23 protein-coding genes (1 of these 23 running past the window's edge) are annotated in these 57,671 nt (G+C 67.6%); 9 read left to right on the top strand and 14 right to left on the bottom strand.

Annotated elements, in window-relative coordinates:
- Nucleotides 1-207 precede the first annotated feature (207 nt).
- From KA419_13310 to KA419_13345, 8 genes are all read right to left on the bottom strand, one after another.
- Nucleotides 208-1,149 (bottom strand): GNAT family N-acetyltransferase, encoded by a 942-nt coding sequence (locus tag KA419_13310; GenBank protein ID MBP7866915.1) that lies wholly within the window; start codon nucleotides 1,147-1,149, stop codon nucleotides 208-210.
- The gene (locus KA419_13315; GenBank protein ID MBP7866916.1) at nucleotides 1,142-1,813 is read right to left on the bottom strand and encodes an HAD family hydrolase; all 672 of its coding nucleotides are present in this window, start codon (nucleotides 1,811-1,813) and stop codon (nucleotides 1,142-1,144) included. The genes KA419_13310 and KA419_13315 overlap by 8 nt, the downstream gene beginning before the upstream one ends.
- A complete protein-coding gene (locus KA419_13320; GenBank protein MBP7866917.1) occupies nucleotides 1,810-2,199 on the bottom strand; it encodes a PilZ domain-containing protein in 390 nt (129 codons plus the stop codon). Before KA419_13320 ends, KA419_13315 begins: the two co-directional genes overlap by 4 nt.
- A gap of 509 nt (nucleotides 2,200-2,708) precedes the next feature.
- Complete coding sequence (rnc, locus tag KA419_13325) at nucleotides 2,709-3,437, bottom strand: ribonuclease III (GenBank protein MBP7866918.1); 729 nt, start codon at nucleotides 3,435-3,437, stop codon at nucleotides 2,709-2,711.
- Nucleotides 3,438-3,510: 73 nt separating this feature from the next.
- Complete coding sequence (locus KA419_13330) at nucleotides 3,511-4,413, bottom strand: hypothetical protein (GenBank protein MBP7866919.1); 903 nt, start codon at nucleotides 4,411-4,413, stop codon at nucleotides 3,511-3,513.
- Nucleotides 4,414-4,589: 176 nt separating this feature from the next.
- On the bottom strand, nucleotides 4,590-5,258 hold the full coding sequence (locus tag KA419_13335) for a Crp/Fnr family transcriptional regulator (GenBank protein MBP7866920.1): 669 nt from the start codon (nucleotides 5,256-5,258) through the stop codon (nucleotides 4,590-4,592).
- Between the two features lie 10 nt (nucleotides 5,259-5,268).
- Nucleotides 5,269-9,348 (bottom strand): tetratricopeptide repeat protein, encoded by a 4,080-nt coding sequence (locus KA419_13340; protein ID MBP7866921.1) that lies wholly within the window; start codon nucleotides 9,346-9,348, stop codon nucleotides 5,269-5,271.
- 141 nt (nucleotides 9,349-9,489) lie between these two features.
- Entirely contained in the window at nucleotides 9,490-10,497 is a 1,008-nt protein-coding gene (locus KA419_13345) for a cyclic nucleotide-binding domain-containing protein (GenBank protein ID MBP7866922.1), read from the bottom strand.
- A 464-nt stretch (nucleotides 10,498-10,961) separates the two neighbouring features.
- Here KA419_13345 and KA419_13350 point away from each other — a divergent pair, with 464 nt between their 5' ends.
- The 3 genes from KA419_13350 (at nucleotide 10,962) to KA419_13360 (ending at nucleotide 12,481) form a co-directional block, all read left to right on the top strand.
- Nucleotides 10,962-11,348 (top strand): hypothetical protein, encoded by a 387-nt coding sequence (locus KA419_13350; protein ID MBP7866923.1) that lies wholly within the window; start codon nucleotides 10,962-10,964, stop codon nucleotides 11,346-11,348.
- 3 nt (nucleotides 11,349-11,351) lie between these two features.
- Nucleotides 11,352-12,110, top strand: coding sequence for a F0F1 ATP synthase subunit A (atpB, locus tag KA419_13355; GenBank protein MBP7866924.1), 759 nt, complete (start codon nucleotides 11,352-11,354; stop codon nucleotides 12,108-12,110).
- A gap of 74 nt (nucleotides 12,111-12,184) precedes the next feature.
- Nucleotides 12,185-12,481: an ATP synthase F0 subunit C gene (locus KA419_13360; GenBank protein MBP7866925.1), complete on the top strand. Its 297-nt coding sequence runs from the start codon at nucleotides 12,185-12,187 to the stop codon at nucleotides 12,479-12,481.
- 979 nt (nucleotides 12,482-13,460) lie between these two features.
- On the opposite strand, the gene KA419_13365 is transcribed toward KA419_13360, so the two are convergent.
- The 5 genes from KA419_13365 to KA419_13385 form a co-directional block, all read right to left on the bottom strand.
- Complete coding sequence (locus KA419_13365; GenBank protein MBP7866926.1) at nucleotides 13,461-14,537, bottom strand: radical SAM protein; 1,077 nt, start codon at nucleotides 14,535-14,537, stop codon at nucleotides 13,461-13,463.
- On the bottom strand, nucleotides 14,515-15,327 hold the full coding sequence (locus tag KA419_13370) for a hypothetical protein (GenBank protein ID MBP7866927.1): 813 nt from the start codon (nucleotides 15,325-15,327) through the stop codon (nucleotides 14,515-14,517). The genes KA419_13365 and KA419_13370 overlap by 23 nt, the downstream gene beginning before the upstream one ends.
- Complete coding sequence (locus KA419_13375) at nucleotides 15,324-15,863, bottom strand: hypothetical protein (GenBank protein MBP7866928.1); 540 nt, start codon at nucleotides 15,861-15,863, stop codon at nucleotides 15,324-15,326. Before KA419_13375 ends, KA419_13370 begins: the two co-directional genes overlap by 4 nt.
- Nucleotides 15,864-15,873: 10 nt before the next feature.
- Nucleotides 15,874-21,141 carry a S8 family serine peptidase gene (locus tag KA419_13380; protein MBP7866929.1) on the bottom strand — a complete coding sequence of 1,756 codons (5,268 nt, stop codon included), beginning with the start codon at nucleotides 21,139-21,141 and terminating at the stop codon, nucleotides 15,874-15,876.
- Nucleotides 21,142-21,387: 246 nt separating this feature from the next.
- Nucleotides 21,388-21,873: a hypothetical protein gene (locus tag KA419_13385; GenBank protein ID MBP7866930.1), complete on the bottom strand. Its 486-nt coding sequence runs from the start codon at nucleotides 21,871-21,873 to the stop codon at nucleotides 21,388-21,390.
- A 1,348-nt stretch (nucleotides 21,874-23,221) separates the two neighbouring features.
- On the opposite strand from KA419_13385, the gene KA419_13390 reads away from it, so the two are divergent.
- The 3 genes from KA419_13390 (at nucleotide 23,222) to KA419_13400 (ending at nucleotide 40,427) form a co-directional block, all read left to right on the top strand.
- A complete protein-coding gene (locus tag KA419_13390; GenBank protein MBP7866931.1) occupies nucleotides 23,222-23,851 on the top strand; it encodes a transposase in 630 nt (209 codons plus the stop codon).
- Nucleotides 23,852-24,706: 855 nt separating this feature from the next.
- Nucleotides 24,707-25,336: a transposase gene (locus tag KA419_13395; protein ID MBP7866932.1), complete on the top strand. Its 630-nt coding sequence runs from the start codon at nucleotides 24,707-24,709 to the stop codon at nucleotides 25,334-25,336.
- Nucleotides 25,337-26,786: 1,450 nt separating this feature from the next.
- Entirely contained in the window at nucleotides 26,787-40,427 is a 13,641-nt protein-coding gene (locus KA419_13400; protein MBP7866933.1) for an Ig-like domain-containing protein, read from the top strand.
- A gap of 592 nt (nucleotides 40,428-41,019) precedes the next feature.
- On the opposite strand, the gene KA419_13405 is transcribed toward KA419_13400, so the two are convergent.
- Nucleotides 41,020-41,229: a hypothetical protein gene (locus tag KA419_13405; protein ID MBP7866934.1), complete on the bottom strand. Its 210-nt coding sequence runs from the start codon at nucleotides 41,227-41,229 to the stop codon at nucleotides 41,020-41,022.
- Nucleotides 41,230-41,335: 106 nt separating this feature from the next.
- On the opposite strand from KA419_13405, the gene KA419_13410 reads away from it, so the two are divergent.
- From KA419_13410 to KA419_13420, 3 genes are all read left to right on the top strand, one after another.
- Nucleotides 41,336-56,983: an IPT/TIG domain-containing protein gene (locus KA419_13410; GenBank protein MBP7866935.1), complete on the top strand. Its 15,648-nt coding sequence runs from the start codon at nucleotides 41,336-41,338 to the stop codon at nucleotides 56,981-56,983.
- On the top strand, nucleotides 56,983-57,417 hold the full coding sequence (locus KA419_13415; protein MBP7866936.1) for a hypothetical protein: 435 nt from the start codon (nucleotides 56,983-56,985) through the stop codon (nucleotides 57,415-57,417). The genes KA419_13410 and KA419_13415 overlap by 1 nt, the downstream gene beginning before the upstream one ends.
- A gap of 150 nt (nucleotides 57,418-57,567) precedes the next feature.
- A protein-coding gene (locus KA419_13420; GenBank protein ID MBP7866937.1) for a hypothetical protein crosses the window boundary here: on the top strand, nucleotides 57,568-57,671 show its start. It continues 487 nt past the right edge of the window; 104 of the gene's 591 nt are visible here — the first part of the coding sequence; it begins with the start codon at nucleotides 57,568-57,570; the stop codon falls past the right edge of the window.

Raw genomic sequence — 57,671 nt, forward strand, 5'->3', positions numbered from 1 at the left:
GCTAGTCAAGAGGGAACTTGATATTGCAAGAATGATTTGTGAGGTGACCCCGGGCGTTCCGCGAGCTGATAGCCCGATCAGGGCGGGGTTAGATCATGCCAACTTTTTCCCTTGCGAAAGTGCTGGGCGGGGCCGCCCCGTGCCGCCTTTCCCCGGGGAGTGGCCCCCCGTCGCCCGGGTGCCGGGGCGTCGCCGCGGGTCGGGGCGTCAGCCGCACCGGGAGAAGGCCAGGAGGTTCCGGACGGTTTCGAAGCCCAGGCGCTCGTACCAGCGGCGGGCGGGGCCGTTGGCGGTCGTCACGGTGAGGGCCGCGTGCCTCCGGCCGTGGTGGGCCTCCACCGACGCCAGGGCCCGGCCCAGGAGGGCCCTCCCGATCCCGCCCCCCTGGTTCGGCGGCTCCACGAAGACCTGGGGGATGAAGCAGGACCGGTCCGAGATCTCGGTCACCACCACGGCGCCAGCGAGCTTCCCGCGGACGTGGGCCGTCCAGGAGCAGGCGGCGTCCCAGGGGCCGCACCCGTTGCGGAGGAGGACCTGGTCCAGCAGTGTCCGGCAGCCGGACTCCGTCCGGTAGAGGCAGGAGGTCGCCTGGTCCGGGTGGTCCCGGTAGCTCCGCACCATGACGGCCGCCAGGGGGTCGAGGCTTCCGGGGTCCACCGGGCGGAGGTCCACCCCTTCCGGCACCGGGGAGGCCGGGATCTCCCAGGGGCGCGGGTGGCGAAGGAACTCCCGGGGCGTCAGGACGAAGCCGCGGGTGGCCAGGGCCTCCTCCTGCCCCTTCCACGCCGAGGGCGGGAAGAGGAACTGGCCTTCCACCAGCGGGGGGAAGGGGATGAACGCGGGGTCCGAGAACAGGTGCCCCAGCAGCCGCTGGGCCCAGGAGGACTCCCGGAGGTCGGGAACGACATACCCCACGAGCAGGACCCTCCCCCCGTGGGAGAGGTGGAGAAGGTAGCCGGCACAGCGGCCGTCCCGGCAGAGGCACCCCCCCCGGGCCCGGCCCGTGGTGAGGAGCCAGGTCAGGGCTTCCCGGAAGGGGCCGAAATCCCACTCCAGGACCCGGTCCCACTCGTCGGCCTCCACCGTGAGGAGGTCGTGCAGGGCGTTCGGCCGGACGTCGGACAGGGGCAGGATCCGGGGCTCACTCATAGAGGCGGAGGACCTCGGGCAGGGCGTGGAGGTCCTGGATCCGGTGGTCGGCGTCGAAGTCCGTGGTGCTCTCCTTGTCGGCGTACTCGCCCGTCAGGGTCCGTACCGTCAGGAAACCGGCCTTGCGGGCCCCGATGAAATCGAGGAAGGGGTTGTCGGCGACGAAGACCGTCTCCTTCGGGTGAAGGCCCATCACCCGGGCCATGAGCTGGTAGAGGAAGGGGTGCGGCTTCGCCTTCGAATCCTCGTACTTGCCGGCGTAGAGGAGGCTCTTGAAGTACCGGTCGATCCGGAGGGCGGTGATCTTCCGCTCCTGGACGTCGGGCTCCCCGTCCACCAGGAGCCCCAGGATGTACGAGCGCGCCAGGGCGTCCAGGAGCGGGCGGTACCCGGAGAAGAGCGCCAGGACCGGCTTGTGCTTGCGGAACACGGACACCAGCTCGATGGCCACCGCGGAGTCGAGCTTGAAGCGCTTGACCGTGTTGGAGAAGACTTCCTTGACCTTCCGGCGGGAATGGAGGGCCTTCATGTACTCCAGGGCCTGGCGGGGATCGACCCCGTACTTGGCGCCCAGATACTTCGCCGTGACCAGGAACCCGCTTTCGAGGTACTCGTCGTAGGGGTACAGGGTGTCATCCAGGTCAAATACGATCCCTCTGATCATTCTTCTGGAAACATCTCCTTCAGGTAGGTGAGAATGGCTTCCTGGAACCAGGGGTCCAGGCCCAGGAACTTCACGCCGACGCTGTAGACCTCCTCGCCGTCGGCCTTCTCGCAGTGGACGACCTCCCCCAGGATCTTCAGGGGCAGATTCGCGAAACGCGCCTTCTCCGGCCCCTTGAGAAACCGCGCCCAGTTCTTCAGCTCGATCTGCAGCTTCAGGACCGTGCCCTCGGGGATGTTGCGGGGGCTCTCGAACTGGATGCCCCCGGGGGAGATGTTCCGGGTCGTGGCCCGGTCCTCCGCGAAAAGGTCCTTGGGGATGGACATCTCGCGGAACAGGACCATTTCGCGCGTGGGAACCCGTACGTATTGTCTTCTCTCGTTCAACGTGTTCTCCTGTCCGGACGGGGTTGGCGGGGTGGGGTCGGCGTCTTTCCGACAGGCCCCGCGGTTCTGAGATTCAGTACGTGCATTCTATCCCATCCCGGGGGGCAAAGCAACGGAATCATTCACGGCCCGTGAGGCCGGTCACAGCCCGGCAGGCCCAAAAGTGCCATCGCGCCCTCCGGGCGATGGATCAAACAAAGGCTTTACAGCTGCTTTCCCGTTCGAATCCCGTGGATTTGCGAGACCTTCACATCTTGACAAGGCGGGGCCCGGCCCCTATAATCGCATCAAACTCGCTGTGGAGGAATGCCATGGGCGAAAAATCACCCAAGAAAGAGACCAAGAAACCCGCTTCGAAGTCCCTGAAGGACAAGCGGAAGGAGAAGCAGGAAAAGAAGAAGACGAAGAGCTGAGCTTCGATCCCGCCGCGGGGCTGGACCCCGCATCCCTTCCGTGACGTTCTCGGGACCCGCACCCCCCGCCGACTCCCGTCGAGGGCGGCGGGGGCGTCAATCAGACCGGGAAGGGGCTTCTTTGGCCTCGATCGCCTGTTTGGCCGCCTTCTGCTGGGCTTCCTTCTTCGAACGGCCCGTTCCCGTCCCCGCCCGTCGCTCCCCGATCCAGACCTCGACCCGGAAACACCGGTCGTGGGGCGGGCCGTCCTCGCCGACGAGCACGTACCGGGGCGCCGGCCGGTGGTCCTCCGCCAGGGAGATCTGGAGCCGGGACTTGTAGTCCTCCGACGGGCAGCCGCCCTTTTCGAGCGCCTGGAAGGCCTTTCGGAACAACCGGTGCACGAACGCTCGGGCCGGCCGGATCCCCCCGTCCAGGTAGACGGCGGCGATCACGGCTTCCAGGGTGTCGCTGAGGATGTTCTTCTTCAGCGCCCCGCCGGTCTTGACCTCGCCCCGCCCCAGCAGCACGAAGTGGCCCAGGTGCAGGGTCTGCGCCAGTTCCCCGAGGTGTTCCCCGCTGACCAGGTAGGAGCGCATCCGGGAGTACTCCCCTTCGGTCCGCCCCGGGAACCGCTCGAAGAGCCGGGTGCTGACGACGAAGCCGAGGACCGAGTCCCCGATGAACTCCAGCGCTTCGTTGTGCTCGAGCCCGAGGTGGAGGTTCTCGTTGGCGAAGGAGCGATGGGTGAGGGCCCGGCACAGGAGGGCCGGCTCGAGGAAGCGGTGGCCGAGGATCGCGTACAGCTCGGCGATTCGGGCGCGGTATTCGACAAGGTCCCACATGGTCTGGTAAAAAAACGGGCCCCGGCGGCAATGCCGTGACCCGTTTGCGTGCGTGTTCCGACGAAAGGGGCGGTCAGCTGATCCCGAGTTCCTTCTTGGCGTCCTCGAGCAGCTTTTCCATCGTGATGTCGCCCAGCTTGTCGGCGTTTTTCAGGGCCCCGATGATGTTCTCCATCTTCCCCTTGGCGGACTCGGCCATCTGGCCGCCCATCACCACGGCCTTGGCGAACACCTTCAGGCTCTCCTCGTACTGCTCGTGAAGGGCCATGGCGCTGCCCAGGATCATGTAGGAATAGTCGTCCTTGGGGTTGAGCTTGATGGCGTCGTTCATGTCGGCGATGCACTTCTCCAGCATGGCCATCCGCTCGGCTTTCTGCTTCTCGCGGTCGAACTTGAGGGCCAGCTTGTAGTGGTCGTCGCCCAGGCCGGCGAAGATCTGCCACTTCATCTGGCCGATGAAGGCGTCCCAGCGCTCCTGGGGAAACTCGGCGGGTTTCGTCAGGCCGGGGATCAGGGACATGGCCTTGTTGTAAAGCTCCTCGGACTTGGCGAACTCGCCCTTCTCGAAGTAGCGGCCGGCCAGCGTCACGGCGAACATGGGGGCCTGGTGGTCGCCCGCGGGCAGCTTCTCGATGGCCTTGAGGGAGTGGTGCTCGAACTTCTCGAAGTTGTCCAGCTTCTGGTAGGCGAAGACGCCCACCACGTGAACGTTGGTCACCTCGGGGGTGTCGGGGTACTTCACCAGGTAGTCCTCCACCAGCAGGACGAGGTCCTGGGCGCTGCCCTGGTTCTGCTGGAGCTGCAGGTAGCCTTCCTGGATCTTCCGCAGGGTTTCGACCTTCGGGTCACCCTGGGGCTGGGCGGCGACGGCGGCCTGCTTGCCGTCCTTCTTCTCATCCTTCTTCTTGTCGGCCGCCACGACGGGCAGGGACAGCGCGAGGCACAGGACGAAACCGATCACGATCAATCTCTTCATGGTTCCTCCAGAATGTTTCATTTGGGGCTGGGGAAAGCGTACTCGAGCGGGCCGTTGTGGTCAGCGGAACCGGGGGAGCCGGAATCACCACGCCCAAAAACAAGGAGCAAATTATAGACGAAGGGTTTCGCCGTTACAAGCGAAAAGACGAAAAAGTCATGGAAGCCCGGCGAGGCTCAGTGTTCGAACCACTCGTCCCGCGCTTTCTCTTCCTGGATGAAGTCGGTCATGACCCCGGCCAGGTCCACGTCCTCGTCCGTCATCATCTCGCGCACCATCTCCGACGAGCGCTGGACCATCTCGGCTCGCTCCGTGGTGGCGGTCACGTACTGCCGGGTCAGGGTGCTGAGGTAGTCCCGGAGCCCGCTGAGGAACACGAAGGTGCGCATGAAGCTGTCCCAGCACCCGATCTGCTCCAGGTCCCGGGAGGGGGCGATGAGGCCGCGGAGGCAGCCGATCATGGCCTCCCGGATCATCTTGTAGTCGCGGTTGGCGTTGTAGACCATGAGGCAGTGCTTGCCCACCTGCCCCACCAGCGTCTTGAGCACCATGACCGCCACCTTCTTGTCCTCCACTTCGAACATCTTTTGGACCAGGGCCGGCGGGTACTCGGTGACGACGGTGTCGTCCTCCATGGCGAAGACGGTGGCGGTCCGCAGGGGGGGGTCGCCCTTGAGCCCCAGGAGGGCCGTCTCCCCGAAGATCATCTTCGGGAGGACGATCCCGACGAGTTCCGTCCCCGCCCGGACGCCCAGCCGCCCCTTCTCCAGCACGGCGATGTTGCGGGCCGTCTCCCCGCTCTCCCACAGGATGGCATCCTTGGTCAAGATCACTTTTCTGTTCATGCCGATCTCCTTATCGCTTTGGTTTCCCTTTCGTCTCGCTGGGCGGCCCCGTCGGGGGCACCACGGTGAGCATGGCCTGGTAGGTGGGCTGCTTGACCAGTTCGGAAGGGCTGAACACCGCGATCCGGCCGTCGGCGCTCCCGGAGACGGCCTGGTTGCCGTCTCTCGACGCGGCGCAGACAAAGGCGATCCCGATGTCCGTGTTCAGGTTGTAGCCCACCGTGTAGTGAATCCCCTCCTTACGGCGCTCCATCCGGTAGGAGACGACCGTGTTCTTCCCGAACACCAAGAAGGTGTCCTTCCCCAGGATGGTGCAGCTGGAGGCGTACTCGTCCGCGGTCGCGAGGCGGCCCGCGTTGCCGGTCTCCACGTCGTAGAGCCAGAGGTCGCCCCGCTGGGTCCCCACGAGGCAAACCATGTTCAGATCAGGGTGGTAGGCCATGGCGTAGACGTTAACGGCGTTGACCGGCTGTTCCCGCGTGATCTCCCAACCGCCGCCCCGCAGCCGCATCTCGAGCCAGCGCTGGGTCCACATGCCGACGAGGGCCAACCCTTTCGCGCTGTCGACCCAGATGGACGCCACCGGTCCGCGCTTCGGGCTGATGACCGACAGTTGCTTGAAGTCGGGGAGGCTCCAGCTCTTGACCTGCTGGTCCTGGGAGCAGGACCACAGGCGTTTGGCCTTGTCCTCCCAGAAGAGATAGTTCACGAGATAATCGTGGGCCTTGTTCTGGGAAAGCAGGTCGAGACGGTCGATGGACCACCGGGCGATGGTCTTGTCGTCGGCCGCGGAAATCAGCTCGTTCCCGGCGCAGACCAGGGAGGTCACCCCCTGGGTGTGGGCCACCTTGCTGTCGATGATCCCCCGGGGCATGTCGTAGCGGTGTATCCGGCCGTCGCTGGACCCCAGGAAGAAAAAGCGGCCGTCCGTGGAGAAGGTGCCCCCCCAGATTTCGGTGTTGGCGATCTTTTTGGTGTCCGTGAGGGGGAAGGACCGGTAGGAGAAGGACAGCACTTTCTTGGCGAAATCGTCCAGGACCAGGATGCCGTCCTCGCCCTGGAGGATGTGCGTGTAGCTGGCGCCCTGGGTCTCGTAGCGGGCGATGATCCCCTGGCCCTCGCGCCAGGCCAGCACTTCCCCTTTGCGGGCCACCAGGAGCGTCGGGTAATCGATGACGAAGTGCAGCGCATTGGTCTTGCCGGGCGACGAGAACTTCTGGACCGGACGGACGCCCTTCAGGTCATAAACGTAGATCGCGTCGAACCAGCCGCCGACGGCCAGTTTTTCGTGCATGTGGTCGATGGCGAGCGCGTGGACGCCCCCGTCCTCGATCCGGACGTTCAAGATTTCCTTGAAGTCGGCTGCTCGGTAGGCGCGGACGTTGGAGGCCTGGTCGGCCACGGCGAAGAAGCCGGGGACGGCCTTGGCGCTGATCAAGTCGCCGCTGATGCTGATCGGGGCGGAGGAAACGAACTTGTCGCCTTCCGCCCGCAGGAGCCGGAGGCTGTTCCTTTCAGCCAGGATGAGCTGATCGGCCCCCGGTTCGCAAAAGACCTTCTCGGTCGGCTTGATCCCGTCCAGGATCAGCATCTCCTTCCACTTCGCTTCCTTGTGGAACACGGGCCTGCCGATGAGGCGGCTCCCCTTGCGAACGGCGACGCCGGCGTTGCCGAGAATGGCGGCGACCTCCTCCCCTTCGCCCAGGGGTTGGTCCTTGGGGGGCTGGCGGCCCTCGATGTCCACCAGGTGAAGCATGCCGGGTTCCTGGGTGATGACGGAGCTGGGGAAGGGACCCCGGCCCAGGATGGCGCTCGTGTTCTGGCTGACGTCGATCTCGCGGGCCAGGGCGAAGACCTCCTTCCGGGGTTGGAAGAAGGTGCCGGCGGCGGTGCCGGGCTCGCCCTTCTTGAGGATGGCCGCGGCCCGCATTTCGTAGGGCTGGGCGTCTCCGTGGCGTCCCTGGGCCTTGAGCAGGTCGGCGAGGTGAAGCAGAACGCCCGCCGTGGCGGCGCCCTCGGGGTTCAGGCCTTCCTGGACGGCCAGGGCCTTCCGCAGCGTCTGCTCCGCCTCCCCGTACTTTTTCTGCCGGGTCAGCAGGACCCCCAGGGTGTCCAGGCTGTCGGCGGTGTCGGGGTGGTCCGGGCCCAGGGCCTTCTCCCGGACGGCCAGCGCCTCGCGGATCAGGGGCTCCGCCTTGCCCAGCAGGCCCAGCTTTACGTAGACCAGGCCGATGGTGCTCATCATCCGGGCCTGGGTCACGGGCTGCCCCGACAGTTCCCGGCGGATCTTCTCGGCGCCGCGGTCCAGGATCTCCCGGGCGGTGATGGTGTCGCCCCGGCCCTTGTCCGCCTCGGTGAGGGTGAACAGCTCCACCATGAAGTCGGAGATCTGCCGCGCGGTCTCGGCCTCCCGGTTGGCCCGCTCCGCCTCCAGGGCGATCCGCCGCGCCTGGATGGCCATGGCCACGGCCAGGACGGCCAGGCCGATCATCACCGGGATCACGATCTTGCGGCGGCGGCGGGAGCGCTCGGCGGCCTTTTTCGCCTTCTCCTCGGCCTCCCGCTGCGCCCGGCGCTCGTCGAGGGCCCGGAGCCGGCGGGCCAGTTCCCCGGCGCTCGAGAGGCGATTCTCCAGCACCCCCTCCACCGCGGCGGCGATGTCCTCCCGCAGGAGGGGGTCCTCCACCTGGCGTTCCCAGCCCGGGGCCAGGGTGCGCTGCATGTCCCCCACCGCCAGTTGGTAGAGGATCACGCCCAGGGAGTAGATGTCGGCCTGGGTGGTGGGGAGCTTCCCCTCCAGCAGCTCGGGGGCCATGTACTGCATGGTGCCGCCGGAGGTGGCACTCTTGGTGGCGGCCATCTCCGTGGCCCCCATCACGGTGATGCCGAACTCCGCGAGGCGGCTGGTGTCGGTGAGGAGGCCGATGCCGAAGTCCGTCAGCTTGGGCTGAGCGTGCCCTTCCTTGTCGAGGGTGATCAGGATGTTGGCGGGCTTGATGTCCTTGTGGAGGACGCCCACCGAGTGGGCCGCCGCCAGGGCCTCGGCCACCCGGGCCACGATGAGGACCCGCTCCTTCAGCGGAACCTTCCCGCCCCCCCCCTGCTTCTCGAACCACTCCAGCAGGCTGCCGCCCTCGGTGTACTCGGCCTCGAGGAAGTAGGGCGGGTCGTCGAAGTTCCAGTCCCGGATCCGGGCGATGTCCTCCCGGTTGCCCAGGGCCTCCTTGATGAGCCGGAAGAGGGTGACCTCCCGCTTGATGCCCCGGAGCCGCTCCGCCTCGAAGCAGAACTTGAAGACGAGGAGGTCGTGGGTTTTCTTGTGCTTCGCCAGCCAGACCTCGCCGTAGCCGCCTTCCCCGAGCTTCTCCACCAGCGCCCAGTTGGGGCGGTGCGGCACGTCCTGCCCGGGGGAGGGGCGCCAGCCGAGGATGGTCTGGTCGCCGACGATGCGGTGGGCCTTCTCGGAGTCGGGCGGCGGGGTCAGGGGGGCGAAGTCGGGCTCCCCCACCTCGTAGATCTCGGTGGGTTCCTCCACCCCCTTGAGGGCGAAGTTGCCGTGGGCGAGCCAGTTGAGGCGGGCGGGGAGGGCCTGGCTCCCCACGGCCGCCCGGCGGATGACGTCGAAGGCGGTGCGCGTCAGGAGGGTCTGCCCGGCGGTGGCCAGGGACATCAGTCGCGCGGCCACGGGTTTGGCCAGCCCTTCCACTTCCAGGGGCTTCGCGCCGCGGGCCACGTCCTCCGGGGGGTTCTCCCGCAGGAAGACCTCCCCCAGGTGGATGCCCACCCGGGCCGCCAGCCGGACGCCGAGGGCGCCGGAGAGTTCCCGCAGCCCGGCGTGGTAGGCCATGGCGTAGGCCAGGGCGTCGATGGGACGGTCGAAGAGCAGGAGGAAGCCGTCGGTCTTGTCGATCTCCCGGCCGCGGTTGGCCGCCAGGAGGTCCCGGGCCATGCGGTCGTGGCGCCCGAACACCGTGAAGATCTGCTCGTCGCCCAGCTGCCCGGTGATCTTGGTGCTGTCCACCAGGTCGGTGAGGACCAGGGTTTTGAGCACCGCCGCCGTGGTGTCGATCGTCTCGTCCGTTTCGCTCATGTCCGATCCTCCCCCCGGGGCGACGGCCCCCGCGATCCAGCCTGACGTTTCCGTCAAAAGTGCCACCGCCCTCCGGGCGATGGCTCAACCCAAGGTCTTACCACCACTTTTCCGTTCGATTCCCGACGTTTCGCAACCCCGTCACTCCTCCTCGGCCCCCGCGTCGAAACCGATCTCGAAGTCGATCTCGGGCACCGCCCGCTCGTCGATCTCCCCCCGGGCCAGTTTTTCCTCGGGGCTGCCGAAGCGCCGGTTGCAGAAGTCGGTGATCACCTCCGAGACCTTGGGGTGCTGCTCGCCGATCTTTTGCAGGGCGGCCTGGTCCAGCTCGAGGACGTCGCAGGAGGAGGCCGCGGTGATGGTGGCGGAGCGCGGCTGCCCCGTGACCAGGGAGATTTCGCCGAAGAAGGCGCCCTCGTCGAGGGTGCGGACCATCTGGTTCCGGTTGCGCTCGTCCCGGACGTAGACCCGCACGCGGCCCCCGGCCAGCACGAAGAGGCTGTCGCCGGGCTCCCCCTCGGTCACGATGATCTCCCCCGGCGAGAAGGACTTCAGGATCAGCCCCCGCATGAAGGCCGCCAGTTCGTGGGGTGCGAACTCGCTGAAGAGGGGGGACCCCTTCACGCCCTGGAAGCCCGGCGCGGGGCCGACCGGCGCCCCGACGGAAGGCCGCAGGGGTTGATCGGGCGGCGGCGGGGGGCGCAGCGGCAGGGTCTTGAGCGCCTGGGCTGCCTCGGAGGGTTGAGGGGTTGCGGCCGGGGCCGCCCCGGGGACCGCGACGGCCGGTCGGGCGCCCGCCGGGTAGAACTTCCGGGTCGCCTCGGCGCTCTGCAGCCCGATGGTCTCGGCCAGTTTCTCCTCCAGGCCGGGCCGGTCCGGGGCCAGCCGCTGGATGTTCTTGATGACGGCCACAGCCTTGGCGAGGTAGTTGTCTTTCACGAAGCGGTCGGCGAGGTCCTCGAGGACCTTCACGGCTTTGTCCTTCTGCCCGTCGAGTTCGAGCACCAGCGCCAGCTGCTGGATCAGCCAGAGGTTGTCCTTGTTCTCCTTCGCCTGCAGCTGCTCGCGGATCAGCGTCACGGCCTTGCGGTAGTTCTTCGAGGCCATCAGGTTCTCCAGGTTGCTTCCTTTGCCCAGCCACTTCAGCATCTCTCACCTCCCTCGAATGTCGGTGCGCCGTCTCCGGAAAAACAGGCACGGGGTCAAGGTTGACGCGGTCGCAAAAAGTGCCGTCACCCTCCGGGTGATGGCTCAAACAAAGGCCTTACAGACACTTTCCCGCTCGTTTTCCGACTTTTTGATGCGAGGGCATCAACGTTGACAGTCCCGCAAAAAGCCCTTTTCTCTCACGGAGGCACGGAGGCACGGAGAAATGCAAATCGTATTTAATAGAATCAAAGTTCCTTATGGTTCTTCTCCGTGCTTCCGTGCCTCCGTGAGATCCGAATCCGGGCTTGTTGCGACCGTGTCGACATGAGGCGCTCTGAAACTACGCCCTTCATGCTATCAGGAAACCCGGGGGATGGCAACCGGTTTTTCGTTCACCGGACAAGGCTTTACAAACGGGCCCGGCGGGGTTATCATTCCCGGGTCACGGCCCGGAAGGAGGCGACATGGTCACGGGGGGGCGAACGGCACAGGAATCCGTCATCCGGCGGATCGGCATCTGGACCCTGGTCTGCGCCGGGGTCGGCGGGACGGTCTTCCTCGCGATGGGGAAGTTCGCCCTCGCGCTCTCCATCACCCTCGGCGGGGTGCTGGCGTGGGTGCTTTACCAGGGGCAGGTCCGGATCGTGGACCGGGCGTTGAAGAAAGCCGCGGGCCGGGGGGCGGGGCGGAGTTTTTTTTTGCGATACCTTTTGATTCTGCTCGCCGCCTGTGCTATGATCCGGCTTTCGATATTTGACGTGGAAGGCTTCTTCTGGGGCCTGCTGCTGCCGGCGGCGGCCGTGATGATCGAGAGCGTGGCCTACCTCACGGGCCTGACCAGGGGCGAGTGAACGATGGAACAACTGTGGCTGACACGCGTGCTGAATGCGCTGCTGGGACCGGCGGTGGTCCGGGTCGGCGAGACCCTCGGCGCCCGCTTCGAGAACCCGGCCGCCCCGATCCCCAACCACGTGGCCTACATCCTCTTCGTGACCGTCTTCCTCGTGGTCTTCTTCTGGTGGCTCCGGCGGAAACTCAGCATGGACCGCCCGGGGGGGATGCAGCACCTGGTCGAGTCCGTGGTGGGCGGCATCCAGGGGCTCAGCGACGCCATCATCGGGCCGCAGGGGCGCAAACACCTCTCCTTCCACGTCTCCCTCGGCACCTTCATCTTCTTCGCCAACCTCGTCGGCCTGGTGCCCGGTTTCGAGTCCCCCACCAGCAACATCAACGTCACCGCCGGGTGCGCCATCGTGGTGTTCTGTTACTACAACTGGGTGGGGATCCGGCAGCACGGCCTGCTGGGCTACCTCAAGGAGTTCATGGGGCCGGTCCCCCTCATCGCCCCGCTCATGGTCCCCGTGGAGATCCTGTCCCACCTGGCGAGGCCTTTCTCGCTGTCCGTCCGTCTCTTCGCCAACATCTACGGCGAGGACCTCATCATCCTGGTGTTCGCCGGCCTGCTCCCCTTCGTGCTCCCGCTCCCCATCCTGGCCCTGGCCATTTTCACCAGCCTGCTGCAGGCCTTCGTGTTCGTCATCCTGTCCATCGTCTACATCTCGCAGACCGTCGCCCACGACGACGGGCACGGCGAGGAAGCCCACGCCCGCTAGCGGCGGGCCCCGTGAGGAAAATCCCCAATGAAAGCATACCCAAGGAGGCTATCGTGAAGAAACGAATCATCGTGATGGGTGCCATGGCCGTCCTCGCCGCCCTGTTCACCCTGCCGGTCCTGGCCGAGGGCGCCCCGCCGGCGGAGAAGGCCGCGGCCGCCGACGGCTGGATGAAGGTCCTGCCCGCGTTCGCCATGGCGCTGGCGTCCGCCGTCTGCGGCCTGGGCCAGAGCAAGGCCATCGTGGCGGCCTGCGAGTCCGTGTCCCGCAACCCCGGCGCCGCGGATTCCATCCGGTTTTTCCTGATCCTCGGCCTCGTCCTCATCGAGTCCCTGGCCCTCTACACCCTCCTGATCATCTTCGCCAAGTAGAATACCCCGGACGCGCCGCCCCCGCCGGGCGGCGCGTCCCCCACGCCCCGTCAAGCTCCGGCCCCACGCCCCGTCAAGCCCCGGGCGGAAGTACCCTCGCCCGCCGGCCCGCGATCCCGTGAACTACCCTCGCCCGCCGGCCTGCGATCCCGTGCGGAGTGCGGCGCGCAGGCTTCCGGAGCGCCGTTTTCCATTGGCCGCCTGCGGAATGCGGTGCGAAGGCCGCCGGAGCGCCGCTTTTGAACAAAGCCCAAGAGCAAGGCGCGCAGGCTTCCGGAGCGCCGCTTTCCCGCGACGGCCCGCCGATTCCGCGGTCACAGCCCTTGACCTCCCCGCAAAGCCCTTGCAACCCGCGAATCACGCGAACGCGTGCGAATCGGAAATCAATCATGACGCGGTCGCAAAAAGTGCCATCGCCCTCCAGAAGATGGCTTAAACAAAGGCTATACATACACTTTCCTCTTCGTTTCCCGACTTTTTTTCGAACGCATCAATATTCGATGCCCTCGCAAGAAGTTCTGGTTGTGATCTCACAGAGGCACAGAGGCACGGAGAAGAATTCATAAAGACTGTTGATTCTATTAAATACGATTTGCATTTCTCCGTGCCTCCGTGTCTCTGCAAGAGAAAAAGACTTGCAAGTGCCGACTGCTTTCAGAAGCGGAGCAGACCTTGCGGTCGAATGGCGCCCTCTCCCGCCTTCGCCCCGCGGGGACAGTGAAATCTTCGAGAGGCCTCTCCCCGCCCCGAAGGGGAGGGGGCGTTTCAGCCGGGGGCAAGGCGCGGGCGCCGGCGGCGAACGTCCGGAGGCCGGGATGTTCCGGGCGCCCGCGTCGCCGCCCCCGGGTCGCGTCGGCAGGGGAATGAAACGCACCCTGAAGGGGTGCGGGACGGGAGATCGAGCGGGGACGGGAAACAGGGTTCGGAGGGGGAGTTCACGCGTCCCCGCGGGCTTTGGGTCGGGCTGCGCGTGAAATCGTCAGGGCCTGGGCGTCGGCTTTGAACGTTGCGCCGATTCCCCTTCCGCCAGCCGCGCCCGCACCCGGGCCTCCCGGCAGACGGCGTCGGTGACCCCGTCCAGCGCCCCGCCGGTGCGGGCGGAGAGGGCGGGGCAGCGGCCGCAGTGCGGCAGCAGCTCGCAGTTCCGGCAGGCCTGGCGGGTGCCGTGCCTCATCCCGCGAAGCGCCGCCAGGACCGGCGAATGGGCCCAGGCGTCCGCGAAGCGTTCCCGGGTCAGGTCGCCCGCCGGCGCGGGCATCAGCGTGCACCCGTAAAGCCGCCCCGCCGGGTCGATGGCGCAGAAGCGGTGACCGGCATAGCAGACCGGGTCCTCCGGCCGGGACTGGTAAAACGCCGTCTGCGGCTGGAACGGGGCGGCCAGGCGCATCGCCGCCTCCAGTTCGGTCTCGGACAGCACCTCGCCATGGTTGCAGGCGTTGCCGGTGCAGTCCGGGAACACGGTGAAGTCGGCCCGGAAAGGGAAGCCGTGGTCGTCGGCCCACGCGAAGGTCTCCGGCAGGCTGCGGTAGTTGGTCCGGGTGACGGGGGTCTTGAGCATCACGGGGACCCCGGCGTCCTGGAGCGACCTCAGGTTGCCCTCCAGCCGCTTGAAGCTGCCGGGGACGCCGGTGACGGCCTCGTAGACCTCCGGCCGGCTGCTGTAGAAGCTGATTTCCACCGTTCCCACCCCGGAATCCGCGAGCCGGGCCGCATCGTCGGGGGTCAGCACGACACCGCTGGTGAAGACCGTCACGAAGGTCCCGAGCCGGATCGCCCGGTCGATGAGGGTGAACAGGTCGTCCCGGAGGAGGGGCTCGCCGCCGGAGAAGGTCAGGAACAAGGTGCCCGCCGCGGAAAGTTCGTCCAGGATCCGAAGCCACGCCCCGGTGGGGAGTTCCGGTTCCGCCCCCGCCCGCGGCCAGACGTGGCAGTGCCGGCAGCGACAGACGCACCGCCAGGTCAGCTCCGCGAGGACGGCGAGGGGGACCCGCTCCCGCGCGGCGGTTCCGAGGACCTCGGCGTAATGATAAAGATCAAAGGCTTTTTCGGGTTGCATCCATCACGTCCATGAACTGCCGGCTGCGGGTGAAGCGGAGCCGGTATACGGGGCTTCTCCGGACGAGGTCGGCCGTGTGCCGGAAGAGCCGCGACAGGTGGTCGGGGTCGCCCGCGCCCGCCACCGTCTGGGAGAGCAGGAGCCGAAGGGCCTGGGCGGGGGGCAGCGCTTCGCATTCGTCCGTGGCGGACTTCTCCAGCCAGCAGATGCCGGCCAGGGGGAATGTCCCCGTGAGATCACACCGTCCGAAGGGAGTGCCGCTCAGGGTGGGTGTGCTTTCCCCGTCGATCCCCACGCAGCACAACTCGTCGTTGAGCAGCGGCCGGCCGGCCAGCTCCGCCACCGTGCTTTTGCCCGCTCCGGAGGGCCCCGCGAAGAGCCAGGCCGTCTCCCCGTCCACCAGGCCGGCGCCGTGGACCAGAATGCGGCTGCGGCTTTCCAGGAGGTGGGAGAGCAGGATCTGCAAGCCCGCGCGGTAGGCTCGGCTGCCAGGGGTCTGGTGGAAGGCCCCCCGCCGGCCGGGAAGGTCGAGCCGGCCCCGGAAAACGGGGGAATCGAATGCGATCACGCCCGGGTTGCCGTCGAGAAGGGTCAGAGGGCACCCCGTCAGGGCAGAAGCCGCAGGGGGCGGGGAGAGGTCTTCCTCAACGGCCACTGTAAAAACAGCTCCATTCGTCGAGGGGTCCGACGGATGGAGCTTGAAGCGTGCGAAGGAAGGGTCGAGCGACGCCGGGGGCAATCTCAGGTCCAGCCGGGCCCCCGAGAGACTCAGGCGGAACGTTTCCGTCACTCGGTGATCCAGAAGTGGAGGGGCTCCGTACAGGGGATACGGGCCCCGTCCACGTAGGCTTCCACGCGCCACTGTCCATAGAGGGAGCTGGTTTGGATCAGCGTCCCCCCCACCGGGAAGGGGACGTCCACCTTCAGCCCCCGCCTGTCACCGTGGGAAATGGGGGTGGGGACCCACTGCAAGCGGGGCATGGCATACCCGGGGACCTTCCGTTTCTCCGCCTTCTTCCCTTCCTCCGCGACCTGGCCGGAGATCGACTGGTAGAGGTCGCCCTGGGGCGTGAAGACGCGCAATTCAAGAAGGTGCTCGCCCCGGAGGTTTTTCCGGAAAACCACCGTGAAGGTGAGGTCGACGGTCCGGGTGGCGGAGAAGGCCGTTCCCCAGGTTCCGGGGGTCTCCTCCGCGGAGCCCGCCAGGATCATGACGCAGGTGGCCGGACCGGCCGACGCCTCCGTCTCGGCCAACGCGCCGGTCCAGGCCGCCAGGGACAGGACCGCCAGGCTGATCCAGACTCCATTATTGTGTCGCGTGTTCATGTTCCCTCCCTCACTGCAGCGGGATCGAGACGGCGTAGACGATGCCGGCGGCGGTGCCGACATAGATCAGGTTGTTGGTCACGTCGAAGCTGGGGCTGCCCACGGCGGACGCCGGGCTCCCGAGCGCCACGGACTTCCGGGTGGCGGGGGTCGTGGTGTTGATCTCGTAGAGGCTCCCGTTGCTGGACCCGACGTAAAGGTAGGTTCCCCCGATCAGGTAGAGCGGGGTGGAGGGGGAGGCGATGTCCGTGACCGGCCAGCCGCTGGCCAACGCGACGGTGTTGGAGGTCTGGTTCTCGTCGAGGGCGTAGATCCGGTCCGAGGTGCTGAAGTAGATCCGCTGGGTCGGGGTGGTGTAGCCGAGGCAGACGAAGTTCTTCACCGGGGTCCCGTCGCCGGTGTTGTAGGTCCACAGGACCGCGCCGGTGGCGGCGTTGAGGGCGTGAACCTTCCCGTCGTTCGTGCCCACGTAGAGCCGGCCGTTGTAGAGGGTGGGGCTGGCGTCGATGTCCTCGGTGACCAACGGGGAGGCCGGTGACGGCCAGGAGGCGTTGACCATGGCGCCGCTGTCGGTGAAGTCGAGGCACCACACGGTGTTGGGGCTCCCGCCGCCCCGGGCCCGGCTGGTGAAGTAGAGCCGGCGGTTGGCGTAGTCCACCGCCGGCATGCTGCTGATGATGCCGATGCGCCCCGAGCCGCCGCCGTTGTTGAAGGTCCAGGCGGTGTTGCCGTTGACGGGGTTCAGGGCGAAGACGGCGTTGTCGGTGGTGGCGTTGCGCGTTCCCGCGAAGAGCAGGTTGTAGGCCCCGCCGAAGGCCGTGAAGATGCCCGCCGGCGTCGCCTGGACGACCTCGCCCAAGTGGGAGGACCAGACCTGGGTGCCGGTCATGGCGTTGAAGGCGAGGACGTCCCCGTCCTGGGTCCCCAGGAACGCCACCCGCGTCACCCCCGGGATCACCGGGGTGGGGATCACCGTCGGGCGGCCCTGGGAGGGGGCGTCCATGGCGGAGGGCGTGCACTCGAAGGTCCCGGAGTAGCGCGGCCAGCTGCCGCCGGTGGACGTCACGTCCATCACGTGGAGGTTCCGGTCGTTGGACACGGCGTAGACGGCCCCTGTCCCGATGACGCCCGGGCGGACCCCCGGGGGGGTCAGGGCGGAGGCGCCGGTGCTGTAGGCCCACTTGACGTCGGCCGGGGTGGCGAAGGGGCGGCTGGTGACGGTCTTCCCGTCGGCGTAGGCCCCCGAGGCAGCCCGGGCGAAGGCGGCGTAGTAGTAGGTGGTCCCGTTGACCAGGCCCGTCGAGTCGGTGTAGCTGCCGTAAGCCCCGGCGGAGCCGGCGACGTCGGCGATGTTGCCGTCGGTGGGGCCGGTGGGATAGGACCCGGTCTTCCGGCAGATCCGGGTGGTGCCGCCGTAATTGGTCGAGGGGTTCACCCACTCCAGCTTGTTCTGGCCGCTGGTGGCCCGGGCGGTCAGGTAAAGCACGTCGCCGGGGGTGGTGGAGCAGCTGCCCGGGACGTTCGCCGTGATCACAACGTCGTCAATGAACCAGCCGGAATAGTTATAAAGATTGTCTGTCAGCTCCATAAACCCGATGTAAACGGTTTTCCCGGAGCATCCGCCGGTGTTGCCGGAAATCAGGTTGCAAGCGGCGTCCAGATCGACAATCGTGTTGACGAAGCTCGCCTGGTTGCCGCTCCACACGCCGATACCCGACGCGGTACTGTTGTAGGTGTTCTGGAGGATCGCGGACGACGCGACCACCGTATAGGCCGAACCATCGGTGGAAATCCTCAGGTAGAACCCATCATAAGAGGTTTCAGCTGCCCAACGATGCCAGAAACTCAAACGGGTGTTTGAGGAACCGGAAGGGAAAGTGATCGCCGGCGGCCGGGCCAATGCATGCTTCGAAAGCGCATAGCTTGCTGTACAGTCCGTTCCTCCACAGCGGAAGATGTTGGATCCCGAATGCGCCGTGCAGGCCATGACGCCGCGCCAGTCGTTCGCGTCGCCGGTATAATAGGCTCTCACCCAGTTCGCCAAGCTTCCTGCAGCCCATCCGTCAAAGTTCTCCGTATAAAAAGTCGTGGCTGACAGGGCCCCGTAGGGGACGCAGGACAATCGGACGAGGTTGGATTCCTCGACGCCATTGGCGGTGTCGGTGGCTCGGACGATGTAATAGTAGGCGGTTCCTGACGCGAGTCCGTTTGCATCGTTGAAGGATGTGCCGGCTATGCCCGAAGCGATCCGATTTGTGGTCCCTGGAGTGAAGCCGGATGCTGTATCCCGGTAGACACTGTAGTTCACAGGCCCCCCACAAAGTGCCGTAGCCGCACTCCACGAAAGATTGATTCCGCAGTTTGCGGAACCTGCGCTTGAGGCGCTGGTTAAACCCGTGAAGGTCGGGGGCAGGTTGCACGTTCCGGCAGCTGTAGCCGAAGCCTCCGTGGATTTCCGTGACAGACAGTTTCCATATGCCTTGACCACATAATAGTATGTCACACCGCCCGTAACGTTCGTGTCGATGTATGGTGAGGCGGTGGAAGTTCCAATCTGAGAGTAGGGTCCGCCGGAAATGGTGGCACGAAGAATGCGATACTCCGAGGCGCCGCTCACGGAACTCCAGGTGAGTCGGAGGGCGTTGTTCCCGTATTGCGCCGCCGCGATGCTGGATGGGCTGGGAGTACTGCAGGAAATCCCTGAGATGACCAGGGCATAGGGTTGAGTAGTGGTGCCGGCTACACCGTTTCCCGGTACAGCGTAGCCGGTGACTCGAATCGTCCAGGTCCCGAGTGTGGGATTGGTTACCTTGACCTGCTCCACGTTGTTATATCTATCGGCACTGCCGCCAGTGTAGTTGAGCCTGTTCGGATAGAAAACCGTCCCTCCGGGAGCGGTGGCACGAAGGTCCAGGTCGTTGATCAGCTTTTTCCCGGATCCTGTTGCGCCGTAAGGGTCTGTCCAAACCAGGGTCGCGATGAGGGGGTTGTCCTCGTTGGTGACAGAGAAAGTATAGTCCGTATAATTTCCTGTTGTGAGACCCGGGCTTACATCGTGGACTTCGAGGACCCGACTCAGATCGTCACCCCACCCGTAACTTGGGAAGAGGGAGTGCTCTAGGTCCACCCGGCCGTAGCCCTCGGCATTGTTGGGCAGGTCGAGGTTGTTGTCTCTGTCCCACTTCGGGGGAATCTCCGGTTGCGGTGTAGAGGTGCCGTACTGGCCGGGGGCCATGTCCCATGCCCCGTTGATCAGGACGGCCTTGATCAGTGCTGAAGAGGGGTTGAATCCATGGGCGGGAACAGCACTGGAATTGGTCACCGAACTGTTGTTTGCATGCCAGCCATCAACGAAATACTGACGAACGAGAGTGGCGCAACCGGCGCTAAGGGGGTTGGACATGGAGGTGCCCCCCATTGCCAGATAATACGTTTTCTGCCCGGTTGGGACCGTGCAATCGCCCCATTCTTCGATGCCCTGATTCAGATCCGTGCGAGTCGAGATGATGGCGATGCCCGGTGCAACGATATCCGGTTTGAAACGACTGTCATCGCAAGGTCCGCGTGAGGAAAAGGCACCCATCCCATTGGAATTGTCGGCCATCAAATCGGTGGAGACGGGAGCCGTGGAGAAATTTGTGGAGTTGAACCAACTCCAGGTCGGATTCGGTTGGCAATATTCAGAACCGCTGTTGTCGTACCCATATTGGAAATCCGGTCGATAGTTCTCGCTAGCACCGACCGTGATGCAATTCTTTGCAGTACCCGGTGAGCCGATGGAATCCGTGTTGACCACACCGTCCGGGCTGCCGGTGTCCACCCCGCTGTTTCCCGCGGAGAAGGTGATCACCATATCCTTGTTGTTCCAGCAAAACTCGTCGAGGTTTTGTGAGTCAGTGTCATAAACTCCAGCGACGGCTGCTCCCCAGGAGTTCGAGTGGACACGGGCCCCATCCGAGTATGGGGGCTGAAAGAGATTGTTGAGATCTGTCGGGATTCCGCCAAGATTACCATTCTTGTCCATGATGGATTGAAAAACGAATTGTGCTTTTGGAGCAGTGCCGGCGAAACAGGTTGAGGGGAAGGTGTTGGTGCTGGGGGTAGATCCCGAACGGAACCCGTTGCCAACGATTGACCCGGAGGTATGGGTGCCATGGCCTCCCCCTGTAGTTTGGTTGTCGTCCCACTTACCTCCTCCAGTGGTTCGACCAAGAGCATATCCTTTGATCACCCGCATCGGATTGGAAGGCGATCCCTGCTGGCCGAAGTCCTGGTGGAGTGTGGAAAGGTCGCCGGTGGACAGCCCGGTGTCGGCGGCCGAGGCGATCTGCCCCTCGCCGCGGATGCCGCGGGCCCAGACGTCCTCCACGTCCATGATGGGGCCGGCTGTGGCGCCCCGGCCGGTGGTGGTGGCGACGGAAGTCCGGGCGATGTTGTTGAAAAGCTGGTGGTCCACGAACCGCTCCACCCACAGGCAACCCTGCAGGGTCGCCAGGCGCCGGGCGTCCGAAATCGGTCCCTGGAGCCTCAGCAGCCAGCCCCGCTCGGTCCAGTCGAAGTTGACGATCTTGAGCTGCGAGGGCTCGAGCGCCTCCATGACGGAGCCGATGTCCGGAAAGTGGTCCCCGTCGAGATGGGCGGTGTACTTGAGCACGTGTTCGGGGTCCGCCTCGAAGATGTAGTCGAGCACGGGGTCCACCCGGAAAGCGGGATGGAAAAAGCCGACCCAGTGCACCGGGGCCGCCTGGGACAGGGCCTCCAGGGTCGCCGCGTCCAGCTTGACCAGGTAGGCGAAGCGGGGGAGGTAGTCCAGGATCGGCACACCCGCGCTCTCAAGGAGCTTTCGGAGTTCGGTCACCCCGCCGGGGGAACCGGCCTGGACGATGAAGTAGTCCCGGGCGGACGCTTCGAACGGCCGGCGGACCCGCTCGGCGGGGAAACTGCGCAGGTCGGGGTCCGCGAAGACCCTTCGTCCCGCGGCGTTCCGGGCGGTCAGGGGGCCGGTGCGGAAACTCGCGGTGCGGAGGTCCATCAGGACATCGTCGTCCGCCACGGTCTCCGAGGGGACGAAGCGCTCGGAGAAGGGGTGGTAGGACTTCCAGTCCGAGGGGATGGCCACCAGTCTCTCGCCGGTGGCGGGGTCGAAGACCGCGGGCGGGACCCGGGTCCCCGGCCGGCCGGGAGATTCCCCGAGCGCCGCGGGTGCCGGCGCGAAAAGAAAAAGGGTGAGGAAGATCAGGGGGGTTGATTGCCTGAAGAGCGAAGCGCTGAACATCATGACCACCTCCACGTGGCGGGTCCTCATTACCGTTGTCGACCTCTTGACCGGCACTGCCTGACTCCGTCCGGCGGCTCGGATGCCGAACATCCGAACGCTCGCCCCGAATCCTGGACAATGCAAAAAACAAAAGATTTGTGGACGAATTTCGTCCGTTTTCCCACGTTGCGCCACACCGTCGTCACGCCTCACGGCGTCTTTCCGGGACGCTTTTCGAGGGAGCGGCCCTCGCTCGCGGTCCGTGTCTCAGCGCCGGCGCGAAGCCGGGGTGGGCTTGTGCCGCGACCCTCCCCCCGGCCCGGTGGAAGGGGTCTGGTCGCACGCGTAACTCTGCCCCGGGACCGACACGCAGGAGTAGGTGAAGGCCAGCGGCTCAAAGGCTTCCACCCAGAGGACGTGGGGCGGCAGCGCGGGCGTTCCCTCGCGGGTGTCGGCGGAGTCTTCGCCCTCGAAGAGGCCCATTTCCCGGAAGAAGGGCAGCAGGTCATCTCCGGGGGACGCCGGCGCGGCGGCCGTCCCGCGGGGGGGCGGGGACGCGTGAGGCCCCCCGCCGTTGCCGGGCGCGCCGGGCGAGGCTTCGCCGGGGGCGCCCGGCCCCGCGATCAACCGCTCCCACCACCCGTAGGCGGCGGCGCTCAGGCCGATCATGCGCTCCCTCCAGGGGTTGATGATCACGCCGACGTCGCCTACCTTGCTCCAGGCGACGCCTCGGCGCGGACGGTACGTTTTCATGACGAACTCCCTCGGTTCAGAATCACCCTGGCCAACCCCGCAACGTGTCCTTGTTCTCCGGGCGATGGCCCAAGCAAAGGCGTTACAGCCGCAATTCCGCTCGTTTTCCGCCTTTTTGCAAACCCATCACCGTTTATCATACACTCCCGGGGAGTGCTCGGAAAAGGAAAAACCGGGGCACCCCGGCCGGCCGGAAACTCCCGCGCCGGGGAAGCGCTCGGCCCCCTTCTCGCGGGACGCCGCCGCCGAAATCCCATCGCGTTCCGGCCTGCCCGCGTCGCCGATCCCGTGCCGCAAGCAGCTGGCATTCGGCCCGCATTGGCTCCGCCCAACCCGAATCGCGTGCCGCGAGGGGCCGGCGTTCGTCTCGCATCGGCTTCGCCCGGCCCGCGTCCCGTGCCGCGACGGGCCGGTGTTCGTCTCGCATCGGCTCCGCCCGGCCCGCGTCCCGTGCCGCAAGCGGCCGGTGTTCGTCTCGCATCGGCTTCGCCCGGCACGCGTCCCGTGCCGCAAGCGGTCGGCGTTCGGTACGCATCGGCTCCGCCCGGCCCGCGTCGCGCACCGTTTTAATGCAGCTTCTCGCTGCGGCGGACGCCGTCCCGTCCGAAGCCGCGTCCCGCAGACACGTCGCCCATTCTTATTTTACCCTTTTCCTTCCGGGGACACTGTGAACAGGATCACATCATCCCGCCAGGAAGTGGGCAGACAAGACGTTTGCACGCCCGGAGTTTTCACGCCCGGAGTTTGCACGCGCCGTCCCGGCGCGGGTACAAGGGCTCGGGAAGGGGCCAGGGGCGAAGCTGCCAGCCCCCTTCTTCACGGCCTCCGGATGCCCTGTCGTCCGCGTCGAGACGACGCGTACGAACCCGCGACGTTTGCACGCCCGACGTTCGCACGCGCCGTCCCGGCGCGGGTACAAGGGTTCAGGAAGGGGCCGGGGGCGAAGCTGCCAGCCCCCTTCTTCACGGCCTCCGGCAAGCTCGCTGTCCGCGTCGGGACGACGCGTACGAACCGGCTTGGAGCAAAGGCCAGGGGCCGGCACTGAGCCGTCCCGAGAAGAGACCGGCAGCCCCGCCTTGCGGGCGCGGCCGACCACCCCTTATGACCCCGCAAAACGTCGCGAAAGGGAGATTTCCCGCGAATAAAACGAATCGGCGCGGATTTATAACACGAGTAATATCTATCTGTTTTTGATTTCTGATTCGCGTTCATTCGCGTGATTCGCGGGCAAAAAGACTTTTTGCGGGGGCGTCACCCCTGAAAAAAGTTCGAAAAAAACTTCGGAAATCTCCCGGCGAAAACGTTGTTAAGGGTGAAGGCCGACGATCACGTCAAACGGAGGCGCCCCATGCAGCAGCCCGGACCGACCGCCCGCTTCTACCGGAAACGGCTCCCGCACTGGGAAGTGGAAAACGGGACCTACTTCGTGACCGTCGGCCTGTTCGGCGCCCTGCCGCCGCAGATCGCGGCCGGCATCCGCCGCATCGCCGGGAAGGCCGCCGGAGGCGGCGACGCCGGCCTGCGGAAGTCAAGGGCCGGCTTCCTGGCCATGGAGAACTGGCTCCACCGCTTCGAGGGCCGCCGGGACCTCGAGAACCCGCGGGTCGCTTCGGAGGTCGAGGCGTTCATCCGGGAGAATTCCGCGAACGGCTTCTGGGAGATGCACGCCTGGGTCCTGATGCCCAACCACGCGCACCTGCTCTTCACCCCGACACCGGCCTGCATCGGGGCGTGCCCGGGCGACCGGGGGACCCTGGAGTGGCTGATGAGCACCTTCAAGCGCGTTACGGCCCGCCGGGTGAACCGTTCTCGCGGGACGAGGGGGATGCGGTTCTGGCAGCGGGAGTGGTTCGACCACTGGGTGCGGTGCCCGGCGGAGTTCGAACGCATCGTGGCGTACATCCGACTGAACCCGGTCAGGGCATGCCTGGCGAGTGACGCTCACCCCTGGCCCCACCTGTGGGTTGCAAATCCCTGAAATCTGAACGCGCAAAGTTTACATGCCCGACGTTCGCACGCGCCGTCCCGGCGCGGGTGCAAGGGTTCAGGAAGGGGCCAGGAGAGAAGCCGCCAACCCCCTTCTTCACGGCCTCCAGCTACCCCGTGGTCCGCGTCGAGACGACGCGTACGAACCCGCGACGTTCGCACGCGCCGTCCCGGCGCGGGTGCAAGGGTACAGGAAGAGGCCAGGGGCGAAGCCGCCTGTCCCCTTCTTCGGGGCCTCCGGCTAGCTCGCTGTCCGCGTCGAGACGACGCGTACGAACCTGCAACGTTCGCACGCGCCGTCCCGGCGCGGGTGCAAGGGTTTGGGAGGGGCCAGGGGCGAAGCTGCCAGTCCTCTTCTTCGAGGCCTCTGGCTAGCTCGCTGTCCGCGTCGAGACGACGCGTACGAACGTCTGCTGTCCGCGTCGAGACGACGCGTACGAACGTCTGGTGTCCGCGTCGAGACGACGCGTACGAACGTCTGGTGTCCGCGTCGGGACGACGCGTACGAACCGGCTTGGAGCAAAGGCCAGGGGCCGGCACTGAGCCGTCCCGAGAAGAGACCGGCAGCCCCGCCTTGCGGGTGCGGCCGACAACCCCTTATGACCCCGCAAAACGTCGCGAAAGGGAGATTTCCCGCGAATAAAACGAATTGGCGCGTATTTATAACACGAGTAATATCTATCAGTTTTTGATTTCTGATTCGCGTTCATTCGCGTGATTCGCGGGCAAAAAAGACTTTTTGCGGGGGCGTCACCCCTGAAAAAAGTTCGAAAAAAACTTCGGAAATCTCCCGGCGAAAACGTTGTTAAGGGTGAAGGCCGACGATCACGTCAAACGGAGGCGCCCCATGCAGCAGCCCGGACCGACCGCCCGCTTCTACCGGAAACGGCTCCCGCACTGGGAAGTGGAAAACGGGACCTACTTCGTGACCGTCGGCCTGTTCGGCGCCCTGCCGCCGCAGATCGCGGCCGGCATCCGCCGCATCGCCGGGAAGGCCGCCGGAGGCGGCGACGCCGGCCTGCGGAAGTCAAGGGCCGGCTTCCTGGCCATGGAGAACTGGCTCCACCGCTTCGAGGGCCGCCGGGACCTCGAGAACCCGCGGGTCGCTTCGGAGGTCGAGGCGTTCATCCGGGAGAATTCCGCGAACGGCTTCTGGGAGATGCACGCCTGGGTCCTGATGCCCAACCACGCGCACCTGCTCTTCACCCCGACACCGGCCTGCATCGGGGCGTGCCCGGGCGACCGGGGGACCCTGGAGTGGCTGATGAGCACCTTCAAGCGCGTTACGGCCCGCCGGGTGAACCGTTCTCGCGGGACGAGGGGGATGCGGTTCTGGCAGCGGGAGTGGTTCGACCACTGGGTGCGGTGCCCGGCGGAGTTCGAACGCATCGTGGCGTACATCCGACTGAACCCGGTCAGGGCATGCCTGGCGAGTGACGCTCACCCCTGGCCCCACCTGTGGGTTGCAAATCCCTGAAATCTGAACGCGCAAAGTTTGCACGCCCGACGTTCGCACGCGCCGTCCCGGCGCGGGTGCAAGGGTACAGGAAGAGGCCAGGGGCGAAGCCGCCTGCCCCCTTCTTCGGGGCCTCCAGCTACCCCGTGGTCCGCGTCGAGACGACGCGTACGAACCCGCGACGTTCGCACGCGCCGTCCCGGCGCGGGTGCAAGGGTACAGGAAGAGGCCAGGGGCGAAGCCGCCTGCCCCCTTCTTCGGGGCCTCCAGCTACCCCGTGGTCCGCGTCGGGACGACGCGTACGAACCCGCGACGTTTGCACGCGCCGTCCCGGCGCGGGTGCAAGGGTTCAGGAAGAGGCCAGGGGCGAAGCCGCCTGTCCCCTTCTTCGGGGCCTCCGGCTAGCTCGCTGTCCGCGTCGAGACGACGCGTACGAACCTGCGACGTTTGCACGCGCCGTCCCGGCGCGGGTGCAAGGGCTCAGAAAGAGTGAGGGGCGAAGCCGCCAGCCCCCTTCTTCACGGCCTCCAGCTACCCCGTGGTCCGCGTCGGGACGACGCGTACGAACCTGCAACGTTCGCACGCGCCGTCCCGGCGCGGGTGCAAGGGTTCAGGAAGGGGCCAGGGGCGAAGCCGCCTGTCCCCTTCTTCGGGGCCTCTGGTTACCTCGCTGTCCGCGTCGAGACGACGCGTACGAACCCGCGACGTTTGCACGCGCCGTCCCGGCGCGGGTGCAAGGGTTCAGGAAGGGGCCAGGGGCGAAGCCGCCAGTCCCATTCTTCGGGGCCTCTGGTTACCTCGCTGTCCGCGTCGGGACGACGCGTACGAACGTCTGGTGTCCGCGTCGGGACGGCGCGTACGAACGGGGGGCATTTTTTACATGACCGTCCATTTTAGCCCTTGAAATTTTCCCTTTTCGTCTTTTATACTGGCGCCCCGCGACGGAAAAGCGCGGTTTGACAAGGGAAAAAGGAGGGGGAGACGGGGCCAGGGCCCCGCGCAGGCTCACCGCAGGAATCCCCCCAGGTTATATCCGGGTTGTGAACGGCCAGGGTGGCGACGAAGCCGCTGTCCCGGCGGCTTCCCCGCGCCCGGGACCCCCCTTCGCGGGCGGTTCCGGAACGGGCGGGCTCCCCGGCCGCGGCCCAGGTTCGTCGCCGGGGCCTCGGCGGGGCCGCGTGGTCCGCGCCGGGACGGCGCGTACGGACCCGCGACGTTCGCACGCGCCGTCCCGGCGCGGGTGCAAGGGCTCGGGAAGGGGCGAGGGGCGAAGCCGCCAGCCCACTTCTTCGGGGCCTCTGGTTACCTCGCTGTCCGCGTCGGGACGACGCGTACGAACTGGTGTCCGCGCCGGGACGGCGCGTACGAACGCTTGGTGTCCGCGTCGGGACGACGCGTACGAACCGGGGATCCGCGTCGGGACGGCGCGGACGAACGGCGGACACCCTTTACCCCGAAACGGAGCATGCCCATGGACCGGAACCGACAGCAGACGCACCCCATCCCGTGTGAAGGCGGGCCCGCGCCGCGGGGAAACCGTGAAGACGCTGTCGTGGAACACCCCCGCCGGGTCTCCTTCGTTCCGCCCGCCCCCCCCCTCCCCCTGCCGGCCCCCTCCGCCCTCCCCCCGCCGGCCCCCCGTTCTGCGGCCCGGACCTCCGGCCTTTCCCGCGCCCTCCGCGGCCTTTTGGCTTTCGCGCTGCTTCCCGGTTTCCTCGGCGCCCCCGTCCCCGCCCAGGACGCCAACCCCGGCGCCGTCAAGCGCTACGAGGTGGCGGTCACCGCCTTCAAGCTGACGGTGACCCCCGTTTCCGCCCGCGTTCCGCTCAACGTCCCCGTGCGCCTGCGGACGGCCCTCGCCTTCAGCAACCCCGACGCCCCCTGGGCCGCGGGCCTGGCGGCCTACGCCCGGGCCAACTTCCGGGTCAAGGGCACCCTCTACGGCCCGGGCGGCGTGGTGGCCGAACTGACGGACCCGGACACCTCCGACGGCGAGGAGAAGGTGTACGCCCCGGGCGACGAACTCGTCCTGGGGCCGGCGTGGTTCCCCGTGGCCGGCGCCTACGAACTGCGCGACCTGCGCCTCGTCTGCGCCGCCACCGGGAAGACCTACCTCTACGCCGAGCCCCACCGCGTCCGGATCGACGCGGGCGGCGACCTCTTCGTCTGGAGCGTCACCGCCGACCCCATGACGTGGCAGGAAATGGAGGATGCCGGCATCACGGGCGACCCGGGCGCCTGGACCGGCTACAACTTCACCGTGGGGATCGAGGTCTCCTCCTCCCTGGTGGAGTTCACCTTCCCGGTGGTGGGGGTCCCCTCCACCCTTCCCGTGGGCGGGGTGAGCCTCCCGGGCCAGCCCGTGGCGGGCGGGACCTACCACGACACCATCGCGCCGGTGGAGATCGAGCTTCCCGACGTCTCCCTCCCCCGGCTCCCCGCGACGGAGGTCCGCATCCCGGGCCTCATCATCATCCCGGGGAACATCGGTTTCCTCCAGCAGCACTTCCAGGTGGTCCTGGTGCTCTGCAACGCCCTCCCGCCCGACGCGGGCTACTTCCTGGCGGACCTGACGGCCACGGCGGGGATCCCCGACACCGACGGGCCCCTGGTCCCCGTCCCCGCGGACAGCCAGACCCAGCCGCTCCGGGCGGCCGACGGCGGCGCCCTCGTCGGCCCCGGCGCCAGCGCCTCGGCCCAGTGGGTGGTGAGCGGCGCGCAGTGCGGCTACCACGAGTTCCCCATCGCCATCGCGGGACGCCTCCGCAACGCCTCGGGCGACCTGAACGTGGCCATCGAGGGCCAGGCCCTGGCGGGCGTGGCGGTGCGGCCCAACCCGAAGTTCTCCCTGGCCTTCACCCACCCGGACCGGGTGGAGCGCGGGACGGAGTACGACGTGGCCGTGCAGGTCACCAACGTTTCGACGACCACCGATGCAAACGGCTTCCAGTTGAACCTGGGCCCGGAGGCCCTGAGCGGGGTGGAACTTCGACGGGTCGTTTCGACGGACACGACCGACCCGGTGGATTGCGACGCCGCTCTGGGGTGTGACCCGTTCAGTGCCCCGGTGTCCGTCGAGACCTTGGGAAAGGGTCACTCCTTCCTCGTGGTCTACCGTTTTCGCTCCCTGGTCTCCGGTTTCGTCACCGCGGCGGGCGGGACGGTCGAGGGAGACACCCACCTCTCCGTCGGCCTCCGCTTCGGCGTCTCCGCCGACGGCAACCCACTAAACCCCGACACCCTGGTCCTGCCCCGCTCCGCCTCCCGCCTCGGCGAGCCGTTCTACGGGGCCTTCCTCCGCTTCCTGGGCGTGTGCCACTCCCTGGCGCGCTGCCCCGCCAACGTGGAGATGACCGCGGGGCTGTCGCCGGTGGACGGCGCCTCCGTCCGCGCCCTGGCCCTGGCCGCCGCCGAGGCGGGGCTGGCCGTCCCGCTGAACGCGGCCCCGGCGGACGTGCCGGCCGGGGTCCGGGCCCGCCTGGCGGCGGACCTCCTGGCGACGGCCGGGCGGGACGCCGGCGTGCGGGCGGCCCTCGCCGCGACGCCGGCCGGCTCGGCTTTCCGTGAAGCGCTGAGCGCGTACCTCGGCGGCGGGGCCCTCGGCCGCCACGACCTCGCCGTCCGCCTGGTTTCCGAAGCCGGGAGCGACGCGGGCTTCCTCCTGGTGGAGACCACCCTGGCGAGCGCCGCCACCGGGGGGCCCACGCTCACCCTCACGGCCGTTGACGGGCCCCTGCACTGGGTCCACCGCGACGCGGACGCCCCGGCGGACGCCCGCTTCGGCCCCGGGGGCGCCGACGGGCACTTCCGGGTCTGGGCCCCGGCCGACGGGGCCTACGCCGCCCGCGAGTACGCACTGAACCTGGGCGCCGGCCAGGCCGCCCGCGTTTGTGCCCTCTCCGGCGCCGTCCGCGTGGAGTCGGGTGGCGCGCTCTCCCCCGAACTGTCCGGCGCCGCGGTCGGGCGCGAGGCCTTCGTCCCCTTCGGCCTCGTCCGCCTGGTGAAGGCCACCCCCGACCTGGTCCGGGGGGCCGACCTCTACGGCCGCACCGTCTTCGCCCTCTTCAACCGGCGGGTGCGCCTCCCCGCGGAAGGGGCCGCGGCGCTTTTCACGTGCCCGGACAACGAGGTCCTCCTGGCCCTGCCGCTCCAGTCGGGGCGCCTGGTGGGCCTGGCGTTCAACCGCCCCGTGGGGAGACCGTCCCCCGCCTCGCCGGTCCTCACCCTCAGCTCCGGCCCCCTGGACTCCCATGACGGCGGCCGCTGCACCCTCGCCGCGGAGGAGATCCTGATCGACGACCCCGCCTCCGGCTTCGAGCGGGGCGCGCGGATCGTCACGGGCCGGGTGCTCTACCCCGGCGGGCGCGCCGTGGCCCGCCCCGTGGTGGAACTCTGGGCCCGCCACCGGGGCGCGGGGACCTGGCAGGACCTCCGTCTCAGCCGGGTCTCGGGCGCCGAGACGGGGACCTTCGCCTTCCCTTTCATCTACGACAACCCCGGCGGGAACCACCTCCGGGTGTCGGACCCCGTGTCCGGGGCGCGGCGCCGGTGGCCCCTGCGGATCACGGTGGCCGGCGAGGAGATCAACCCGGTCATCGTCCTCGAGGGGAGCGGGACCGTCACGGGCGGCGTGCTCACCGAGTCGGGCGCACCGGTCCCCGGCCTCCTGGCGGTGATCCTGGCGTGTCGCGGCGACGGCCGGCAGCTGGCCGCCACCCTCGACAACGGCGGCCGCTTCGTGGCCGAAAACGTCCCCGTGGGCGACGTGGACCTCACCGCCTACCTTCCCGACGGCACCCGCGTGCAGGGGTACGCCTGCGTGCGCTTCCCCGGCGACACGGCGGACGTGGTCCTGGTGGTGGGCGGCGCCCGGGTTTTCGGCCGGGTCGTGGAGACGGCGGGCGGCCCGGCGGCTCCTCTGGCGGCCTGCCCGGTCCAGCTCGCTTCCGTGACGGGGGCCTGGCGCTCCACCCTGACCGACGGCGACGGGAACTTCGCTTTCGAGCGCGTCCCCCAGGGCCGTTTCACCCTCCGGGCGATTCACCCCGCCTCCCCCCGGACGGTCCGGCAGGAGGTCGACTGGCCGAACCCGGTGCCGTCAGAAGGGATCCGGGTCACCCTGCCCCCCTTCACCGCCGGCGTGACGCTCCAGGGGCGGGTGAGCGGCGCCCGGCCCGGCGAGGAAAACGGCGTCCCCGGCGTGTCGGTCCAGCTGAGCTGCCTGGGGGAGGCGGCCGCCCCCGCCTTCTTCACCACCACCGGCGGCGACGGCGCCTTTTCCTTCGCGGACGTCTCGCCCGGGTGGTGCCAGGCCTCGGCCTTCGACCCCGTGACCCGGCGCTCGGCCACGGTCCGCTTCGAGGTGGCGACCGTCGACACCCAGGCCCCTCCCCTCGTCCTCCCGGCGCTGGTGACCCTGGCCGGCCAGGTCTTCCACCCCGGCGGCGCCGCCGCTGCCGGGGCCCGGGTGAGCGCCGGCGGCCTGGCGGCCGTCACCGACGACCAGGGGCGTTTCGCCTTCGAACTCCCCGCCGGCGGCTACGCCTGCCACGCCGTCAAGGGGGAGGAGATGGAGACGGTGAACCTCCTGGCGCCCGCCGCCGAGGCCCGGGTGGTGCTTCGCGGGCAGCGGACCGTCTCCGGGCAGGTCCGTCTCTATACGGGCCTGAACGGCGACGGGGAACCGGAATACCAGGTCGTCTCCACCGTGGTGAAGCTCTCCGCCCTCGAGCTGGACCCGGGCGGCGGCCCCGGCGGCGGCTTCGTCTTCAACCCCGTGGAGGGGCTCGCGTCCGTCATGAGCGGCGCCGACGGGACCTTCGCCTTCACCGGCGTCTGGGACGGCCCCTTCGCCGTCTCCGCGGGCGGCGGGGCCCTCTACCCCGCGGGCCGCGTCGACGGCGTCCTGCGCGGCGCGGACGCGACGGGCCTCGACCTCGTGCTCGACGGCACGGCGTCCCCGTCGGCCCTCACCGGCCGGCTCTTCCTGCCGGACGGCGTCACCCCCGCCCGGCCGGGCGTCCCGGTCACCCTCACGGGCCGCGGCGTCTCCCGCGAGGTCCGCACCGGCGACGGCGGGGCCTTCGGGTTTTCCGGTTTCCTCCAGGCCGACCGTTACGAACTGGAGGCGTTCGACGCCTACACCGGCGGCCGGGCCTGGCAGGAGATCGTCCTGCCGCCGTCGAGTGTCCCGGTCACCCTCGACCTGCGCCTCCTCGGGCGGAACACCCTGGAGCTCCGCCCCGTCGACGGCCTGGGCGCGCCCGTGCCGGACGCCGAGGTGACGGTGACCCGGGTGGGGAAGCCCGCCGGGGGCCGGGAGGCGGACTCCCCCTGGGCCAGCGACTACGAGGGCCCCGCGGAAGGCGCCTGCTACCGCTTCGAGGGGCTCCTCGAGGGGTCGTGGTCCGTCCGGGCCCGGATGGTCCGGGAGGGGACGGCCCTGCACGCCGCCGGCGGCCTGACGATGACGGGCGACGGCGCCGTTTTCCAGCTCCCGCTGGTCTTTACGCGGACCGTGGTGCTCAGGGGTTGCGTGAGCGCCGAGGAAGACAACGTCGTCACGCCGGTCCCCAACGTCGAGGTGACGCTTCTGGACGGGCAGGGCGAGGTCGTGGCGGTGGCCCTCACCGGCGACGCCCCGTCGAACCTCGGGGAGTACTTCATCCCCGCCGCGCCCGTGGGCCCCGGCCGCCTGGAGGCGAGGGACTACGCCTCGGGACGGCGGGCCGCCCTCGACGTCACGATCTCCGGCGACGACCCGGAAGAGACGGTGAACCTGGAACTTCAGGACCTCGGCAGCGTAGAGGGCCTGGTCACCAACGACCCGGCGCCGCACGACTGCGAAAACGACACCGATGCCGAGATGGCCGGCGCGCCGGTCACCCTGACGGTCCGGACGGCGCCGGGCTCCCCCTGGCCCTCCAAGACCGTCACGTCCCGGACGGATGCCGACGGGCGCTTCCACTTTGACGGGATTCCCGCCGGGCAGGTCACCATCCGCGCCGAGGGGACGTCCGGTTTCGCCGGCGAGGCTTCCGGCGAACTCCTGGCTGTGGGGGACCTGTGCCTGGTGGTGTCCCTCCAGCCCACCCACCCCCTGGCGTGCGCGGTCACCCGCGCCGACGGCGACCCCGCGCCCTACGCCCGGGTCCGGCTGTCGAAGGCCGGCCTGGCCCCGCGGACCCTCACCGCCGACGAGACCGGCGCGGCCTCCTTCTCCGGCGTCCTGGACGGCGGCGGCTACACCGTGGAGGCCTGGACCGGCTCCGGCGCCGACAAGGTCAGCCAGGTTGTCGACGTCCCCCACCCCGGCGTGCTCGCCCTCCAGCTGCTGGGCACGGGCTCCGTCGCGGGCGTCTGCCGGGATTCGGAAGGCGCCCCCCTGCCCGGGTTCCCCCTGAACGTCTCCGTCGCCCTGGACGGCGGCGGTGCCCGGACGCTGCCGACGGTCTACACCGACGCTCAGGGGAACTTCTGCCTGCCCGAGCTGCCCTTCGGGCAGGTCGCCCTGCGCCTGCACGACGCCTCCACCGGCCTGCGCGGGACCCGCGAGCTCACCCTGGACGCCGCCGATCCCGCCCTCACCGGCGTGGTAGTTCAGCTCGAGCCCTGCTACCGGCTGATAGGCCGGGTCCGCACGGAAGACGGGTCACAGCCCGTTGCCGGTGCGGCGGTCTGCTTCACCGTCGACCGAGGAATGGGGGAGATCCTCGTCCGCGACACCTCCAGCTTCCCCTCCGGGGACTTTGTTCTCGATCGTCTCCCCCGGGCCGCGGGGACCCTTTCCGTGAACAGCGGCGGGTGCCGGCGGCTACTGGCGGTGCAGCCCCCGGCGGAGGGCGAGCCGGCGAAGGACCTGGGCGATCTCTGGCTCGACTGCACCCAGCCGTCGATCAAAAACCACTTCTACGTCTCCGGCGGCTGCCCGGCGGGCGGCTGCCCCGAAAACGCCGTCCTGCCCGGGGCCAACGTCGAGATCACCTTCACCGAGTCCATGGACGCGGCCTGGGCCCAGGCGAACCCGCCGGCGGCCGTGCTGAGCCTCGGCGGGGCGAACGTCCCCGCCGCCCTCACCCTGTCGGCGGACGGCAAGACGCTGACCCTCGACCCGGACGCCCCCCTGCTTTCGAACGCGCACTACGTCTGGACCGTCAACGCCGCCTTCCCCGACCTCAACGGCCACCCCCTGCTGGGGGCGACCTCCGGGGCCTTCGACACCGCGACGGCCCTGGCCGTCGTCTCCACCTCGCCCGCGAACGACGCCGAAGTGGTCGGGAATCTCGATGGCCCCGTGGACGTCACCGTGAACTTCACCTCCTCCCTTCCCCCCGACCCCGGGGAGATGACCATCAACGGGACCGCGTACCCGAACCTTCCGCCGACGGACCTGGGGTCGGGCAACTACCGCCTGTCGGTGTCCCACCACTGCCCGCAGGACGGCCCCGTGGCCGTGTCCTGCACGCTCACCGCCGGCGGCGCGTCCATCACCCACGATTTCCAGTTCTCCTGGGACGGCTTCGCGCCCATCGTGACCTTCTTGGTGCCGACGGCGCCCGCCTGCACCCGGAAACCGGAACTTTCCTTCAGCGCCGTTGACGCCGGTAAGGGGCTCGCAACGGGGACCCTGCGGGTCTACCTGGGCGAGGACGACCGCACGACCGAGTTCGAACTGGTCGACGGCGCCCCCGGGAACTGGGCCTGGAACTCGGTCGCGGCCGAACCCCTCAATGTCGGCACCCATACCCTCCGGGTCGTGGTCGCGGACAACGCCGGCCACCCGGCGAACGTCTCCGCCCTCTTTGACATCGACAACGCCCCGCCGGTCCTCTCGGTGACGCAGCCGGACTGGAACGCCACGATCCTGGCCGCCACCGTCGTTTTCGACGCCACGGTCACCGATCACTGCGACCTCGACGCGGCCACCTGGACCGCCACCCTCAACGGGGAGCTCTGGCCGGGCCTGGCGCTGAACGACGGCCACCCGCACGCCGAGTTGGCCTGGAACGACCCCCTCCTGCAGGGGGAAAACCTCCTCGAACTTCACGTCTGCGATTCCGTGGGGAACTGCGGCACCGTGTCCGTCCCCTTCCAGGTCGTTCGGACGGCGCCCCTCCCCTACACCCTTCAGGACGCCAACGCCTACGACTACCGGGTGGGGCGCGACGGGACCCTGACGCTCCTGGAGTCCCTGGCCCCCGACACCCCGCCCACCGTCGCGGCTCCCGTGGTGTCCAGGGAGGGAATCGACTACGTGCTGGGCGAGTCCGACCTGGCCCAGTTGACCCTCGACGGCCGCGAGGCCGCCGTGGCCGGCGAGCCGGCGGGCCTGGGCCTTTCGCTCCGGCGCCGCTGCTTCGTGGGCGATGCCGCCTACGCCGCCCGGGTGCTGGACGTCCTCGAGAACACGGGCGCCGCCCCGGTGACGGTGGACGTGACGGAGTCCCTCGGTCTCCCGGCCGCGCTGGGGTGGTCCGTGGTCGGAACCTCGAGCGGCGACGCGAGCTTCGACCCCGCCGCCGACCGCTGGCTGACGGTGGACGACGCCGACGACCTCGACGACGCCCTCCGCCCGAACCTGCCCGCCCTGGGCCTGCTCACCGGCGGCGTCGCCGGGCGTGAGCCCGTCTTCACCGCCGGGCCCGGCGGCCTCACCCTCCGCTGGAACGGCGTGACCGTCCCGGCGATGCAGGGCGGCGTCCCGGGCCGGGTCTTCCTGGCCCTGGCCCTGGCGCCCCAGCCCGAGCGCGCCGCGGCGTCCGCCGCCCTGGGTCGCCTCGACGCCCGCCCCGCCGAGTTCTTCCCCGGCCTGTCCCAGCCGTGGCATCCCCTCTGCTGGAACACCGACCTCGCCGCGGGCCCCGCCGACGCGCTCCCCGCCCTCCCGGCCCTCGCCGGCGGCGTGGCGGGCTGGGTCGCGGACGGCACGCCCGGAAGTCACCTTCTCGCCGGGTGGCGGGTCCTGATGCGCAGCGCCTCGCCCTACTACCGCCGCGGCCGGGTCAGTTTCACCGACACGGCGGGAGCCTTCGCGTGGGCGCCCCCGGCGCGTCCCGGGCTGCCCCTGGGCGATGTCGGGTTCCTCGTCCTCTCTTCCGGCGACGGCTGCGACACCGTCTCCACCGTTCTCCCCCCGGCGGTCAACCTGACGGAGGCCCAGCCCGTGGTGTCGGGCGTCGCCCTCGCCGCCGCCGACTACGGCGCGGTGCGGGTCACCGTCCAGCTGCCCGACGGGTGGCGGGTCCCCGGGGCGCTGGTGGTCCTGGAGGAAGGTCCCTGCAGCTTCGAGGCCGTCACCGACGCCGTGGGCGAAGCCCTTCTGACGGGCATCCCGCCGGGGGCCTTCACCCTGCGGGTGGGCGGCCACGCGATCCGTCCCGTGAGCGTCGCGAGCGGGGCCCTGGTGCTGGAGAACGTGACCTTGGCCGTCCCTTACGTGAGGGTGTCCCTGACGGACAATTACGGGCACCCGGTGGCGGGCGCGGCGGTCGAGTTCCACACCCGGGCCGGCGGGCAGACGCCCGCCTTCACCACCGCCAGCAACGAGAACGGGGACGCCTGCTGGGTCTCGCCGCCGCTCGACGTGGACATCCGGGCGCTCGCCCCCCGGCCGGACGGGGTTCACGGCCTCACGCCGGTCTTCCGCGTCACGGGCGAGCCGGTCTTCCAGAGCCTGATGCTGGTCCCGGGGGAGGCGACGACGGTAAAGGTCCGGGACCTCGACGACCAGCCGGTGGCGGGCGCCGGGGTCACCCTCCTCCTGGAGGAGGGGTGGCCGGCCCGGCTGAAGACGTGGCAGACCGGCGGCGGGGGGGACCTCACCCTGCGCCTCCCCTTGGGTGCTCAGTTCCGGCTCGAGGTCGCCTACCCCTCCGAGGCGCCGCTGGAGCCGATGCCCATCTATACGGTGAGCGGCCTGGACTCCATCCGGTTCACCCCCGAGGCGGGGTTCTACGCGCCCACCGTCCTTCCGGTGGCGGGCGACGGCGTCACCCCGGTCCCGGAAATCTCGGGCTACGTCAGCCCCGTCCTGGACGTCGGCCTGAACTATCCTGCCTACAACCGCAACTTCTCCAGCACCTGGGACGGCGCCGCGCCGGGCCCGGTCTACCTCCCCTCCGGCTGGATGTTCTACGAGACCTGCAACCCGGAGTGCCAGGGAGGGGGGACGAAGAGCGGCGTGGTGAAGGTGTCGCCCGGCCTCGTCGCCGTGCTGCCCACCCTGGTTACCGCCGTCACGGGGCAGGTGGTCCCGGTGAGCGGCGGAGGGGCGAACTGCACCATCGCCGTCCTCCCGCCGTCCGGCGCCTGGTCCTGTCCGGCGCGGGTCCTCCCGGACCTCCGTTTCCAGGTTCCCGGCCTCAAGCCCGGGGTCCCCTACGAGTTCCGCGTCACCGACGATGCCGGCAACGTGTACTGCGGGGCCGTCCCCGCCCTGGCCGGGCACGGGAGCTGGGTGTCGGGCCTCGAGCTGACCGCGTGCGCCCCGGGCGCCGTTTCCGGCCGGGCCTTCGCCGCCGACGGGACCACCCCGGTGGGCGGCGTGCCGGTGGACCTGGAGCGCTTCGACGGGACGTCCTGGGCCCCCGTCCGGTCCGCCGTCACCGCCGCCGACGGGTCGTTCGCCATCGATTCGGTGAACCTGGCCGGGCCCGGTCAGGACCGCCTGACGGTCCGCCACCCCGACAGCCAGGGCGGGTCCTCCGCCTTCCCGCTGAGCGCGGGGGCGACCGCCGGCCTGGCCCTGACCACCTCGGTCACCGTCCTCCGCGGGCAGGCGGCCGGCGGTGGCGGGGCGCCTTTTGCGAGCCTCGCCGTGAACCCGCAAACGGATGCCGCCGCCGTCCTGGGGGCCGGCCGGTTCGGCCTGTCCGAAGACGGCGCCTTCCACGCCGTCGCCCTCCGGCCCGGCGTGCCCTACTGGGTCAGCTGCCGGGACAACCTCAGCGGGCTTCACGCCGCCGTGGTGACCCTGGCGGACGGCCAGAGCCTCGCCGGGGTCGAGCTCCCGCCGGTCGTCCCGTCGGTGTCGGGGACCGTCCGGGCCGCCGACGGGGCCACCCCCGTGCCGGGCGTCAAGGCGTCCCTGTATGTCCAGACCCTGGGCCAGGGGTCGTTCGGCTGGAGCAAGGATTCCGAACAGGACACGGCAGGGAACGGCGCCTTCGCGTTCGAGGGCTTCAATGCGCCCCTCGGGATCGCCCGGGTCCACGTGGAATGGCCGCTCTCCCAGGGGATCGACGAGGACTTGTCCGCCCCGGTGGGGGTCCTCGACCCCGCGGCCCTGGCCCTGGACACCCGCATCAGCGTCGTCACGGGCCGGGTAACGACCCTGGACGGCCAGGTCGTCACCGATGCCCACGGCCTGACGGTGACGTCCGGGACGCCGGGGGCCGGCTATCACCGGCTGAGCCTGGCGGGCGGCGTCTTCTCGGTGCTGGGGGTCCTCCCCGGGACCGGCTACGACCTGCAAGCCCTCGACGGGGCGAACGAGCCCCACTGCGCGTCCAACGTGACGGTGCCCGTGACCGGCGCCCCGGTGGCCGGTTGTGACCTGCCCCCCTGCGACGTGTACCCGTGCGCCGGCACGCTCTACGCGGCGGACGGGGCCACCCCGGCCTTCGGGCTCCCCGTGGGCCTGGAACGGGAGACAACCGGCGGCGGCTGGGAGCCGGTGGGCCAGACGACCTCGGCGCCGGACGGCAGCTTCGCCTTCCCTCCCGTCTACCTGCCGACCGGGGTGGCGCGCCTGACGGCTGCGCACCCGTCCAGCCAGGGCGGCTGCTCCGACACCTGGCCGGTGAACGGGGAAACCGGCCTCGGCCTCGAACTCACCACCCGGGTGACGGTCCTCCGCGCCACGGTGGAGAACGCCGCCCACGAGCCCGTCGCCACCTGCACCACGGCCGGGGCGACGGTGCGGGACGGGTGGGGGGTCGAGGTCCCGCCGGGACAGGTCCGCCTGGACGCCGAACACCTGGCGATCCTCGGCCTGCCGTGCGGGACCGGGTTCGAAGTCTGGGCGGAGGGCCCCGGCGGGGACTGTTACGCCGCCTTCGCCGGGATCGACGACCCCTCGGGGGTCCGGGCGGGCGTCCGGCTCCCGCCGGTCAGCCGAACGGCGGTCTCGGGCACGCTGGTGGCCGCCGACGGCGCCACGGCGCTCTGCGAGGGGTTCACGGCCGCCCTGGAACGCCAGACCGAGGCCGGCCGCTGGGAACCCGTGGCGTGGGCCGCCACCGACGCCGCCGGCGGGGTGAGTTTTTCGCCCTGCTGGTTCCCCACGGGTCAGGGACGGCTGGTGGTGCCGTGGCCGCCCAGCCAGGGGCCCGGCGCCGATGCGGTCGTCCTGGACGCCGGCGCCTGCCCGTCGGTCTTCCCCACCGGCGTGTCCGTCCTGACGGGGCGGGCCTGCAAGGACGGGGGGTGCGGGGAGGAGGCGCAGCATCTCCTCGACCTGAAGGTGGTGTCCCACGACCCGGCGTCGAGGGTCCTGTCGGGCGGGGAGGGCCTTTGGGGCGACCAGGTGCTCGTCAACGGGGGCGCCTTCACCGTGTTCGGCCTCCCCGAGGGGCTGCGGGTGACGCTGACGGGGCGGAGCGAGACCACCGATCTCGCCGCCGCCCTCGACATTCCCGCCGGGGCCCGCGTCGTCACCGGCATCGACCTCGTCCCGGCGGTCCTGGCCAAGCTTCAAGTCAATCTCCGGGCCGCCGACGGCCTGACCCCGGTGTCCGCCCGGCTCGGGCTGGAAGCCGGGACGGTCCCCGGGAGCTACGCCTTCATGACGTGGGTCGCCCCGTCGACGGACGAGCTGGGCCCAGTCCCGGGGGTGTTTCTCGCCGAGGACCTCCCCGCGGGCTCGTACCGGCTGCAGCCTCGGCGCCCGGCCTCCCAGCCCGGCGTTGAGCCGCCCGTGGCCGTCGACGTGTCGGGGGACACGGAACTGAGCCTCGACACGGGGATCACGGCGGTGACGGGCCAGGTGCGGCAGAGCGCGGGGGGGGACCCGGTCTGGGGCTTCGACCTCCTCGCCGTCCCCCACGACCCCGCGGCGGCGTGCCCCGCCGTGGTGAAGCGGGAACCCGACTTTGTCCTCTCGGGGCTCCCGCAGGGCGCCGGTTTCACCGCCTGGGCCTTCGACGAGTTCAACCTCTACGCCGCGGACGTGTCCGTGCCGCCGGGGGTGCCGGCCCTGAACGGCCTGGAGCTGCTCCCCTCGCCGGGCGCGTCGGTGACGGGGGTGGTCCGGGCCGCCGACGGCGCGTCCCCCGTCCCCGGCGTGGTGCTGCGCCTGGAGCGGCGCCTGGCCGACGGCACGTGGGCCCGGGCCGCCGAGGACGCTTCCGGCCCGGACGGCGCCTTCGGGCTGGGGCCGGTGCTGGCGCCCCCCGGCGGGGTGCTCCGGCTCCGGGCCTTCCACCCCGACACCGGGGCGGAACTGGGGTCGTCGGAACTCCCCGGGTCCGGCGCCGACGGGCTGGATCTGCCCACCGCCGCCGGCGTCGTCCGCGGCACCGTGGTGGACGCGGGCGGCCTCCCCGTGACCGCGGGCTGCCTGCGCGTGGACGCCGCCGTCGCGCCGTCGGCTTCCGCACGGCCCTGGCTGGGGGTTTCCGCGGACGGGGCGACGGTGACCCTGGTGGGGGTCCCGGAGGCGGTCCCCGTGGACCTCGTGGTCACGGACGCCTTCACGGGCCTCTACGGGGCCGCCGTCTCGCTGGGGCCGGGGCAGGGCGTCCTGGACGGGGTCTTCCTCGGGCCCGCCCCGCGCGTGGCGGGCGTCGTCCGGGTCCGCCTGGAGGACGGCGACGGCAACGGGGTGCCGGGGTGGCCCGTCGTCCTGCGGCCCCGCACCGGGGGCCGGGAAACGATTCGCTACACCGGCGGGGACGGGTGGGCGGTCTTCCCCGGGGTCCCGGCCGGGAGCGTGGAGATCTGGTCGGACGGGACCCTGGACGGGTGGCAGGTGGAGTCCCTCCTGCTGGCGGTCGGGTCGGTGCCGCTCGCCGGGGGGACCGTCGAGCTGACCCTCCCCCTCCCCTCCGCCGCGACGGTCCTGTCCGTCCGGGGGGACGGCGCGTCCGCGTCCGCCCCCCCGGCCGCTCCCTGAAGCGAGGCCGGGAATGCTCTCGCGACCTGTTCAGGCTTGAGGCGTCTGCAACCAGTCCTTCTCTCTCACCGAGGCACGGAGGCACGGAGAAATGCAAATCGTATTCAATGGAATCAAAAATCCTTATGATTCTTCTCCGTGCCTCTGTGCCTCAGTGAGATCCGAATCCGGGCTTTTCACGGGGTCGTCAAGGCTTCGTCTCTTTTGCGGGGCTTTTCGCCTGGCGAGAGGCCTGAAACACCAATCGCCGGCCGGGCGCAAGTGTCGCGCTCCCTCTCCCCCCATCCCAACGTCGAGGACCTGACATGACCCACGGACGCCCCTTCCCTAAATCCCTCCTCCTTCTCGCCCTCCTCCTGGCCCCGGGCCTGGCGGGGGCGGCGACGACGGACGACCCCCCGGCCTTCACGGCGGTGGCCTTCCCCGCCCCCGACGACGGCCACCGGGTGGGACTGGGGCTGTCCAACCCCTCGGCGACGGCCCGGCGGCACCTCACCCTCTCCCTTCGCGACGCCGCCGGGCAGCTGGTCACCGGCGAGGGCGTCACCAACCCCGTGTCCGTGGACCTGGCCACGGGCGGCCTCTACGCCCGCTACCTCCACGAGGCCTTCGGCGCCTCCCCCGCCGGCCCCGTCTCCGTCCGCCTGGAGGCCGACGGCGAGGTCTTCGCCATGGCCCAGGCCCACGACGCGGCGCTGCGGGCCGAGGACGGCGCCAACCTCAGCCGCCGCGCCCGCACCGCCTGGGTGGCCCCGCTCCTGGGCGCCGTCTCGTCCGGCGACACCCTCCTGGCCCTGGTCAACGACAGCTCCGCCCCCGCCGACGTCACCCTCACCCTCGAGGGCGCCCCCGTCTCCCGCCCCGCGCGCCACGTGACCCTCCCCGGCTACGGCTGCGCCCGCCTCTCCGTGTCCGTGCTCTTCTCCGGCGCGACGGAAGGCTGCGTCCGCGTCAGCGCCACCGCCCCCGTCCACGCCCTGGTCTACGGCGAGGGCGCCCCCGAGTTCAGCGCCCTCCCGGCCCTGGACCCCGCCGACGGCGCCCTGGAGCGGCTCTGCGCCCATTACGCCTGCGGCGCCGGCTTCGAGACCTGGGTCTGGCTGGTCAACCCCGGCGACGCGGCCCTTGGCGTCACCCTGCGCGGCGTCCCCGACGTCGAGGACGGCGCCGGCCGGCCCGTCCACGCCGTGTCCGTCCCCGCCCGCGCCGCCCGCCGCGTCACCGTGAGCGAGGCCTTCGGCGCCGGCGGCGAGGCGCTCAAGTCCGGCTTCATTCGCCTGGAGAGCGACGCTTCCAAGGGCGGCCTCCTCTGTGCCGTGGCGATCCGCCACGCTGCGGGGGGCGTGACCTGCCTGCCGGCCTGGGACCTTCCCGTCCGCGAGGCGCGCTTCAGCCACGTGGCCCACGGGATGGGCTACGTCACCGGCGTCACCCTGGTCAACCCCACCACGCGGCCCGCGCACGTGCAGATGCAGCTCTGCGACGGCGACGCGCAGCCGGTGGGGCAGTGCGCCCTGGACCTGCCGCCGGGCGCCCGCCAGGCCCACCTGGTGAACGAGTTCTTCGGCGTGTCCGAGCGCCTGGGCGGCTCCATCCGCGTCAGCGCCTCCGAGCCGCTCCACCTCTACGAGATTTTCGGGCGCGGCGCCGGCGACCTCTTCGCCGCCGTCCCGCCCCTCCCCGAGCCGGGGGACGTCCCCCCGGCCACGGGCGAGTGCGCCGAGGGCCCGCAGTTCCTCGCCGCCGACCCCCTGTCGGGCGGGCCGGGGGCCACGGTCAACCTCTGGGGCTGGAACTTCGGGAAGACCCCGGGGGAGAACCGCGTCACCCTGGGCGGTGCGGAGATGACCGTCACGGCGGCCTCGTCCCACGTCCTGCGGGCCACGGTCCCCGCGACGGCCGTCAGCGGCCCCCTCGCCGTGCGCGTCGGCGTTTGCGACGCCTTCGGGCCGCACTTCGACGTGACGGGCCCCGCCCTCGGCGTCGTCATCACCAGCCCCGCCAACGGCGCGGTCCTGGCCTCCCCGGACCTGACCGTCACCGGGACGGTCGCCGGCCCCGTCACAGGGGTCCGCGTCAACGGCCTCCCCGCGACCCTGAACGGGAGCGGCTGGACGGCGTCCCTCCGCGTGCCCCCCGGCCCCACCGAGATCCGCGCCGAAGCCACCAGCCCCGCCGCCACCGCCGAGGACCGGGTGACGGTCCACTACCGGCCCGTCCCCGTCGTCGAGATCACGACCCCCGCCGACGGCGCCCTCCTCGGCCAGGCCGCGGTCACGGTCACGGGCACCGTCCACAACGGGGTCACCGAGAATGCTGCCGTCCCCGGTGTGAGCGCTTCGTCCGGAAAGCCGGCCGCCTCCGTCTCGCCCGGCGTTCCCGGTGCTTCAGGCGCTCCTGTTTCCCCCGGTTCGCCGGCGGCTTCCGGCGACACCACCGGCATCACGTCGGTCACGGTCAACGGCCTCCCTGCCGCCCTCGACGCCCAGGGCAACTTCACCCTGGCCAGCCTCCCCCTGGTCGAGGGCCCCAACACCGTCACCGCCCGCGCCGAAACCGCCTGGGCCACCGCCGCCGACCACACCCACACCGTCACCGTCGACACGGCCCTGTGGATTCGGATCGACACGCCGGCGGAGTGCGCGCGGGTCACGGAACTCCCGCTGACGGTGAGCGGGAAATGCGCGGTCGGCGTGGAGAGCGTCGACGTCAACGGCATCCGGGCCGACCTGACGCCGGATTCGGACGGTTTCGCCTTCACCCTTCCCATGGCCCTCCCCGAAGGGCCCTGCGGCGCGGCTTACCCCGGCCGGAACCTGACCGCCCGCGGCCACCGCGGCACAGAGACCGTCGAAGCGTCCGTCCCCGTGGGCGTGGACACCACGGGCCCCTCGGTGTCGCTCCAGGCCGACCCCTGCGGCTGGCCGGGCCGCCCCGTGCACCTCACCCTGGTGGTCTCCGACACGGTGGCGGTGGACGCCGTCGCCCTCACGGTGAACGGCCAGGCCGTCGACCTGCCGCCCGCCGCGTCCCGGGTCGACCCCGGATACTGGGTTCGTTGGGACCTCGACTGGACCGTCCCCGAAGGGCCCCCGGCGACCCTGCAGTGGCGCCTCGCCGCCCGCGACGCCGTGCCCGGCCGCCCCGAGGCCGTCGCCACCGCCGTCACCCAGGTCCTGGACCCCCGGGACAACGGCGCCTTCGTCCTCGGCCGCGTTTTCCGCGCCCACGACGGGCTGCCCCTGGACGACGCCGGGGTGACCCTCCTCGCCACCGGCAAGACGGTTCGCTCCGACGCCCAGGGCGAGTACGTCCTCCCCGCCGTCCCCGGCCCCGTGGAACTCCGGGTGCAGCGCGACGGTTACCTGGACGCCTGCCGTTTCGCGCAGGCCGCCGACGGCACCGGCACCGCCGTGCTGGATGCCCGGCTGACTCCCGTCGACCCGAAGACCACGCCGGTCTCCGCGGGCGGCGGCGCCGCCGTCGACTCCACCCGGGCCCTGACCCTCCAGGTCCCGGCCGGCGCCCTGGCCGTGCAAACCGACCTGCGCCTCACGGCGGTGGCCCCTCAAGGTCTCCCCCAGGTCCTCCCCACCGGCTGGACCCCCTGGGTCGCCCTGGACCTCGCGCCCGCCACGGTGGCCTTTGCGCTGCCCGCCCGCCTGGAGACGGCGTGGGGGGGCGCCCCGCCCGACGGCCGCCCGTGGGCCTGGCTCCGCTTCGACCCCGCCCAGCGCCGCTGGGTTCGCCGCGAGGCCCCGAACGCATCCTTGGGTGAAACGGCCTGGGCTGTGGACGTCCACCTCGGCGGTTCCTACGTCCTGGCGGTGGCCGACCCGGCCCCCCTGACCCCGGCCGTGCCGGCCGTGGGCGAGGCGCTGCTTCCCGGTGACCCGCCGGGACCCGCCGCCGCCCTGACCGCCGAGGGCGAAGTGCTCCCCGCGGCCCTGGCTGCCGGGACGGGGATGGTGGCGCTGGCCGACCTCCGGGTGACTTCCGCGGCGCCGGTCGCCTCGGGGACCGCCGTCACCGCCGCCTTCCGCAACACGTGGCGGCTCAGCGGCGGGGGAGACGTGGAAGGGCGCGCCTACGCGCAGGACCTTCTCCTCTTCCGAGGCCCCGGCGCCCCGGACGGCGGCCTGCGGGCCACGTTCCCCGTGCGCCCCGTGGAGGAGTTCGACCCCGTGGACCTCCTCTCCGGCCGCGTCACCGTGGACGTTCTTCCCGAGCGCTCCCGCCGGGTCGGAACCATCCTTCAGGACCCCGCCACCACCCTGGAGAACGACCGGGGCGACCGGGTCACCCTGGGCGGGGCCGGACTTCCCGCCGGCGTGTGGGTGGACTTCCGCGCCCTGGCGTCCTGGGAACTTCCCGATTCCGGGAGCGACGACCTGGACGTCCTCGGCGGCTTCCGCCTGGCGAGTTTGGCCCCGTTGCCCGACGGCACCGCCGTGGCGGTGGTCTGCCCCGTGCCCGCGGGGGAGGCCCTGGCCTTCTACCGGCTTCTTCGCGGCCCTTCGTTCGGCGGTGAGGGTTCGACCGGCGTGTCCGGCGGCACCGCCGTCTTCCTGGTTTACGCCTGTCCGGCCGTACGGCAGGGCGACACGGTGGTCAGCCTGCCGACCCTCTCGGACAACAGCCCCGCCCCCGGCCTCGCCCGCGGCGGCGACTTCGTCCTCTGCCGCCTGGCGCACGAGCCCGTCTTTGCCGAGGGAACGGTGGACCTCGGGGGCGCCCACCCCGCCGGGGTCCGGGTGACGTCCTCCACCTGCCCCGTGGTGTCGGACCTGGACGCCGCCAACCGGTACTTCCTCCAGACCTTCCCCGCCGACGAAGGAACGGTGCGCCTCCGGGGCGCCGACGACGCGGCCGGTTATGCCGGCGAAGCCGACGCCCTCTGGCCGGGGACGATCCGCGTCACCCGCGACCTGGCGCTGGCGCCCGTGGTGCCCGTCGTGGTCGCCACCTGGCCGGGTCCCCTCGCCACGGGCCTCTCCGGCGTCACCGAGGCCCTCTTCCGCTTCGACGCTCCCCTGTACCCGACCACCGTGAGCGACGCCGACGCCGGGGTCACCGTCGACGGCGCCCCAATCGCCGCGGCGGTCCGCGTCTCCCTGCGCAACGCCGGCCGCGACCTCGTGGTGACCCCCGCCGCGGGCTTCCCCGCCGGCTCGGTCTGCGAGGTCCGGGTGGGGCCCGCCGTGTCCAACCGGTACGGGCGGCCCATGGCGGCCCCCGCCGTCCTTCACTTCGAGACGGCCCCCGCCAGCACCGTTCCCGTCGGGATCCCCGGCCTCGCCGTCTCCGTCGACGTGACGGGCGCCACCCTCACGTTGACCTCCCCCGGCTGCCCCATCCCCCCGGGCGGGAAGCTCAAGGTGGTCAACCTGACCACCGGCGAGACCCGCATCCTCACGGCCTGCCCGGGCGGCGGCGCTTTCTCGCTGACGGTCGGCGGCACCCCCTGGGACGATATCCGAATCCTGGTGGAGGACGCCTTCGGTGCCGTGACGACCGTGCCGCTCCCGGTGATGACCGACGCCGACGGCGGCCACTTCGTCGGACCCGCCGGCGGGGTCGTAACGGGTGCCGGCGGCGTCCGCCTCGAGATCCCCGCGGGCGCCCTCCCCGTCCGCGCCCGCATCAAGGCGATCCTGGAAGGCCCGGATGCTCCTCATGAGCCTCTGCCGGACGGTTTTCCATTCTGGGGGAAGCTCTCCGTGGAAAGCACATACCGGCAGCAGACGTCAAAGGAGATCCGGGTTTCCTGGCCGGCGCCCTCCGGCATGGCGGAAGATACCAGCCTCATATACCTGAGAACCATCGAGTTGGACAGTGGGCCAACCTACTCAATTCAGGGGTTGGCAAGGATGCAAGGCGGAACTGTTTTCCACCTGACCAATCAGGATCTGGACAGCGCCATGACCGCGAATAATGCCGGGAGTGTCTGCAAGGTGCTTCCTTCTTCTTTCCACCCGGGCTTTTGCGGTACTTTTGAACTTTTCACCACCATCGCATACTGCGGTTTTGTTCCAAACAGCACGGCCTTGATCACCGGTACTGTGAAAAAACCACGGTGGGATGCCCAATTGATTGCGGAGATCCAGGATCCAGTGCCGAATGCCTTGGTTGCCGCCGGCACGAATGTATATGGAAACCAGATTGTCACACAGACGAACCTGCTGGGCGAATATGGTTTGATTTTGCTAAATCCTCCCAACCCCGTATCGGCGATCGAGATCAGCGCGCTCGAACCCGCAACGGGTATGCGAGCCCACACCTGGGCGGTTGAAATCGAGGGATATTTCCCGCCTTGGCTGTATAACTTTGGCACATGTTTGTTTGTCGGCAACTTGGTGATCGGGGACCTTTCTCTGCCGGAAACGCCGGTAACGATCCAGCCCATCCGCGGGGAGATCGGGGTTCAGAATGCGGATATCTTTACCCGAGACGAGTTGGCAACCCTGGAATTGAATGTGGAGCGGGTATTGAATCCGGTTTCGGGAAAGAAATTTCGTTTCAAGACCATCGTTTCACCACTCGATGCCGAGATGGAAGTCTTTTTGGACGGGGGTCCGATGGTCTTCCTTCCTCCCGGAGAGAATTCGACGACCCTCTACACGGTGCCTTTAGATACCCAGGAACTATTTTCAGGTTCCCATGAACTGACTATTGTGGCAAGGAAAGGGAATGGCACGCCTGTTTCGGAGAGCTTTCACTTTGTCGTGTTCGATGACATCCTGGATGTTCCTCCTCCGGTACCCGGAGAATCCCCGATTGTACTATCGACAATTCCGGAAAAAGGATCCTCGGATACCTCCTGCCTGATTCATCCCACAGTCTTGTTTTCTGAGCCTGTTCTTCTCCCGGCGGGAGACTCGTTTTTACAATTAAAGAAAATGAGTCCTGGAGGTGACGAAGAAAGCGTCCCCTGTGCCCTTTACCCGGGTGGGACATTCCAACTGCCGGGAAGTAGCGAAATCTATCATACCCGGATTGTGATGGCGCCCAAGTCCGTTGATCCGGAACATCCTTGCCAATTGGATCCTGGGACCCGGTACGCCATTCGATGGGAGAACATCCCGCCAGGCATCGTGGACACGGATGGAAGCTCTCTTGTCCTTGACGAATCGGAATTGACCCGATTCGATACATTCACTCCCCAGGGCTTGTGCGACCAACAAAGTTATCTTCGTCCTCACCAGGCGATATGCAAGGTGGGACAATACGTTTTCCTGTTGCGTGAGGGTAACCAGCCTGGTTTGCCCATGCAACGCTCGGCCCTGCAGATATGGGATTACAAGGATATCGGGGCTCCCCGGAAACTTGCGGAGATCGCTATCCCTTTGAACGCCATGGATTTTGATGTCCAGCCCATCTACAACGGTTTCAGGGCGATTGTGGTTTGCGCGGCTGGGGGGACATTCCCGCTCAATTCGGTTCTATTGATTTACGATCTTGTCGATGCCAATAGCCTCTCAATAACCTGGGACGAAGCGTTCGTATACGATGGGGCCCGGTCGTCCTGCACCGGCGCGGTCACATTGGCCTTCCCGGGGACTGGAGGCACGCCGCTCCGGGTTCGGCGCGTCGAGAACATGGTGTACGTGGCTGTGGCTGGTTTGGGCGTGCGCAGTTTTGTGCTTTCCCAAGCGGTCGAACTGTTCCTCTTGAGTCAATTGATCAAGGACATAGCCAGTGCCGAGGAGAGCCCGATATCGGGTATCGATCTTTCCCCGATGGGGTTGGCGCTTCTGCCCCAATACGGCTTCTGTTGGGAGTTGGGAGGTGTCAAGAGCACCCAGGGCCAATGTTTCGATCTCGACGTAATGGACTGGCCCGCTTCTTATGCGGGGAACGCTCTTCCGAGACAGGTCCGTTTGGTGGGAGTTGCCGACGGCACGTTCACGGCACCCAAATCAGTGGGGAGCAGCACTCTCCTTTCTGGAAGAATCACCCTCTACGAAGACCCTTCGGAATCCGTACCGGGAACATCTCTCCTCGATGACCTTCACCTTGCGGTCGATAATGTCCTGTCAATCCGCCAAGTTCTTGTACTTCCCGAGGTCACTTATTATTCCCCTTCAGGCAGCATGGGTTTTTCTCCTCTGTTGCTGGCCACTGGCATTCGTCCTGACGGAGGCTCTTCACTGATGGTATATGGTCTGAGCGCCTCGGCGGGTGGACTCTCGGTTGGTCTTCTTGGGAGGAAGGACTTCTCTCCTTCGGAGGGGCCTCTGGTTCTCGGGCGTGCAGGAGAAGGGGCTATGCTGTCTGGAAGCGGCAAGCTGTACCGATTGCTGCTCGACGATTTTCGTAAGGATTTCACACAGCGTATCCTTGTGGCCAATGCTGAAGCTGTTCGGTTTGTGTGTGACGATCAGGTTGTCTATCTAGCCTTTGAGGGAACCGCTCCGGGCGGGACGCCCTCGGGAGGGCAATCTGCGCCAACCGTATCTGGATCCCGGATTATTGTCATGGATGCGGTACTTCAGATGATGGGGGTGTTGCGGAATCTCTACGATGATCGGACGGGGGCCCTCGTACAGCAATACGACAATGTGCTTCCGGTCATTCACAACTATGTGCCGGGTTCATCCGAGGTGACGAGTCTGCGCATCCCGGCGGGTGTCCTGTCTCATTACCTGGTCCTGCCGCCGGACCTGCTGGGAAGCCCCCTGGATGGCGACGGAAGCCGCCTGAATGAAACCGTCGAGGTTCTTTCAGGTTCCGAGACCATGACCTTCGAACGCCATGAAAACGGGGATGGCCGAATTCGTCGCGTGAAAACCACGCAGATCGACCTCTCGCTGGGAAGCCAGGACGACGACATGCCCCCGGGGTGTAATGGCGTGGCCCGCCGCCGAGAACCTCCCCGGGCTACGGCACGGGCGAAAATGCGGCTTCCCGGGGGAATGACCTTGTCTTCTTCTTCCGAGGAGACCACCCTGCTTGAACTCATCCGCCTTCACTCTCCCGTTGTGAACATCGTCAAGGAAGCGGTACCTCAAGGATTCTTCAAAGGTCAGGACGAGGCGGAAAGCTGTCCGAAACTTGAGCGGATCGGGTTTTTCGCCAACTTCAACGTGCGAGTGAAAACCCTGCGGATTTTAGACCAGAACGGGTTGAACTTGTCCCTCCGACAAAGCTGGGACCTTAGTCAGTTTGTTCCCACCTACAAGAATTATTACATCGAAAAGCAGGAAATCCTTGAATACTTGGCCGAACTCCCGGTAGGTAGGTACGTTTTTGCCTTTGATGTCGAGGCATTGGATTTCCCCTCTCCTGGCAACCCCGGGCAATACGTAGTGGACGTGATCTACGGAAACCTCTTCGTGGGTTGGGATTCTCACCGGTCCCAGGACGCGGAGAAAGTCTACTGGAAAAGCGTCGATCTCCGCGAGGGGCACCGTATCGAGTCTGCCACCGACTTGGGTTTCGAGGATCGAGGCCTGTCGCTGCAGTTCACACGAACGTGGTACAGCGGTGGGCAGCACCCCCGCTACGGCATCCTGGGGGATGGTTGGGGGCACTCTCTCGATATCTCGCTCCAGAGAGACGAGTGCGGCGATCTCCTGGTCAACGGCGGGGACGCCGCGGGGTTGCGCTTCCGAAAGGTTGGCACGGTCTGGATGCCCCAACGGGGTGACTGCGCCACCCTGTTTGAGGACGATGACGACTACACCCTGATCACCAAGCAGGGATTGAAATACCGGTTCGAAAATTATCTGGGAAAGGCCAACCCTTGGGAATGGCGTCTGAAGAGCCAGACGGACCCTGACGGCAACCAGTTGAGCTGGGTTTACGAGCCGTCTTTCCCGCGGCAGATTCGGGAGATTCATCACACGTCCGGAAACCGGATGGTTTTCGAATATGAATGCCGTGCCCTGGGCCGGCGGATAAAGCGGGTTCTCCTCCTGGATCCCGAAGGTCGGGAAGGCAATAGGGCCGAATACGATTACGGCCTCTGCGGAACCCTTGATCGGGTGACTGTTGGGCCGCCTCCAGGCAAGGCTGGAACGCCGAAGGTCATCGATTATATTTACACCGTGCCCGCGTCACCGCAACCGGTCGATGACATCCATCTTCTCAGCCGGGTTCTGGGGCCCAACCCGGGGAACGTGGCGGAAACGTACTATCAGGAAGAGCCCCCCGCTGCCGATCAACCTGGACGTCGCATCTTCCGGGTGGTTTCCGTCCGGGATGGGGACCAGCCATCTCCAACCGAATTCCAGTACGCTCCGGGCAAGACCACCGTCAAGGATCCCAAGGGTTTTCTGACGGAATATCGATTCGACAACCGGGGCAGCTTGGTGACCACCATCCGCCTCAGCGACAATGCCATCACTGCATATGAGTGGTACGCCTTCGATTCAGCCGGGCACCCCGTAATGAACAAGAAGTCGGAAACCCGGCCCGATGGCTCCCGAAGCGACTATCAGTACGATAACCGCGGTAATGTCATTCAGCAGGTTGAAAATCCCACTGAAGGGGACGTGACTGCCGTCTGGACATGGGAATGGGACCCGGTCTACAACAGAAAGGTATACGAAAAATCGCCTCTTGGGATCGAACGTCGATGGGAGCTGGATGCCAGGGGGCACGTCGTCCGGGATACCGAGTCGGCGATGGTAGGGGACACCAGGGAGACCCATGAAACGATTTACGAGTATGATCAGGGGAATCTGATCTCAAGCACGGACACGCTGGGAAGAAAAACGAAGTATGCGGGGTACGACGTTCACGGCCGGGCCGCCGTTGAAATCGATCCCTTGGGCCGGGTGGAGGAGAAAACGTGGAGCCACTGGGGAGAGCTCCTGGTCGAAAAAGGCCCCACGGGGGCCATCAAGCGAACGTCGTACGACGGGATGCACCGGCCGGTTGAAATCCAGGTTGGGAATGGACTGACAGGCGAGCTTGCGGTCTCGATGGTAGAATCCCTCTCCTACCACCCCGGCGGACAGATCTGCCTCCGCCGTCAGACGGACGGGAACGGGCTCGGGGTCCTCGAAGAGCGTATACATCTTGATGCTTTGAGTCGGGTGGCCCGAAAGGAGACTTCCTTCTCTCCTTCATGGCACGGAGGGGGGGCTTGGTTCGAGACCTTCGGTTACGACCTCAACGGGAACCTTGAACGGCATGTCGATCCTTCCGGAAAAGTTCATCTGCGGACATTCAACGCGCAAAACCTCGAACTCACGCACGACGTTGACGGGAAAAGAGTTTCCGTCAACGAGTACGACGTTCGCGGGCGGAAGACCTTGGAACGAGACGAATATGGTCGCCGGACGATTTACGTCTATGACGGTTTCGGTCGGAAAAGTTGGGAGGTCGGGAGTGCACCAGGACCGAATGATGCCCTTCCGTTCCCGGTGGCGGGGGCCCCTCCGGCAGCGGAGAACCGCTTCGCCTCAGGGAAAGGATTCAATCTGGAGGGGTGGGTTCTGTGGGAAACGGATGAGACCGGCGCGAAGACCATCCATGAATACGATGGCTTCGGTCGCCGTACGCGGACCATCGACCCATTAGGTAACAGTGCAACTTGGAAATTTGACAGGAAAGGCAACCCTATCGAGGAGAGAGATGAAGTTCGGGGCTTGGTCACGAGCTTTACCTATGACGCACTTGATCGACCGAAATCCAAGGTGGTATCCGCATCGGGGCGCGCGGTCGGCGAAAGTTCCGGTGGTTTTATCTACAGATGGACTTATGCTTACCTCGATTTGCCGGGCGGAGGGTTCAAGACGCTTGAAACAGAAGCGTCTACGGGGACGACACGCGAGACGCTTACCGATGGTCTGGGCAAAGTTTGCTTGGAAGCGATGCAGGACACCCAGGGATCCCGGATTGAAAAATCCACCCGATGGAATGCTTTTGGTGGTGTTGTAGAAGAGAAGGATGCCGAGGGGAGAATCCGGACGTGGTTGCGCACCCCACAGGGATTTGCCGTACGCGAGACCGATGCTTCGGGGTTTCGTCTGGAAAAGGCCTTCAACCCTGACGGCACGGTCCGGGAGCAGCGGGCAGAACAATCCAAAACGCCGGAACGATGGATATCCCGTCGTTTCACTTATGATGCCTTGGGACGGAAGAAGACCGAAGAGTTGCTTCGAGAGGTGAGCGGGAGCAGTGCCTGGTCTCAGGAGCATTTCTTCGAGTATGCGGAGTTTTCGTCACTGGATGATCCCGCCGCGGTCATTTCCGACGGGACCACTGGGGTGTGGTGGAAGGATACGGATGTCCTGGGGCGTACAACCTTCCACTTCGAGGATGGATCCGGGCGGGATGTCCTGGTTCTGCATCCGGAGAACACGTTCTGCCATGAATGCTGGGAAGAGTACCGGCAGGAACGTTTCGGTTACGACGGTGAAGGCCGAGAGGTCTACCACCGGCGGAAGGACGGCTGGGTCGACCGTACCCGCTACGACGGTCTGGGGCGGTTGACGGAGTTCCAGGAGGCCGTTGAGGCGGAGGACGACTCACCGAAGCGCCAGACCGAGGCCGAGCGGTCACGTTTTTCCGGAAATGCCGGAAAACCGCAACGTGTGGAGTATGCCGACCCCATGAATGCGCGAACCGAATACGACCGGGCCGGCAACGCCACCCGGGTGCTCCTCGACCCACTGGGGAGGGAAGTGCTGCGTAATCGTCTGGCGGTTCGAGTCAGCCATGCGGACGGTGGCCCTTGGGTGGGTGATGTTCGCATGGCACGGCGCGAGTACGACCAGTCCAACCGGGTGGTTCTCGAAGTGGATGCCGATGGACGTGCGACGAGAAACACCTATGACGGCTTCGGGCGATTGGTCAAACAGGAAGACGGCTTGAAGGAGGTTTCCGACGGGAGCGTTGAGGAAACAGGGGCTTATTGTCTGCGTGCGTACACCTACGACCGGGTGGGAAACCGCCTGACCGAGACGGATTGCGGGATGTCGGGTTCTCCACGCTGGGTCTACGGTTACAACGAGCGCAACGAGAGGGTGTCCACCACCGATGCCCTGGGTAATATGACTTCTGCCAGCTATGACGGGTTGGGACAGGAGGTGCTTCGCAGGAGCCCGTTGGGGCGAGAAACCCGTTTCGAGTACGACGAGAAGGGCGACTTGGTCAAGGTGACGCTGGATGCTGGTGGCCCGACAGCCGGGACCTGGACTTTCGAGCGCGATGCCGCCGGGAGACTTCTGCGGCGCATCGATCCCGAAAACCGATTCCTGGAGCAGGAGTGGGACCCTTGGGACCGCCTGGTTCTAAAACGATTTCAGGATGGCGCCAGTCAGACCTCGGAGTGGAATTACGCCTACGATGCCCTCGGGAACTTGGTTCGCGCCCTCGACCCTGAAGGGGTGGAAGAGAAACGTACCTTCGACAAGTGGGGGAGGCTCAAGGCCGTAGAACTTCCGGAGGCGGTCCTCGCCTCCTTGGGGCCGGTCCAGGGGGTTCCGGTCGCGCTCTCTCCGGGGCGGTCGGCTGGGGAGATCCCCGATGTCCCTGTTCGAACGGACTACGCTTACGATCAAAATGATAATGTACTGGAAATCAAGGAGGAAAAACTCTGCCGCGCCGATGCCTCCGGATATGGCGCGGGGCAGGTGATCGGGGATTGGGGGACGTGGAAGCGGGTGCGGTTCACATCCTTCTTTGCCTATGACGGTCTCCAGCGGCTGGAGAGCCGTCGGGAGGGTTACGGAGGGGCCCGGACAGGTTTTGCCCACGACCGGTCGGGCAACCGGGCGGGAATTGGGTATCCCGGAGAAGACTGGACGGCGAACTGGCAACCTTCGGTGTCCTACACTCGAAACGCAGCCGGGCGCCTGACGGACATCAGCCGTCGGCAATCGCCAGAGGGAAGCCCTTGGGAAGCACACTACGATTATTATCCTCAGGGCTGGCTCAAGACGGTCGTCTATCCCAACGGGGTTCGGACGGAGATCGCCTACGACCCGGTAGGGAGAATCACGTCTATCGACACGACGCGGACCACTGACGGGTTGAAGGTGAGCCGCTTCGAGTACGACTACGACGCGGATGGCAACAAGACGGCGATGCGGGAGTGGAACGCGGTGCCGGCGTGCCGGTCGGCGGGATGGGACGCCGCGCCGCAGACGACCGCCTACACGTACGACGGGCAGGGGCGGCTGACGGGGGTGGACTACCCGGACGGGCGGCACGCGGCCTATACGTATGACGGGGCCGGGAACCGCCTGACGGAGGAGGAGACCGTCCCCGTGGCCGGGGGCGGGGTGCGCGTTGTGAAGCAGCGGAGCTTCGCCTGCGACGGGCGGAACCGGTTGGTGACGGTGCGGGACGCGCTGACGCCGGGGCGGAGCGTCCGCTACGTCCACAACCGGCGCGGTGAGGTGGTGTCCCGGTTGACGGGCGAGTTGGACGGGTCGGGGGAAATCCTTCCCGGGACGGAGACAGGGCGGCTGTCCCTGACCTGGGACGCGGCGGGCCGTCTGCGCCGGGTGGTGAAGGAGACAGCGGGCGCGTTGCCGGTGACGCTGGCGGAGTATTCGTACGACGCGTCGGGGCGGCGGGTGTGGAAGGCGGGTCTGTCGCTGCCGGGCCCGCGGCGCTACGTGTGGGACGGGACGGAGTTGCTGGCGGAGTTGGAGGGTTTGGGGAGCGCGCCGGCGGTGCGGCGACTGCGGGTGTACGGGGAGGGCCTGGTGGCGGAGGAGACGGTGGGCGCGGGAGGCGCCAGCCGGTTCTGCCACGACGACGCGCGGGGCTCGGCGGTGAACCGGACGTCGGCGGCCGGGATCGTGGTGTCGGGGCGGCTGTACGACGCGTGGGGAAACTTCCGGCAACTGGAGGCCGGGGGGGTGTGCGAGGAGACGCCGGGGCTGGATCCGGGGGGGCTGTGGTCATGGGAGGCGTACCTGGCCGATTTGGCGGGGGCGTACGCGTCGGATGAAGACCGCACAGGCTTCGACGGAAGTGAACTCGAGCCCGAGAGCGGTCTTTACTACGCGGGGTCGCGGTATTACGAGCCGGAGACGGGCCGATTCCTGTCGACGGACCCGGAGCCGGGGACGGAGCGGATGCCGCTGACGCAGCACGGGTACCTGTACGGGGTGGACAACCCGGCGACGTATGGGGAGGAGGATGGCCGCCAGGAGTCCATGTTCGGGGGGGACGGAACGCTGCGGATGCGGGCGTTCCTGGGCCTGATGCGGGGGGACGCGTCGCACCTGGAAAAAGCGCTGAGGGACGTCGCGCAGAAACCGGAGACGATCGAGGGGCCGAAGGGGGCGATCCTTCGGAACCCCGGGGGTGCGTACCAGCGCTTCGAGACGGCGATGTCGTTTCTGGGGGACGACCACTACACCTACGGCCGGGAAGCGGCGGCGCAGCACGATCAGTTCGCCGCGGGGCGACTGAGCGGGGCCGAGTACAGGTCGGCCGCGCTGAGCGGGGACGTCTTCCAGATGACGCTGTCGGGTGCGGGCCGGGGGGCGCCGCTGGCCTTCGGTCTTGCGAAGTATTCCGGCAAAGGCTTGAAGGCGGGGTACAAGGCCTTCCACGGGTCGAGCCTCGCCCGGCGGATGCGGCAGCTCGCCCGGGGCGCGGATCACGTCGGGGACCCGGCCGGCCGGATGCTGAGGAAGGGGCGGGGGTACCAAGGCTACTATGCCCGTCGGAGCACGGCGGTCCGGAAACCGCCTCCCACCGTTGTCCGCCACCCGGCCACGGTGGAGCCGGGAACCTCCACCGGCCTCCCCCGGAAGCTCGACGACGCCGCCGAAGCCGCCGACGACGTCTCCCCTGCAACCGTCCCCCCAAATGATGCCCCAAACGGGGGAATCTGCTTTGCGGCTGGCACAGAGATCTCTACGCCATACGGCACGAAGAAGATTGAAAGTGTTTGTCAGGGTGACACTGTTTATGCCTTTGATTTTGAGACGAGCGGAGTTGTTGAGAGGAAAGTCCTCGAGACCATCCGGAATTTCACTTATTTCTGGGTGGATATCCAGGTGGGGGAGGAGATAATCCGTGCCACACGGGGGCATCTATTCTGGGTCGATTCTGAGCAACGATGGGTTGAAGCGGCCTTTCTAAAGACCGGAATGACCTTACGCCTGATTGATGGCTTCTCAAGGCAAGTAAAATCTCTTGTTATTCGCGAACTTGATTGCCCTGAAGCCACGTACAACTTCGTCGCTGAAGAGAAACATAACTATTTCGTAGGCTCTGTGGGGATTCTTGTTCACAATGGTGGACATGGTGATTGGCACACTTCCCCTTGGTGGCAAACCGATCCGCATACGGTTTATCAGGGTGAGGACGGCTACATTGGGTTGACGGATGATTTTCTGCGTAGGCAGGCCGAATGGGATAGAGAAGGACGAAAAGTTTTTCCTTTACATGAAGATATACCCGGTCGTTTAGCTGGTCGTGGGGTCGAGCAAAGTGAAATTGAAGCAGCCAAGGCGCGCGGCGAGGCTGTTCCACTGAAACAGCACCACAGTATAAGACCTGCCCGTACCGATCCGAAAGCGATCGAGATGCGTGCCAGAGGCCAAGAGTATCTGAAAAGCAAGCTTGGAGGATGTTGATGGCAAAATGCAAGTCTTTACCAGGTGATCTACTTGAGATCGAGCTGGATGCCGGAAATACAGGTTTTGTTAAGGTGATACGTTCCGATGGATTTGGATTATTGATACAATTGGCAAACCCAGCGACGGGGGAGTTTGATTTGGAATACAAAGACTCTGTCGTCTATGTAAACCTATATTCTGTCCGTAATTGGAAAAAAGTTGGATTTTCACCAGTCGATAACGTTATGGATAACTTGCCGACCTTTTTCTTCGGCAGCTCCGCGACAGTGTGGACGATACAAGCAAAAGAGGGAGTTAGCTATATCAAAGGAAACGATGCGTCTATGGATGAATTATTGAAAAAAGGCTATGTTCAGAAGGTCCTTTGGCATGGCAATGACATTAAAGAGTATTTTAAAGGGAAGCCATTGATTTGGCCGTTTAAATTGTGAGGGCCAGAAGGAATATTTTTGTTTAACGCAAAAGGAAAAAGGCACCTGATGCCGACTAACACAAATCAGATAAAGGAGATATAGCGACTGAATTCGCAATCGACGACGCGTCAATCGATCATAAGGACTTTCCGGGCTTTTGGAGATGGGTTGGGGCTGCCCGTCCTGATCCTGCTGGCCCTGGTCACGACCTTGCTCCCGGCGAACATCGTCGCGGCCTCCGGGTTAGGGTCCGTCCCTGACGCGGCCGCCGC

It is taken from the genome of Acidobacteriota bacterium (assembly GCA_018001935.1).
GTDB lineage: Bacteria > Acidobacteriota > JAAYUB01 > JAAYUB01 > JAAYUB01 > JAGNHB01.

Coding starts and splice junctions, on each gene's coding strand:
- KA419_13310 (MBP7866915.1), bottom strand. CDS start 1,149: ATGAGTGAGCCCCGGATCCTGCCCCTGTCCGACGTCCGGCCGAACGCC.
- KA419_13315 (MBP7866916.1), bottom strand. CDS start 1,813: ATGATCAGAGGGATCGTATTTGACCTGGATGACACCCTGTACCCCTAC.
- rnc (MBP7866918.1), bottom strand. CDS start 3,437: ATGTGGGACCTTGTCGAATACCGCGCCCGAATCGCCGAGCTGTACGCG.
- KA419_13330 (MBP7866919.1), bottom strand. CDS start 4,413: ATGAAGAGATTGATCGTGATCGGTTTCGTCCTGTGCCTCGCGCTGTCC.
- KA419_13335 (MBP7866920.1), bottom strand. CDS start 5,258: ATGAACAGAAAAGTGATCTTGACCAAGGATGCCATCCTGTGGGAGAGC.
- KA419_13340 (MBP7866921.1), bottom strand. CDS start 9,348: ATGAGCGAAACGGACGAGACGATCGACACCACGGCGGCGGTGCTCAAA.
- KA419_13345 (MBP7866922.1), bottom strand. CDS start 10,497: ATGCTGAAGTGGCTGGGCAAAGGAAGCAACCTGGAGAACCTGATGGCC.
- KA419_13350 (MBP7866923.1), top strand. CDS start 10,962: ATGGTCACGGGGGGGCGAACGGCACAGGAATCCGTCATCCGGCGGATC.
- atpB (MBP7866924.1), top strand. CDS start 11,352: ATGGAACAACTGTGGCTGACACGCGTGCTGAATGCGCTGCTGGGACCG.
- KA419_13360 (MBP7866925.1), top strand. CDS start 12,185: ATGGGTGCCATGGCCGTCCTCGCCGCCCTGTTCACCCTGCCGGTCCTG.
- KA419_13365 (MBP7866926.1), bottom strand. CDS start 14,537: ATGCAACCCGAAAAAGCCTTTGATCTTTATCATTACGCCGAGGTCCTC.
- KA419_13375 (MBP7866928.1), bottom strand. CDS start 15,863: ATGAACACGCGACACAATAATGGAGTCTGGATCAGCCTGGCGGTCCTG.
- KA419_13380 (MBP7866929.1), bottom strand. CDS start 21,141: ATGATGTTCAGCGCTTCGCTCTTCAGGCAATCAACCCCCCTGATCTTC.
- KA419_13385 (MBP7866930.1), bottom strand. CDS start 21,873: ATGAAAACGTACCGTCCGCGCCGAGGCGTCGCCTGGAGCAAGGTAGGC.
- KA419_13390 (MBP7866931.1), top strand. CDS start 23,222: ATGCAGCAGCCCGGACCGACCGCCCGCTTCTACCGGAAACGGCTCCCG.
- KA419_13395 (MBP7866932.1), top strand. CDS start 24,707: ATGCAGCAGCCCGGACCGACCGCCCGCTTCTACCGGAAACGGCTCCCG.
- KA419_13400 (MBP7866933.1), top strand. CDS start 26,787: ATGGACCGGAACCGACAGCAGACGCACCCCATCCCGTGTGAAGGCGGG.
- KA419_13415 (MBP7866936.1), top strand. CDS start 56,983: ATGGCAAAATGCAAGTCTTTACCAGGTGATCTACTTGAGATCGAGCTG.